Here is a 57671-nt window from a genome sequence, read left to right on the forward strand (position 1 = left end):
ATGTTCGGCCGGAAGCGGTTCATCGGAATCGCCTCCCCGCCGGCCTCCATGATCCGCGCGTTGAGCCCGTCGAGCGAGGAGTACGCCGTGATCATCAGCGCATGCGCGTCGCCGAAGCCGGTGAGCCCCTTGTGCACACCCCATCCCGGCCGCTCGTGCTCCGGCGTGACCCGGACGAACCCGACCGGCCGCTCCAACCGCTCGGAGAACCACTCCTCCGCGGCCGCGTCCTGCACCACCCCGGCCCCGAACCACTTGTTGAACAAACTCACGTCGCGCCGCTTCCCGTCGTACGCGACCTGCACGACGAGATCCTCGGCGCCATCTGCCGACAACCGGAGCGAGTCCCCATCAGCCAGTACTTCGACCCGCAGCGGCGCCATCGCCGGCGTCGTGCGCTGACTCAGGAAGCTGCCGTCCGCCGGGTCGACCAACATGAAGTTCCGATCGTGCCGCAACCCTGTCGCGAGCACGTCGGCACGCTCGACGGACACCCCGGTGAGACCCTTCACGGGGTAGTACCTCAGCTCGGCAACCCTGGCAGCAGACACCCGCCCAAGCTACCTGCCGCCGGGCTCTCCCCCACCACGGTTTCCGCCAAGGCTGACAGCGTTTTGTCCGGTTCAGCGGCCGAACGTGCCCGCCGGAGCAGCCGGCGACGCGAACCCCTCGGAGTCCGTCAGCGGCGCCGCCTTGCCCGCGAGCTCGCGCAACGGCAGCACCTCGTACGGCGGTTGCGCCCGTCGCCCGACCGGTGTCAGGTCCGGTACCGGCTGCGGCGATCCCACCAGCACCACGTTCCCGAAGCCCTTGCCCCGCAGGACCTTGCGCTCGGCCAGCACCACCCCGTCGCCGAGCCCGGCCAGCAGCGTCGCGGCCACCCGGCGAACGAACCCCAGCCCGGCGGTGCCGTCGATCAGGTTGAAGACGAGCACGCCACCAGGACGCAGGATCCTGGCACACAAGGCGACGAACTCGGCGGTGACCAGATTCGCCGGCACGGCCTCGCGGACGAAGGCGTCCACGATCACCACGTCGGTCGAGTCCTCGTACAGCTCGGTGATCCCGGCCCGGCCGGTGACACCGCGGACCTTGATCCCGGACCGCTTCGGCAGCGGCAGCGTCTCGCGGACGAACTCGGTGAGGTCCTCGTCGGGCTCCAGCACGATCTGCCGGGACCGCGGCCGGGTGACCGCGACGTACCGGGCGAGGGTCAGCCCGGCGCCGCCGACGTGCACGACCGAGATCGGCTGCTTGCGGGCCGCCACCAGGTCGAGCACGTCGCCGATCCGCCGGACGTACTCGAACGCGAGGTTCGACGGATCGGCCAGGTCGACCTGGGACTGCAACGAGCCGTCGACGCGGAGCAGGAAAGTACCGTCCGGCTCCGCCTCGACCGTCGCAGTCCCCGTGCCGACCTTTCGTTCCACCCAGTCATCTAACCAGCAGGGGTTACCTGGACTCCGCCTCGGCCGCGACCGCGATGTCGGCGTTGTCGGAGAAGAGACCGTCGATGCCGACCTTGCGGTACGCCGCGATCTCGCCGAACAGGTTGCCGGAGTCGGACTGCACCGCGTCGGAGTCGAAGTCGGCCGGCAGGAAGTTGTTCTCGACCCGGAAGGTGTACGGGTGCACGACCAGGCCGGCCCGGTGCGCGTCGCGGACCAGGTCGGTCGGCGTGCCGAGCTTGCCGGCCGCGTCGAGCGGGATGATCTGGTCCTTGGACGGGCCGACGCCGTCGGCGTACGTGGCGACCTCGCGCAGGCCCTTGGCGGACACGATGTCGGCGTACGTGCGCTTGTCACCGCTGACCACGAAGTCGTACGGCGCGCCGGTCGAGCTGGTCAGCTGGACCAGCGGGACCCGCAGCTCCTTGTCGAGCGCCTTCAGGTTGCCCACCTCGAAGGACTGGACGAAGACCTTGGCGTCCGGGCGGTTCAGGTTGTTGCGGTTCAGCGTCTTGATCAGCTCCGGCTCGAGCGGGAGACCCTGCCGGCGGAAGTAGGTCGGGTGCTTGGTCTCGGGGTAGATCCCGATCGGCCGGCCGAGTTCGCGCGACAGCCGCTTGGTCAGGTCGATGACCTCTTGGAAGGTCGGGATCTGGTACCGGCCGTCGAAGACCGTGTTGTGCTGGCGGATCGCCGGGATCCGCTCCTTGGCGCGGAGCGTCTTCAGCTCCTTGAGGGTGAAGTCCTCGGTGAACCAGCCGGTCGTGGCGACGCCGTCGAGCAGCTTGGTCTTCTTCCGGTCGGCGAACTCCGGGTGCGCCGCGACATCCGTGGTCCCGCCGATCTCCGGCTCGTGCCGGGTGACCAGGACGTGGTCCTTGGTCGTCACCAGGTCGGGCTCGATGTAGTCGGCGCCCATCCGGGCGGCCAGCTCGTACGACGCCAGCGTGTGCTCGGGCCGGTAGCCGGAGGCGCCCCGGTGGCCGACGATGACGAAGTCGTCGTGCTTCTTCGCCTCCGCGAGCCGGGCGGCCGGAGCGAGCGCGGCCTGCTCCTGGCCGGCCGCCTGCACGGCGGTCTGCGGGGTCGAGCCGGACAGCTGGGGAACGAAAACCGACGCGCCGACGGCAACAGCCGAGGCGGCGACGGCGACGAACCGGCGGGGCACCGAAATCATCGAACTTTCTCCTAACAAGTCAGGGACTGAGCACACCCTCGGTTCAGCAGAAGGCGGTCTGGAGTCTTGCTGGTGAACGGGTGGTGTGGATCACCTGACCCACCGTCGCCTACCGGCGGCGGACTTGCTAGCGTCCGAAGGGAGTCTGTCGTTGAATCCTTTGAGGAGCGTGTCGTGAGCAAAACCCCAGTGAAGGTCGCCATCACCGGCGGCGCCGGTCAGATCGGATACAGCTTGCTGTTCCGGATCGCGAGCGGCGCGCTGCTCGGGCCGGACACGCCGGTCGAGCTGCGGCTGCTGGAGGTGACCCCGGCGCTGAAGGCGCTCGAAGGGGTGGTGATGGAGCTCGACGACAGCGCCTTCCCGACGCTGGCCGGGGTCGAGATCGGCGACGACGCCAACAAGATCTTCGACGGCGCGAACCTGGCCCTGCTGGTCGGCGCCCGCCCCCGCACCAAGGGGATGGAGCGCGGCGACCTGCTGGAGGCCAACGGCGCGATCTTCACCGTCCAGGGCAAGGCCCTGAACGAGCACGCCGCCGACGACATCCGGATCACCGTCACCGGCAACCCGGCCAACACCAACGCGCTGATCGCGCGCAGCAACGCCCCGGACATCCCGGCCGAGCGGTTCTCGGCGCTGACCCGGCTGGACCACAACCGCGCGCTGGCCCAGCTCGCGAAGAAGACCGGCACGCACGTCACCGACCTCAAGAAGCTGACCATCTGGGGCAACCACAGCGCGACCCAGTACCCGGACATCTTCCACGCCGAGGTGGCCGGCAAGAACGCGGTCGAGGTCGTCAACGACACCGAGTGGCTGGAGAACGACTTCATCCCGACCGTGCAGAAGCGCGGCGCGGCGATCATCGAGGCCCGCGGCGCGTCCTCGGCCGCCTCGGCCGCGATGGCCACCGTCGACCACGTGCGCGACTGGGTCAAGGGCTCGGCCGACGGCGACTGGCTGTCGATGGCGGTCGTCTCCGACGGCTCGTACGACGTGCCGGAGGGTCTGATCTCCTCGTTCCCGGTGACCACCAAGGACGGCAACTACGAGATCGTCCAGGGCCTGGAGATCAACGACTTCTCCCGCGCCCGGATCGACGCCAGCACCAAGGAGCTCGGCGAGGAGCGCGACGCGGTGAAGGCACTCGGCCTGATCGGCTGACCCACCCCGCGACGAAGAAGCCCCGGACGCCGAGCGTCCGGGGCTTCTTGAGTTCTGTCAGGCCTTGCCGAGGAAGGTCGACAGCGCCTCGGCCGAGCGGCGGCCGTCGTGCACCTCGCTGATGTAGATCGGCCCGGCAGCGGCCGTCTTCTGCGCGTCCTCACGCTCCCCGATCAGCCGCTCGACCACAGTGCGCAGCTCGCCCGGATCCGCCTGCACGATCGGTACCTCCATCGGCAGCCGGTCCCGCACGCGCTGCGAGATCCGCCCGACCACCACACGCCCGGCGGCCATCGCCTCGGCCGTCAGCGCGCCGTACGAGCCGAGCCGCACGTCCTCGACCACGATGTCCGAGGCCCGCACCAGCTCGAGCAGTTCGGCGCGCGAGCGTCCATCGGCCGTCTGGTAGTCGATCAGCCCCAGGTCGTGCAGGTCGGCGAGCGCCGGATCGGCCTGCCCGAACTGCAGCACCACCGGCGTCTCCCGCTCCAGCACCGGCGGGCTCAGCGCCGGGTCGGCAGGCTCGATGACGACCGGCAGCCAGACGCTGTAGTCGACCGTGTCCACCAGGTCGGGCGCCGTCACGAACCGCGGCCCCTCGTACTCCGCCAGCCGCTCGCGGGTCACCTCCCACCGGCGATCCCGGACGTCCGCCGCATGGAAGACGACTCCGTGCGCGATCCCGGAGGACTCGAGGAACTCCAGATCCTTCGTGAACCACTGCAGCGCGGTCTGCCCGAGCAGCGCATGCCCGGACTCGAACAGGACGTGACTGACCCCGTTCTCCAGCATCTGGTCGGCATGCTCGATCCGCCAGCCGACGCTCTTCTTGTACTCCGCTGAGCCCGCGACCCGGTCAACGCCGAACTCGTCCGCCACGCCACCCACCTGCAGCGACTCACCCTCGATACCCGGCAGATGACGCTCGACAGCGCGCGCCCAGGCCCAGGCCTGGCCGTCCGTGTTGGTCGGCCCGATCAGCAGCCGCGACCGGTCCCGCGCGGGCGCCGGCTCGACGGTCAGCTCGCGGCCGAGCAGCTCGCCGTACAGGACCCGCAGCTTGTCGGCCTGCCCGCTCCAGGCCGCTTCCTGCCTGAACGTCGGCGACGCCAGCCGCTCGCGGTACTTGTTGGTCCGGCTGAGCAGCAGTTTCGCCTTCTCCGCAAGGTCTTCGGGGTTGCCGGCCTCGAAGGACTCACCGATCCCGAACTGGGCGACGAACTCCTTCATGCTGGACATGTCGCTGGTCAGCACCGGCAGCCCACCGAGGCTGTACTCGAAGAGCTTGTTCGGCATCGCCATCTCGTGGTTGGGCGCGCGCAGCATCGGGATGATGCCGGCGTCCGCGGTCGAGAGGAACGCGGTCACCTCGTGCGGCGCGACCGGGTGCAGGTAGTGCATCCGGTCCTCGACGCCGAGCCGGATCGCGTGCTTGCGCAGTACTGCGACGGCCGGCTGGTCCGGGGACGGTACGGCGACCACCGCGAGGTGCACGCCGGGCATGTCCGGCATCGCCTTGATCGCGGTCTCGACGCCTCGTACCGCCGTGATGCCACCGCTGTAGACCAGCAACGGGACATCGTCGGACAGCCCGGTCACCGTGCGGATGTCCTGCGTCAGCTCGATCTCCCGCGGGATGTCCGGGGTGTTCAGGATGACCTGCGGCAGGTGATCGAGGTTGTTCTCCTCCTTCAGCCGCTGGGCGATCGCCGAGCTGACCGTGATCACCCGGTCGGCCGCATAGAGGTACTTCTTCTCGTGATCGGCCCACGCCGCGATCCACCGCGGCGTGCGGTGCCCGTACTGCGCGATGCCGGGCACGTACTCGTGCGCGTCGTAGACGACCTTGAGGTCCCGCCCGCGCAGCTTCGCCCGGCCCTTGGCCCGAGCCGCCACGCCGACCAGGTGCATGTCGTGGGCGTGCAGGACGTCAGGGGCGAGTTCGTCGAGGACCTGGCCGAAGATCTGCTCGTAGTCCCAGGCCTCGGGCACGACCTCGCGCCAGGAGACCGGGCGCTCCATCCGGGACACCTTGCCGTCGTACCAGGCCCAACTGCTGGCGAACATCTTGTTCTGGCTCAGCATGAAGTCGCGGCGGAGCCGGACCCCGACCGAGGCGGCACCCAGCCAGCGCTGCCGGACCACCCGGGTCAGGACCCCGAGCCGGAAGCCGACCGGGCTCGCGGAACCGGCCCGCTTGGCGCCGACGGCGTCACCCGACTCGGCCTTCAGGTCGGCCAGCCGGGCCGCGATCCGGGCCTCCCGGGCGGCAGCGTCGACGCTCGACTTGTAGCCCAGCAAGGGCAGCCGGCGGGCCCGTCGCCGCGCGCGGCGGCGCCGGCGGTCGTCGCGGAGCGGGAAGGCGCTCGGCAGCCGCGCCATCACGGTGTTGCCGTCCAGGCACTTCATCGACAGCACGCCGTCCGGCGAGACCCCGAGCAGCGTGACCCGTACGCCGGTACGGGAGATCGCCATCGCTTCCTTCAGGACCCTGCTGTCGTTGTCGATGCCGTTCGCCACCATCATCACGACGTGTTCTGCCGTTGCCACTGAGCCTCAGTTCCAGTCGTCTTCGTCGCCTGCGCCGCGCCAACACTATGGCGTCTTACGGTCCAGACCGGTTGGTCATTCTGCCCTGTAGATGGGGCACGCCCAGCTGGAAGTTGCCTGTTCGGCCTGCAAGAACATGCAAAGTTCGCCCGGCCGACAACGAAGAGACCCCCGGAGGCGTCCGGGGGTCTCTCGCAGTGATCAGCTCAGTTCACTGGGTAGTGTTTCTCACCGGAACTGGTACGCCCCGATGGTGATCTGGTCCGTCGTGTTGCCGGCGGCGTCGGCCAGCTGGGCCTTCAGCGAGATCGCGCCGCCCTTGGGCGTGACGAAGATCGCTCGATATCCGGCGCCTTTCCGTACGACGACGGCCGGCTTCCAGGTCTTGCCGTCGTCGCCGGAGACCTTCAGCTCCAGCTTCTTCACGGCCGGCAGCCTGGTACTTCCTGCCTGTGCCGTCAGATGAATCGGCAGCACGGTCACGGTCGACCGCTTCACCGTGTTCCTGCTGTCGACCGCAGGCGTGTAGCCCACCGTCCGCAGCGGGATCGCTTGCAGCTTGTCGGACCCGGCCGAGCCGAAGGTGAAGATCAGCTCGGTCCTGCTCGACTGCTTCAGCAGCGACGACCGGTCCAGCGAGGTGACGTACTTGTACGCCGCCTTGCCCGCCGGCAGGTCGCTGACGACGAGATCGCCGAACCACCCGGACTCACCGGCGAGTTGCCCGTTCCGGTAGAGCTTGCTGCTCTGAGTGTCCGCGGCGGTGACTCCGGAGTTGCCGTCGGCGTCCGTGCTCGAGTAGATCCCGAGCGCCAGCTCGTTGCCCGTCCGTGTCGCGTAGAGCGGCGTCGGCGCGAAGACGGCCGCATTGAACCGCGCCTGGTACGACTTGCCCGCCTTGAAGGTGTTGATGGGCGAGGTCAGCCGGGTCACCGTGATCGGGAACGGATCGTCCGGGTCGGTGCTCGGCGTGATCTCCGACACCTCGGTCTCCCAGCCGGCCGGCGCGGGATCGACGTACAGCTTCGTCCTGGCCGGCAGGTCGAAGGGCACGATCGGCGTCCAGGCACCGCCCAGGCCAGGAGCGTGGGCGTAGACGGACCGCTCCGCCTGGCGGTCGGCGGTGGCGTTGATCGACTGCGTCACCGTCGCCAGGTCCTTGGCCCGGACCGTGCGTTCGAAGCCGTCGAAGAAGACATCCGGCTTCGTGTTCACCAAGGCGTACAGGTACGGCGTATTGGTGAACCTGCCGTCGGTCAGCTGACCCCAGTCGGAGACGACATGCGAGGACATCTGACCGGCCGGAGCCGGGCCGCCCAGGTTGGCGGTGTGCAGTCCGTCGAAGTCGAAGGCCAGGATGCTCGAGCTCAGGCCGCCCGTCTCGTCCGTGCCTTCCCGCTCGTAGCCGATGTCGGCCAGGAACACCTTGGCGTCCTTGTCCGGAACCGTGGTGACCACCGGCTTGGTGGTCCGGGCGTCGAACACGACCGTCTTGTCGCTGGTCAACTTCAGCAACGGCTGGACGACCGTGTAGGAGTCGTAGGCGTCCGAGTCCGGTCGCTCGACCGTCTGGTCACCCTGCAGCAGGTAGTCGCCCTTGGGCAGCCGGACCTTCGACGTACCGCTGGGGTCGCCGTAGAAGTCGAACCAGGGCGACGTGACGCCGAAGACCAGGGCACCGCCGTCAGCGGACGGCTTGCCGTCGGGACCGACCTGCTTGAGGGTCAGCGTGTAGCTCTCGACCTCCTTGTTCACCCCGATCGGGGAGACCACCGATGCACCGGCCGAGGTCGCGGTGACCCGGCCGGAGTACAGGCCGTCCGGCCCGCTGTTGTTGGTGTTCGAGGTCGCCTCGACAGTCGCAGTACCACCGGCAGGCACGATCACCGAGGACGCGCTCAGCTTGATCGCGCCGGTGGGAGCCGGGGCGCCGGTCGAGTCGGCCAGCGAAGCGGACAGCGCCAGCGTCACGGCCTGGTCGCCGAGGTTGCGATAGGTGATCGTCTTGGTCACCGGGGTGTCGTCGGTGTGCGGCCATTGCGCAGTACCGAACGAGACGCTGCCCGGCTCGGCGATGACGGACTGCTTGATCGCCCTCGCGACGTCGATCCGGCCGGCGCCCTGCTCGAACGCGGACTGGTCGGCGGCGACCTTGGCCGACGCCATCAGCGCGCCCTTGAGCTCGGTCGCCTTCCAGCTCGGGTGTTGCTGCGCCAGGATCGCGGCCGCCCCGACGGTGTGCGGGGTGGCCATCGACGTACCGGACAACCGCAGGTACTTGTCGCCGACCGGTTCGCCGATCACGCCGTCCTTGGCCCGGGCCGCGACGATGTCGACGCCGGGCGCGGTCACGTCGGGCTTGAGCGCGCCGTCCCCGGTTCGCGGTCCGCGGCTGGAGAAGTAGGCGAGCTTGTCCTGCTTGTCGACCGCGCCGACGGTGAGCGCGGCGTCCGCGCTGCCCGGCGACTCGATCGACCCGGCGCCCGGGCCGCTGTTGCCGGCCGCCACCACGAACAGCGTCCCGGTCTGCGCGGTCAGCCGGTTGACGGCCTCCTCGATCGGGTCGAGCTCCGGGGTGTCCTGACCGCCGAGGCTGATGTTGACGACCTTCGCCTTCACCTCGTTCGCGGCCCACTCCATCCCGGCCAGGATCGCCGAGTCAGGGCAGCCGTCGAGCTGGCAGACCTTGCCGTCATACAGCTTCGCGTCCGGTGCGACGCCCTTGTACTTGCCTGCGGACGCGGCAGCGGTACCGGCGATCGTCGAGGCGACGTGGGTGCCGTGCCCGACATTGTCACCGGCCGGGCCGTCGGTGAAGTTCTTCGCGCCCGCGACCTGAGTGGCCAGGTCCGGGTGGGTGGCGTCGATCCCGGTGTCGAGCACCGCGACCGAGACACCCTTGCCGGTGTAGCCCGCCTTCCAGGCATCGGGTGCGCCGATCTGCGGGACGGACTGGTCCAGCGAGAGGTGCCGTTTGCCGTCCAGCCAGATCTTGTCGATCCCACTGGCCGCCCTCGCCGATCCTGCCTCCGCCAGGAAACTCGCGGTGGCCGCCTTGTCCACCTTGAGGGCCGCGCCGTTGATCACCGGCAGGTTCCGGCTGACGGTCGCACCGGCGGGAGCGGACCGTTTCGCATTGCCCTGATAGGTGACGACGAGCGGGATCACCTTGCTCGACTTGTCGTCGTACCCGGCCCTGATCAGCCCGGCGACGTCGAAGAGCCGGCTGTCGAGCCGGCCCGATGCCACCGCCGCGCTGACGTCGGACGGAATCACCAGTAGCCGGTCCTGCTGCCGGGTCGCTCGGAACGTCACGCCACGCCGCCCAGGTCCCGGCTGGATGGACGCCTTCGCGGGGTCGCCGCCTTGCAGCGTGACCTTGTCACCTGTGAGCAGGGTGACGACCCGGTCGGCTGCGTTCACCTTGCCTGTTGCCTTGGCTTCCGGCTCGGCGCTTGGTGCGGTGCCGCTCGCTTGTGCTTGCCCGACGGCGGTGACGCCCAGGCTGAGCACGGCCAGCGAGACGACCGCGGTCAGCCCGAGCCGCCGCGATCTGGTTCTCGATCTCACGATGAGTCCCTCCCAAGTTGTTGTCCTCAACAGGTGCCGCCCGGTGACCTCACAGTGCGGATTCAGGGCGACACATAGGGTGAGACGCATTGCTCGCGCGCAGCGTTGCTCGGCCGGCCGACATTGACCCGATCGGGTCAGGACCGGCAGACCAATGCCTCAGATCGTCAGTTGGGCACGATCAGGCCGAGGATGGCGATCGCGGCGCCGACGCCGAGCAGCAGGGAGATGTCGAACATCCGGCCGCGGACCCGGAGCAGGCCGGCCGCGCTGTCGCTCAGGCTGAGCCGGAGCAGGGCGGCGAACAGGACGCCGCCGGCGAAGATCAGCACGCCGTTGCGCCAGTTGTAGAAGGTGAGGACGACCAGGCCGGTCATCGCGACCAGCCCGGACATCACCAGCGGCCACTCGGAGCGCCGCTCGGCCGGGGCTGCCATCACCCGGCGCTGGCTGCCTGGGCAGCCTCGGCTGCCTCGACGACGTTGGTGAGCAGCATCGCCCGGGTCATCGGGCCGATCCCGCCCGGCATCGGCGCAATCCAGCTGGCCACCTCGCGGGCGGCCTCGTCGATGTCGCCGACGATCTTGCCCTCGGCGTTGCGGCTGGTGCCGACGTCCAGCAGGACGGCACCCGGCTTGACCATGTCGGCGGTGATCAGCCCGGCCGAGCCCGCGGCCGCGATCACGATGTCAGCGGTCCGGACGACGCCGGCCAGATCCTTCGTGCCGGTGTGGCACTGGGTCACGGTCGCGTTCTCGGACCGCCGGGTGAAGAGCAGGCCCATCGGCCGGCCCGCCGTGACGCCACGGCCGACGACGACCACATGGGCGCCGGCGATCGGTACGTCGTACCGGCGGAGGATCTCGACGCAGCCCTTGGGGGTGCACGGCAGCGGGCCGTCCTGGCCGAGGACCAGCTTGCCGAGACTCATCGGGTGCAGGCCGTCGGCGTCCTTGGCCGGGTCGATCAGGCCGAGGATCTCGTTGGTGTCGACGTGCTTGGGCAGCGGGAGCTGGACGATGAAACCGGTGCACTCCGGGTTCTCGTTGAGCTCGACCACCTTGGCCGCGATCTCGTCCTGGGTCGCGGTGTCCGGCAGCTCGACCTGGATCGAGGAGATCCCGACCGCCGCGCAGTCGCGGTGCTTGCCGGCCACATAGGCCCGGCTGCCCGGGTCGTCGCCGACCAGGATCGTGCCGAGCCCGGGCACCACGCCCTGCTCGGCGAGTTTGGCCACCCGGACCGCCAGCTCGCTCTTGATCGCCGCCGCAGTCGCTTTTCCGTCCAGAATCTCCGCCGTCACAACACCGGAGTCTGCCAGGCCCGGCGCGGCAGGCGTGAACTGGAGCACAATCCTGACCGATCGGTTGAAAACTGGCCGACCGGTCAGGATGATGGATGGCATGGCAGCTACCAGCAGCGTTCGGGACCGGACCCGACTCGAGATCGTCCAGCAGGCGATGACTCTGTTCCAGGAGAAGGGCTACAACGCCACCTCCCTGCAGGACATCGCGACGGCGGCGGGCTGCTCGAAGGCGACCGTGCTCTACCACTTCAGCGACAAGACGGGCGTCCTCGTCGCCGTCCTCGAGCCGTCTCACGCGGCACTGAGCAAGCTGGTCGCGGAGGCGTCGGCGCTGCCGGCCGCTGAGGCGCAGGAGCTGGCCATCGGCCGGTTCGTGGAGCTGGCGGTCGAATTCCGCGGGCTGATCAGCGTGCTGCAGGACCTCTTCGGGTCGCTCGGCGAGATCCCCGAGTTCGGTGGGCTGGTCGCCGAGGGGCTCCGGCTGACCGAGCTGCTGGCCGGTGGTACCGGCAACCAGCTCGAGCTGGACGTCGCCAAGTTCGCCATCAACGGCCTGCTCGGCGAGTGCCGTCATCCCGGCGAACGCACCGACGCCGAACTGCACGAACTCTGCGACACCGCGCTGCGCCGGCTCCTCCGGCCACCGGCCTGACCACCATGCCCCGGGGCCCGCGTGACGTACGCCCCGGTTCCATCCCCTGCCAATCCCGCTCCAGCGAAACGGACGCATTCTGATGGCCAATCTCCTGTACCGGCTCGGCCGGTTCTCCTACCAGCGGCGGCGGCTCGTCGCGGCGATCTGGACCTTCGTCCTGGTCCTGCTCGGCGTCGGCGCGCTGACGCTGGGCGGCGGTACCACGAACGCCTTCTCGATCCCCGGGACCGAGTCGCAGCGGGCGCTGGACGCGTTGCAGAAGGACCTGCCGGCCGCCAGCGGCGCCTCGTCGTCGGTGGTCGTCAAGGCGCCCGAGGGCAAGACGTTGATGGACCCGGCCGTGAAGGCGGCGGTCGGCGCGACGGTGGCCAAGGCCGCGAAGGTGCCGGAGGTGATCGCGGCGATCGATCCGTTCACCAGCAAGGCGATCAGCCCGGACGGTACGACGGCGCTGATCAGCGTCCAGTTCGACAAGCCGGCCGACGAGCTGTCCAAGGAGAGCACGCAGGCCTACGACAACCTGAAGTCGCTCAGTTCGGGTGACCTGCAGGTCGTGCCGGGTGGGCAGATCGTCGGCGGGCCGCCGGAGATCGGCTCGACCGAGGCAATCGGGGTCGCGGTGGCGGCGCTGGTCCTGGTCATCACCTTCGGCTCTCTGGTCGCGGCCGGGATGACGTTGCTGACCGCGCTGCTCGGCGTACTGGCCGGGATGGCCGGGTTGTTCATCGTCACCTCGTTTGTGGATGTGTCGTCGACGGCGCCGATCCTGGCCTTGATGCTCGGGCTGGCGGTCGGGATCGACTACGCGTTGTTCATCAGCTCGCGGCATCGGTCGCAACTGGCGGCGGGGATGGAGATCGAGGAATCCGTTGGCAGGGCGACCGCTACGGCTGGGTCGGCGGTGATGTTCGCCGGGGCGACCGTGGTGATCGCGCTTGCTGGGTTGAGTGTTGTGGGGGTTCCGTTCCTGACGGCCATGGGGTTGGCGGCTGCTGCGACGGTGCTGACCGCGGTACTGGTTGCGTTGACTCTGGGGCCTGCACTGCTTGGCTTCATGGGGCGTCGGGTGCTGCCACGGAAGACTCGCAAGGTTGCGGTTGCTCCGGTGGTCGAGGGCTTCGGCTTCAAGTGGGCGCGGCTGGTGACGCGGTTCCGGATCCCGATTGTTGCCGTGGGCATCATTGGGCTCGGGGTGCTGGCGATTCCGACGCAGGACATGCGGTTGGCGCTGCCGGATGGGGCGTCGGCTGCGGCCGGTACGAACCAGCGGGTCGCGTATGACCTTGCTGCGACGGCGTTCGGGCCGGGGTCGAACGGGCCGCTGGTCGTGGTCGTGAAGAGCGACAACGCGGCGACGTCGGCTGCTGCGGTCGACCAGGTGATGGGGAAGGCCAAGGGGTTGGCCGACGTGATCGCCGTACAGCCCGGGCCGGGCAGCAAGGACGGCTCGACGCGGCTGGTCACGGTGATCCCGAAGAGCGGGCCGGCATCGGAGCAGACCGCCGATCTGGTGAAGGACCTGCGGACGGCGATCCATCCGCTGGAGGCCGGTGGTACGACGGTGTCGGTCACCGGTAACACCGCGGTCGGGGTCGATGTGTCCAACAAGCTGACCAATGCACTGCCGGTCTACCTGCTCGTCGTGATCGGGTTGTCGTTCCTGCTGTTGCTGCTGGCGTTCCGGTCGATCCTGGTGCCGCTGAAGGCGACGCTCGGCTTCCTGCTGACGATCGGCGCGACCTTCGGCATCACGGTCGGGGTGTTCCAGAAGGGCTGGGGCGCGTCGCTGCTCGGCGTCGACTCGCCCGGACCGTTGGTCAGCTTCCTGCCGATCATCATGATGGGCATCCTGTTCGGGCTGGCGATGGACTACGAGGTCTTCATCGTGTCCCGGGTCCGCGAGGAGTTCGTCCACGGCAAGCACGCCACCGAGGCGACCATCCAAGGCGTGGGCCACGGAGCCAGGGTCGTCACCGCCGCGGCCCTGATCATGGCCGCCGTCTTCGCCGGCTTCATCCTGGTCGAAGACCCGATCATCAAGACCATCGGCTTCGGCCTGACGATCGGCGTCCTGATCGACGCCTTCGTGGTCCGCATGTCGATCGTCCCCGCCGTCCTGTCCCTCCTCGGCGACCGAGCCTGGTACTTCCCCAAGTGGCTCGACCGCCTCACCCCCAAGGTCGACATCGAAGGCGAGTCCCTCAACCCGGCCAAGAAGCCGGAGGAAAAGGAACTGGTCACCGTCGACTGACCCCACCAGAACCGGCAACACCCCGCCAGAACCGGCGACCACGAACACCCAACGGCGACCTCGAACACCGCACGGCGGGCTTGAACACCAAACGGCGGGCTTGAACACCAAACGGCGGGCTTGAACAAGTTATTACGTGTTCAAGGTCACCACTCCATGTCCACGGTCGCCACTTCCCGTGCGAGCCCACCAGTGGTGGGCTCGGACAGGCAGCGGAGGGTCTGGACAAGGTGCGCCTTGTTCAGACCCTCCGTTTCTTGTTCATGCCCACCAGATGTGGGCTTGGACAGGAAACGGAATGCGGGAGGGGTTGTCGGGGTTGAGTCGGATAGTTTATTCTTTAACTACCTCGACCTAGGAGAGCGACATGCCTGCCGTCACCGTCAGCGACATCACCGTCCTGCCGCGCGTTCACCAGCCGGATCCGGCGGTGGCCACTGAGCGGAAGGTTCGGTCGGTCACTTCCGCGCCCAGCGGGTACGAGGGCGAAGGGTTTCCGGTACGCCGGGCCTTCGCGGGTGTGGACATGAAGGATCTGGATCCGTTCATCCACATGGACCAGATGGGTGAGGTGGAGTACGCGCCAGGCGAGCCGAAGGGCACGCCGTGGCACCCGCACCGCGGGTTCGAGACCGTCACCTACATGCTCGACGGGATCATGGAGCACCAGGACTCGCAGGGTGGCGGTGGCGTCATCTCCAACGGGGACACCCAGTGGATGACCGCCGGTAGCGGGCTGCTGCACATCGAGACGCCGCCGGAGCACCTGGTGCTGAGCGGCGGGCTATTCCACGGGATCCAGCTCTGGGTGAACCTGCCCCGGGCACAGAAGTGGGCGGCACCGAAGTACCAGGACATCCGTGGTGGCGACTCGGCACTGCTGTCGACCGCCGACGGCGGCGCGCTGATCCGCGTCATCGCAGGCTCGGTCGACGGCCATGAAGGCCCCGGCTCGACCAACACCCCGATCACGCTGGTGCACGCGACCGTCAGCCCGGGAGCCGAGATGGTGCTCCCGTGGCAGCCGGACTACAACGCGCTCGTCTACGTCCTGGCCGGCCAGGGCACGGTCGGCGCCGAGCACCGCCCGATCCGCAAGGGCCAGCTGGCGCTCTTCGGCCCCGGCGACACCATCCGTACCGCCGCCGCCCTCTCCCAGCCGCAGGCCGAGCCCAACCTCGACGTACTGATCCTCGGCGGCCGCCCGATCCGCGAGCCGATCGCCATGGCCGGACCGTTCGTGATGAACACTCGCGAAGAGGTCATCCAGGCCTTCGAGGACTTCCAGGCCGGCAAGCTCGGCTCCATCCCGGCCGTCCACGGCCTCGGCACCGACCTGCACGAGTCCAACTGACGCTCCACGACAACGGACCGGCTCGACACCCCAAGCGCGGGTGTCGACAGTGCGGGATCAGCGAAGGTTGCGGTGCAGGGCGGTGATCAGCTCGCCGCTCGAGGTGTCGCCGTCGAGGGACCAGATCATCGCGCCGCCGAGGTTGCGGTCGGAGATGTAGCGGGCCTTGCGCTTCATCTCGGTCGGGTCGTCCCAGGTCCAGAACGTCGTACCGTCGAACAGCCAGGCGAAGCCGGCCAAGTTGTCGCGATGGATGGTGAACCCGGCGAGCTTGGCCTTGAGGTCGCGGTAGTCCTCGGTCCCGGCCTCGAAGCGGGACGGAGCCGGCCCGGTGGCCGGCTGGAAGAGGCCGTTGTTCTGGTTGGTGACGCCGGTCCAGCCGTGCGAGTAGAACGGCACGCCCATCACGAGCTTGTTCCGGGGCGCGCCGCGGCTCAGGTACGAGTCGATGGTGACCTGCGAGCTGAACTCCGGCGTGGTCGGGTCACCCTTCGGGCCGTCGATCGCGGACTGCTGGTTGGTCAGCGGCTCCCACGTCCCGTGGTAGTCGTAGCCCTGGGTCGTGCCGAAGGTGAGGTCCTTGAAGATCTTCGGGACCTCGAAGCCGCGGTCGATCATCGCCGGGTTGGCCGGCAGGAACGCGGACAGGGTGTACCGGCCGCTGAACGGCCACGAGGCGCGGTCCAGCTGCTTGCGGTACTCGTGCACGAAACCGGTGAAGTTCTCCTTGTCCTCCGGCCTGATCACGTTGCCCGGGTTGCCTTCGCTGGCCGGCCATTCCCAGTCCAGGTCGACGCCGTCGAAGATGCCCTTCGCGGCACCGGCCGGAGCGCCCGGCAGGTTGCCCTTGATCCACATGTCCAGGCAGGACTTCACGCTCGCGGCCCGGTTGGCCGGGAGCGCGGCGTCGGAGAAGTACTTCGACCCGGTCCAGCCGCCGAGCGAGATGCTGATCCGCAGCTTCGGGAACTTCTTCTTCAGCTGCCGGAGCTGGTTCAGGTTGCCGGACAACAGCTGGCCGGCGACGTCCGCCGTGCCGTCGACGCTCTGCTCGGCGGTGAACGGCCGCTGGTAGTCGGCCCACGGGTCACTGCTGATGCAGTTGCCGGAGGCGTCCAGGAAGCCGAACGCGTAGTTCAGGTGGGTGAGTTTGGCGGCCGTACCGTTCTTGACCAGGTCGCTGACCAGGAAGTTGCGGTCGTAACCGCTCCACTGGGTGTAGTAACCGACAACACGCTTCTGACTGTGGGCCTCGGCGGGCACCGCGGTCAGGCCCACAGGGACCACGACCGCGGCTGCCACGAGCAGCGCGAGACTCCGACGTTTCACCGACATGCTTCTCCCCAACGGGCGGGTGGAGGGACAGTTGCCTCACCCTAGGTCGGCCCGAGTTATTTAGGCAATGTCTCTAATGAAAGCAAATTCCTTCCTCACCTCCACCTGCGGGAGCGCTTTCTTACCGTGTCGGGTCGACGAGTCAGCTGCCATGACGTCAGTTCGACCAGTGTCGAACTGTGTGCTCTCCGTGAGGTTGGCCGCCTAGGGTCCCAGCCATGTCGACCAAGCGTCTCGCCCCGGCCTTCGTCGCGGTTCTGCTGGTGCTGGCCGGCACCGTCCTCGTCCTGACCCGCTCGAACAGCGACAGCGCCCCGGCCACCGCGGCCATCACTGCAGACGACCAAGCCCTGCTGTACAAGGCCGAACAGCGATTGATCAAGCAGTGCATGGCCACTGCCGGCTTCCGGTACGACGAACGCCCGGTGCCGACCCCACGCACCGAGCGGCGGTTCCCGTACGTCATCGACGACGTCACCTGGGCCAAGGCCCACGGGTACGACGACCCGGACCCGGCGTCGCCCACCCCGAACCCGAACACCGTCTATGCCAAGGCGCTCCCGGCGGAGCGGGCCAGGATCTACGAACGCACCCTGATCGGCTCGGGGAAGCAGATCTCGTTCGAGCTGGGCGACGGCAGCCGCATCTCGACCAGCGACCAAGGCTGCCTGGCCACCGCGCGCCGCGAGCTGTACGACGACCTGCCGCGCTGGTTCCGCGCCCGCCGGACGACGGACGGCATCGTCTACCTCGTCTATTCCCTGGTCCACCACGACGAGCGCTTCGCCGCCGCGATGAAGGAGTGGGCCGCTTGTGTGCGCGGCCGTGGCTACCCCGCCGACGACCCGGGCGAGCTCACCGGGCTGGTGGAGCAGCGGGCGAAAGGCCGGGGTCAGCAGGCGATTCGTACCGCGGAGATCGCGGGCGCGGTGACCGAGGCGACCTGTGCGACCACGACCTCGCTGGCGCGGGTCGCCCGCGAACTGCACGCGGACTACCTCACCAAGACCACCGCCGACCACCGGCGGGAGTTCCAGGAGCTCCAGCAGCTGGAACGAGCCGCACTCCCGCGGGCCGCCACGGTCCTCGGGCCTTCGTGACCACTCCAAGAAAAGAGAACGCATGCGCTCACTCGCCCTGAAAGTGATGGCCTTCCTGGCCGTCCTCGTGCTGGCCGGCACCGTCTCGGTCAGCTCCGCCAGCGCCAGCCTGGACCAATGCCCGCGCGGCTTCTTCTGCGCCTGGTCCGAGGACGACGCCACCGGGCGGTTCGCCCAGTGGGAGTTCGACGACAGCAACTGGACCGACGATCTGATGCACGACGACGCCGACACCATCTACAACAACGGTTCGCCCGGCACGTACGACGACGTCGAGGTCTTCTTCGACGTGAACTACCGGACGCTCGCGTTCTGCCTACCGCAGGGCGAGTGGCGGGACTGGTCGATGTCCGACAACGACTACGACTCGCACCGCTGGCGTTCGGGCTGCTGAACCTGACGCGGACAGCCCCCCTTGCCTCGCCGTTGCTGGAGGCAAGGGGGCTGTCCGGCGTACTCAGTGGAAGAAGTGCCGGGTGCCGGTGAAGTACATGGTGACGCCGGCCTTGTTCGCCGCCTCGATCGCGAGGTCGTCGCGGATCGAGCCGCCGGGCTGGACTACGGCCTTCACGCCGGCCTCCAGCAGTACCTCGAGGCCGTCCGGGAACGGGAAGAACGCGTCGGACGCGGCCACTGATCCTGCAGCTCGATCGCCCGCACGGGAGACGGCCAGCTTGCAGGAGTCGACCCGGTTGACCTGGCCCATGCCGACGCCGACCGAGGCGCCGTCCGAGGCGAGCAGGATCGCGTTGGACTTGACCGCGCGGCAGGCCTTCCAGGCGAACTCGAGGTCGGCCAGCACCTGGTCGGAGACCGCCTCGCCGGCCGCCAGCGTCCACTTCGACGGGCTGTCGCCCTCGGCCTGGAAGGCGTCCCGCGCCTGCATCAGCAGACCGCCGCTGACGGCCCGGATCTCGACCGGCTGGTCGAAGCTCATCGGCGGGCAGACCAGCAGCCGGATGTTCTTCTTGGCCTGCAGGATCTCGGCCGCGCCGTCCTCGAAGGCCGGGGCGACCAGCACCTCGGTGAAGATCTCCGCGACCTGCTTGGCCAGCTCGACCGTGACCGGGCGGTTGGTGGCGATCACGCCGCCGTACGCCGAGACCGGGTCGCACTCGTGCGCGCGCCGGTGCGCCTCCGCGATGTCCTTGCCGACCGCGATGCCACACGGGTTCGCGTGCTTGATGATCGCGACGGCCGGCTCGCTGAAGTCGTACGCCGTCCGCCGGGCCGCGTCCGCGTCGACGTAGTTGTTGTACGACATCTCCTTGCCGTGCAACTGCTCGGCCGACGCCAGGCCGGTGCGGCCGTTGGTGTAGAGCGCGGCCGGCTGGTGCGGGTTCTCGCCGTAGCGCAGGACGGCCTTCTTGTCCCAGGCCGCGCCGATCCAGGCCGGGAAGCCCGAGCCCTCGCTGCTGTCGGTGAGCACGTTGCCCATCCAGGAGGCGACGGCGACGTCGTACTCGGCCGTGTGCACGAAGGCCGCAGCGGCGAGCTTCTTGCGCTCGTCCAGCGAGAAGCCGCCCTCGTCGAGCACGGTGTAGACATCGGCGTACTGCTCCGGGGACGTCACGACGGCGACGTTCGCGTGGTTCTTGGCCGCGCCGCGGACCATCGACGGGCCGCCGATGTCGATCTGCTCGACGCACTCGTCGACCGAGGCGCCGGACGCGACCGTCTCGCTGAACGGGTACAGGTTGCTGACCAGCAGGTCGAACGGCTCGACCCGCATCTCGGCCAACTGCTCGACGTGGTCGGGCTTGCGGACGTCGGCGAGCAGCCCGGCGTGCACCTTCGGGTGCAGCGTCTTGACCCGCCCGTCCAGGCACTCGGGGAAGCCGGTCAGGTCCTCGACCTTGGTGACCGGTACGCCGGCCGCCGCGATCTTCGAGGCGGTGGAGCCGGTCGACACGATCTGGACCCCGGCGTCGGACAAGGCCTTCGCGAGCTCCTCCAGACCGGTCTTGTCGTAGACGCTGATCAGCGCCCGGCGAATCGGCCTGCGGTCGGTGCTCACTTCAGTCGAACCTTTCGTCCGGTGATGGTCCAGCCGTTGCGAACCAGCTTGCCGACCCACTCCACCAGCTGGCGGCGCTCGTCGTCCTTGATCCGCTCGGTCAGGGTTTCTTCGGTGTCGTCATCGAGAACCGGTACGACGACCTGGCTGATGATCGGCCCGGTGTCCACCCCGCCGTCGACGAAGAACAGCGTCGCGCCGGCCACCTTCACGCCGTACGCGAGCGCGTCGCGCGGTCCGTGGATGCCGGGGAACGCGGGCAGCAGCGCGTTGTGGGTGTTGATGTAGCGATCCCCGAAGCCGGCCAGGAAGTCGTCGCCGACCAGCTTGAGGAACCCGGCCGAGACGACCAGGTCAGGCTTGTACTCGGCAACGGAGGCCGTCAGGGCGCGATCCCAGTCGGCCCGCTCGGCGTAGTCCTTGACCTTGTGCACGAAGGTCGGCACTCCCGCCGCCTCGGCCCGATCGAGGCCGGCGATACCGTCCCGGTCCGCGCCGACGGCCACCACCTGGGCGCCGTACGCCGGGTCCGCGGAAGCGTCCAGCAGGGCCTGCAGGTTCGAGCCGGAGCCCGAGATGAGCACGACGAGGCGTGCGGGCTCAGGCGTTGGCGCAACCGGATCTGTCACTCGGCAAACCATATCGTCAGCGACCGCACAGACCCGAATCCGGGCAGCTCGGCCGCCTCCGCCCACCGCGCCCGGGCGCGGGCCCGCTGGGCTACCCGGCTGGTTGCGGACGGCGTGCTGTTACGGCTGCTGCGGTGATTGCGGCGCCGATCGCCATCCCCGCCATCAGCACTCCGGCCGCTGGGATCGCGCCCGAGACGCCGACCTGAGCCATCCGGCCCGGCCCGGCAGCGCCGCCCGACAACAGCATCAGCACCATCAGCACGATCCCGGCCAGCAGGGCTGCGATCGCGCCGCGCAGAGCGAAGGCATCCCAGCCCAGTACGTCCGAGTCCTCCGCTGCCACCCCACGACGGGCGACCACGAACCCGGCCATCACTCCAGCCAGTAGCGGCACCAACGCCGTCAGCACGAGCAGGTACGTCGGGGTGGCGCCATCAGCCGGTACTGCGGCCAGCAACGGCAGCGCGGGCAGGTTGCCGACGGTCACCCCGGTCGGAGCGATCGTCGTACCGACTCCGAGCTGGAAGCCGGGGCCCGCGAGGAACGCCACGACGTACAGGATCACGTTGGGCAGGAGCATCAAGCAGATGGCAAAGAGCACCACTGAGCCCACCACGCCGGCGTCGAGCAGCTCCAGCATCGAGGTGACGCGGGAGAAGTGGACTGCCAGCAGTACGGCGTACAGGAGGCTGGCGACGGCCACGATCGTCAGTACTGCGGCCGCAGCGGCAGGGATCACGTCACGCAAGCCCTGTGGCGTGGCGTCAGCTATGTCGCTGGCAGCTCCGGACTCGACCAGTATCCCGGCTGTGCCCGCGATGAGCGCCAGTGTGGCGGCACCGAGGAACGCTGTCGCCGGGGAGACCTTCACCGTGCCGTCAGAGGTCAAGAGCGCGATGATCAGCGCACCCAGCCCGTAGGTGACAGCGAGGACTCCGGATGCCATGGCGAGGTCTTTGGTCTCGTCTGCCCCGCTGACCCGGGCAGTGAAGCGCCCACCGCGGTACAGGCACCAAGCGAGGAACAGGGTCAGGCCCAGCGGAGCAACGCTGAGCCGTGCGTCACCAAGAGTCGCACCTGCCTTGTGAGCGACCAACCACACAGTGGCACCGGCCCTGACCGCACCAGCCGCTCCACCGAAGGCCGCGGCCAGCCAGCCGACCACTGCGACGGCAGCGCAGGCCAGTAGTCCGGTGAGCAGGCAAGCACCTGCTCCAATCACCGCCGAGACGATCACCGGCTTGGTCGGTGCAGTGGCGTCGGGCTGGGCGGGCCCGGGCGCCTGGTGAGATCCGCCGTCACGGGCGCCCGGACGGCTCAGCATGTCGGTCATCTACCACCATCGTCACTCGCAGCCTGGACGCCGCTCGTTCTGACACGCCGGATATGGAAGACTTCGGCACTGCTCGCTCTCTGTTATTTGCTTGGACTCAGGGTGGATGACGACGGACCACCAGGTACCGTCGGGTGGAATCAGTCTGGAGGTCAAGAACTAGTGACCGGTTCCCACCGCGCCTCGCGGGGCGGCAGTCGTGCCGCCGCCCGGGAGGCACGCCGTCAGCAGACGCGCCGACGGAACCAGTTGATCGGTGCCGGAGCGGCCGCGCTGCTCGTCATCGGCGGCGGCGGTATCGCGGCGGTGAACGCCTTCGGTGGCAGCGACTCCCCCGGCGACGCCAAGTCCGGCAACAAGGACGACGGCCCGGGCGGCGGCGACTCGGGCCTGCTCGGCGACGCCAAGGTGCTGCTCGACGGTACGGCGGCCAAGCAGCTCGCGCCCGCCTCGGGCGCCTGGGCCGTCGCGAGCACCGACGACGGCAGCAACGCCCCGGACAAGGCCTTCGTCTGCCAGTCGCAGCGGTTCGCCGACCCGGCCGGGATCCGGACCTGGATCCGCAACTTCAAGAACCCCTCGACCAAGGAGACCGCGGTCCAGTACGTCGAGGTCTCCAACGACGAGGCGGCGGCCGGCAAGGCGTACAGCACGATCACCGGCTGGCTCAGCGCCTGCAACACCCCGCAGATCCGGCTGGTCGCCAGCTACACGACCGCCGGCCTGGGCAGCAAGGGCGTGGTGGCCGTCTTCGGCCAGCCCGGCGACAAGTCGAACAAGTACCGCACGATCAGCGTGAGCACCGCCGGTCAGGCGACGATGGTGGTCGAGTTCGACACCACCGCCAAGACCCCGCCGAAGCCGGACACCGTGATCGCGACGGCGGGCGCCGGGCTGCAGCGGATCTGCGCCGAGGCCAAGTGCACGACCGGGACGCCGACGGCCACGCCCGGGCTGCTGCCGACCACCGAGCCGCCCGGGTTCATGGCGCCGATCGACCTGCCGGTGCTGCCGAGCATCGACAAGCCGTGGGTCAGCACGTCCGGCACGACGCCGAAGGGCACCGGCTGCGAGACCGACAAGCTCGACCTGAAGAAGGCCAAGCCCAAGTCGTCGAAGTCGCAGACGTACGTCGTACCGGAGGCCAAGGTGCCGGCCGAGTTCGGGCTGGACACGATGGTGGTCTCCTTCGCCAGCCCGGCCGCGGCAGGCAACTACGTCAGCGCGATCCGCAAGGCGGTCGACAACTGCAAGAAGACCCAGTCGAACGCGACGGTGAAGCAGACCGGCGACGTCGCGCTGGGCAAGAGCATCACCGGCGAGAGCTGGCGCGCGTCGTACGAGACCGGCAACGACAAGACCTTCACCTACCGGATCGGGATCGCGGTGTCCGGCTCGCGGGCCGTCTACGTGCTCTACCCGGTGCTGGAGGATCTGGACATCACCAACGCGGGCTTCAACGAAGTACTGATCCGGGCCGCCGAGCGGTCCGCCGCCTACAAGTAGAAAAGGCCCCCGGGGAGATCCCCCGAGGGCCTTTCCGGCAGTACTACTTGGTGAGTTCCTGCATGATGCCGCGCATCAGGTTGGCGGTCTCGGTCGGCGTCTTGCCGACCTTCACGCCGACGGCCTCGAGGGCCTCCTTCTTGGCGGCCGCGGTGCCCGACGAGCCGGAGACGATGGCGCCGGCGTGCCCCATCGTCTTGCCCTCCGGGGCGGTGAAGCCCGCGACGTAGCCGACCACCGGCTTGGTGACGTTGTCCTTGATGAACGCCGCCGCCCGCTCCTCGGCGTCGCCGCCGATCTCGCCGATCATCACGATCGCGTCGGTCTCCGGGTCGTCCTGGAACGCCTGCAGCGCGTCGATGTGGGTGGTGCCCACGATCGGGTCACCGCCGATGCCGATCGCGGTGGAGAAGCCGAAGTCGCTCAGCTCGTACATCATCTGGTAGGTCAGCGTGCCCGACTTCGACACCAGGCCGATCCGGCCGGCACCGGCGATGGTGGCCGGGATGATGCCCGCGTTGGACTCGCCCGGCGTGATGATGCCGGGGCAGTTCGGGCCGATGATCCGGGTGGTCCCCGACGCCTGCGCGGCGGCGAAGAACGCGGCGGTGTCGTGCACCGGTACGCCCTCGGTGATCACGACGACCAGCGGCATCCCGGCCTCGATCGCCTCCATCACCGCGTCCTTGGTGAACTTCGGCGGTACGAAGATGACCGACACATCGGCGCCGGTCTCCTTGATCGCGTCCGCGACGGAGCCGAAGACGGCGACCGCCTTGCCGTCGAAGTCGACCGACTGGCCGGCCTTGCGCGGGTTCACGCCGCCGACGATGTTGGTGCCGGAGGCAAGCATCCGGGTGGTGTGCTTGGTGCCTTCCGAGCCGGTCATGCCCTGGACGATGACCTTGCTGTCCTTGGTCAGGAAGATAGACATCTGCTCTTATCCCTTACTTCGCTGCCAGCTCGGCGGCCCGCTTGGCGGCGCCGTCCATCGTGTCGACCCGCTCGAGTCCGGCCAGGCCGGCCTCGTCGAGGATCCGGCGGCCCTCCTCGGCGTTGTTGCCGTCCAGCCGGACGACCAGCGGCTTGGTCACGGCCTCGCCGCGGGCGGCCAGCAACTGGAACGCCTGCACGATGCCGTCGGCGACCGCGTCGCAGGCGGTGATGCCGCCGAAGACGTTGACGAAGACGCTCTCCACCTGCGGGTCGGAGATGATGATCTCCAGGCCGTTCGCCATCACCTCGGCGGACGCGCCGCCACCGATGTCGAGGAAGTTGGCCGGCTTGACGCCGCCGAACTCCTCACCGGCGTACGCGACGACGTCGAGGGTGCTCATCACCAGGCCCGCGCCGTTGCCGATGATGCCGACGGAACCGTCGAGCTTCACGTAGTTCAGGCCCTTGGCCTTGGCCGCCGCCTCCAGCGGGTCCGCGGCCGACGAGTCGGCGTAGTCGGCGAACTCGGGGTGCCGGAAGTCGGCGTTCTCGTCCAGCGAGACCTTGCCGTCCAGCGCCTCGACCCGGCCGTCCTTCAGCTTGACCAGCGGGTTGACCTCGACCAGCGTCGCGTCCTCGGTCAGGAAGACCTCGTACAGCTTGACGATCTCCGGCGCGACCGCGTCGATGATGTCGGCCGGGTAGCCGGCCTCGGTCGCGATCTCGCGCGCCTTGGCCTCGTCGACGCCCTTGGCCGGGTCGATCGAGATCTTGGCGACCGCGTCCGGGTTCGTGTGCGCGACCTCCTCGATCTCCATCCCGCCGGCGGCCGACGCGATGCAGAGGTAGTTGCGGTTGGCCCGGTCGATCAGGAAGGAGAAGTAGTACTCCTCCGCGATCGCGGCGGCCGGCACGATGTTCAGCGTCTTGACGATGTGACCCTTGATGTCCAGACCGAGGATCTCGCGGGCGCGCTCTTCGGCCTCGTCCGGGTTGGCGGCCAGCTTGACGCCACCGGCCTTCCCTCGGCCGCCGGTCAGCACCTGGGCCTTGACGACCACTGTGCCGCCGCCGAGCTTCTCGGCCGCGGCGCGGGCTTCCTCGGGCGTGTGGACGACTTCACCCACCGTCGTCCCTACACCGTGCTTGGCGAAGACAGTCTTCGCCTGGTACTCCATCAGATCCACGAGTGTGGTCCCTCTCTCGCCTGTTCGAGTTAGGCCGCGGCAGGCTGCGGTGCTAGAGAGGCACGGTCGCCGGCGCGTTCCGTCGGCCTGAGACTAGCCACCTCTTGCCTTGCCGCGACAGTCGGGGTAGGCGCTGAGACGACCGTCACAGCTTGCTTGCGCGCCCGTGAAAGGCTGGTTGCCATGACAGAACAAGCGACCAGACCAGCTGACGACTGGTGGCGTAGTGCCGTCGTCTACCAGGTTTACCCTCGGTCGTTCGCCGATGCGGACGGTGACGGAACGGGTGACGTGAACGGCATCCGCGCCCGGCTGCCGTACCTGGCCGACCTCGGCATCGACGCCATCTGGATCAGTCCCTGGTACCCGTCCCCGCTGCTCGACGGCGGCTACGACGTGTCCGACTACCGCGACATCAACCCGGAGTTCGGCACCCTCGCGGACGCCGACGCGCTGATCGCCGAGGCGCACGCGCTGGGGATCCGGATCCTGATCGACCTGGTCCCGAACCACTGCTCCTGGGAGCACCCGTGGTTCAAGGCGGCGCTGGCGGCGGGCAAGGGCTCTCCGGAGCGCGACCTGTTCTGGTTCCGGGACGGCAAGGACGGTGGGCTGCCGCCGACGAACTGGCCGGCCGCCTTCGGTGGGGGCGCCTGGCAGCAGATCGAGGACGGCCAGTGGTACCTGCACATGTTCGACATCTCGCAGCCGGACTGGAACTGGGACCACCCGAAGGTGATCGAGGAGTTCGACTCGATCCTGCGGTTCTGGTTCGACCGGGGTATCGACGGCTTCCGGATCGATGTCGCCGACTCGATGGCGAAGGACGCGTCGCTGCCGGACGTGACGCTGGACGCCGACGGTCAGCCGACCCGGGACAAGTACGTCGGCAATCCGTTCTACGACCAGCCGGGAGTGCACGCCATCCACCAGCGGTGGCGGGCGATCGCGGACGAGTACGCCGACACCCCGCAGGGGCCGCGGGTGTTCGTTGCGGAGGCCTGGCTTTCCCCGGCCGAGCGGCTGGCGCAGTACGTCCGGTCGAACGAGTTGCATTCGGCGTTCAATTTCGATGTGCTGCGGGCCGCCTGGGACGCGAAGGAGTTGCGGCAGGTCATCGACTACACGACGGAGAGCCTGTGGGCCGTTGGGGCTCCGGCGACCTGGGTGCTGAGCAATCACGACACCGTTCGGCACCGCACCCGGTATGGGCGGGATCAGCGCGATGCGTTGGAGGGTGCGGGCGTAGTACCGGTTGATCTGGCGCTGGGGCTTCGCCGGGCCAGGGCGGCCGCGCTGCTCGAACTGGCGTTGCCTGGTGGCGCTTACATCTACCAGGGCGACGAGTTGGGTCTGCCTGAGGTGGAGGACCTGCCGGTGGAGGTGCTGGATGACCCCACCTGGGAGCGCTCGGGTCATACAGTCCGGGGCCGCGACGGCTGTCGGGTACCGATCCCGTGGAGCGGCAGCGAACCGCCGTACGGCTTCGGTACCGGCGAAGGCCAGCCGTGGCTCCCGCAACCAGCCGACTGGGCGCCCCTGACAGCAGAGGCCGAGGCAGCCGACGCGAACAGCCACCTGGCGCTCTACCGAGCAGCGCTCCGCATCCGCCGCTCGGAGGAAGCCCTGGGCGAAGGCCGCCTCACCTGGGACCTGGACGCCCCCGACGGCGTCCTCTCCTTCACCCGCGACCCCGGCTTCCAATGCGTGGTCAACCTGACCGATGCCGCGATCGACCTCCCCACAGGCGAAGTACTACTGGCCAGCGAGCCCCTCACCGACAACAAACTGCCGGTGGACGCCACCGTCTGGCTCAAGGTCTGACCAGAGCTCCTGCAAGGCCGAAGGGCCGGCCCCTGACTCGGGACCGGCCCTTCGGTACTTCCTCACTCAACGCTTCTCGTCGCGATCCCGCCGGTCCTGCTCGTCACGGGCGCGACGCTCCTGCTCTTCGCGGTCCCTGCGGTCCCGGTCCTCTTGATCGCGCTTGTTCCGGTTGTCTCCGTAGCTCATCTGCCACCTCCAGCGGCTAGGCCTACGACCATACGCCGGTGGGTGGGTTGAGCCGGTACCCGACCTCAGGGGGTATCGAAGTAGACCTTGTTCCACAGTTGGTAGCCGGATCCGTTGCAGGCCAGGTTGTAGACCGCTCCCCCGGAGTTGCTGTCCAGGCAGTGCTGGCTGTAATAGGTGAACTCGGCGCCGGTGATATGCCCTTTCCAGAGCTGGTGATAGTCCGCCCGGTTGCACGGCTTCGCCGAAACCAGTCCGGTCGCCGAACCGGCCGCGATCACATATTGCAGGCAGCGCCCGGTGGCCACGTTCCAGATGTATTGCAGAGCGGTGTTGTCGAAACGCCATTGCTGGTAGGTGCTGCGACTGTTACAGGCCCGCGTGTAGACGGTCCCGGCACTGTTCGATTCCAGGCAGAGCTTCGTCTGCCGATTCTGGAACAGCGCGCGGTAGTAGCTGACCTGGGGAGTAGTCACACCGGTCACCGTTCCGCTTCCGGTCTGCGCCGCCGGGGCGGACACGGCCGGCATCGCCTCCACCAGCGCGACCATCAACACCGTCAGCGCCGCCATCGACACCAACCGGAGAATTCGCCGTGAATTGCGCATCAAATCATCCTTTCCGGATATTTTCTGGCTATTCGAATGCCGGCTCCCACAGCGTAGGTAGTCGCCCTGGCCCCGGCAACGGCAGAAATCTGCAGGTTGCTGCAAATGCGCACGAAAACGAGCGGCCGGAGTCACCGAGGTGACTCCGTCCGCTGTCGGCTGCCGAATTTACTTCACGCCGCCGGCGGTGAGGCCTGCGACGATGCGGCGCTGGAAGATCAGGACGGCGATCACCAGCGGGATGGTGACGACCACGCCGGCCGCCATCTGGCTGCCGAACGGCTGGTCCCGGCCGGACGCGCCGGTGAACTGCGAGATCACCACGTTGGCGGTCTTCCGTTCCTGTGCGGTCACCATGCTCAGGGCGATCAGGAACTCGTTCCAGGCCGCGATGAAGGTGATGATCGCGGTGGTGAACACACCCGGCGCTGCCAGCGGGATGATCACCTTGCGGAACGCCTGGGCCGGCGTACAGCCGTCGACCATCGCCGCCTGTTCCAGTTCTCTGGGCATCTGCCGGAAGAACGTGGTCAGGTTCCACACCGCCAGTGGCAGCGCGAACGAGAGGCTGGGCACGATCATCGCCTGGTAGGTGCTGATCCAGTGGATGTCGACGAACAGCTTCTTCAGCGGGATCACCAGCGAGATGCCGGGGAACATCGAGGTGGTGATGATGATCGCCAGCACGAAGTTCTTGAACCTGAAGTCCAGCCGCGCCAGCGTATAGGCCGCGACCATCCCGATGAGCAGGGTCAGGATCGTCACCGTGCCGGCCACGATCAGGCTGTTCAGCAGACCCCGGCCGAAGCCGGTGCCCGGCTTGAAGACGTCCTTGATGTTCTGCACCGACCAGGTGGTCGGGATGATCGAGTTGCTGAACTGGTCGGACGGCCGGCGCAGCGCCGACACCACCATCCAGTAGAACGGCGCCAGGCAGTAGATCACGATCAGCGCGACGCCCAGCAGCGGCGCCCACCGGCGCAACGGGCTCGCCTCGGCCGCCCTGACGTCGATCTTGGCGGGAGCTTTCTCAGCGACAGCCATCACGCACCTCCTCCTGCGAGGCCACCCAGGCCCGCCGCACCGACGCCGGGCGGCGCATCGAGCCGGTCCTTGCTCTTGCCGTTCTTCTTTTTCTTCTTCTGCACCGCGTCACCGAGGACGTCGGCGCCGAGCAGCTTGACGAACACGAACGCCGTCACCGCGACGTAGATGAACAGCAGCGTCGCGTACGCCGCGGCCGGTCCGTACCGGTTCTGGTTCGACTCCAGGTAGGCCAGGATCGACAACGTCTCCACCGAGGACTTGTTCGCTCCGACCAGCACGAACGGCAGGTCGAAGATCCGCAGCGTGTCGAGGATCCGGAACAGGACGGCGACCAGCAGCGCGGGCTTGACCAGCGGCAGCGTGATCCGGATGAAGGTGTTGAACGGGCTCGCACCGTCCACCTTGGCGGCTTCGTAGACCTCGTCCGGAATCGTCTGCAGGCCCGCCAGCACCAGCAGCCCGATGAACGGAGCCGTCTTCCAGGTGTCGGCCACGATCACCGACAGGACCGACTGCCAGCCTTCGGTCGACCAGAGGATCTGCTGGCCGATCAGCGCGTTCGCCGCGCCGTCGGCCTGGAAGATCCACTTCCACAACAGGGCCGAGACGACGGTCGGGATCGCCCACGGCACCAGGATCGCGGCCCGGACGACACTGCGTCCTTTGAACGCCTTGTGCATCACCAGGGCCATCGCGACCCCCAGTACGGTCTCCAGGACCACACAGGTGACGGTGAAGAACGTGGTGTTGTAGAAGGCGTTCCAGAACCGGTCGCCGACCTCGCCGCTGAAGATCGCGGAGTAGTTGTCCAGGCCGACGAACTGCGATCCCTGGATGATGAAGCCGTCGGCGTCGACGCGGTCGCCGCTGGTGTAGAGCGATTCGCGCAGCGCCGAGATGATCGGATAGACGACGACCAGGACCAAGACGATCAGGGTCGGTGACAGCAGCGTGGCTGCGAGCCGGCCGGTGCCCTCGTTGAACGAGGTGCGACGGCCACCCTTGGTGGTTTCCTCGCTCGGTCGCTGGGCGACCGGGGCGGATGCACTCACCTTTGCCTCCTTCTCTCCACCCGGCAGCGCCGGGCAGGGACAGGCCGGGGCCGGTACGTCGACAGTTCGTCGCGCACCGGCCCCGCCGTTTCGATCATTGGGTGATGAGTGTGCTCAGCTTGGCCTGAAGACCGGAGAGCGCATCCTTGGGCGGTGTCGTGCCGGTCAGGGCGCCGTACGCGGCTTCCTGGATGGCAGTGGTGACATCGCCGTACTTGACCACCTTGGGCCGCGACTTGGCGGACCCGATCGAGGCCTTCAGCGGTGCGAGGTACGGGAACGTCTTGTTCAGCGCGGGGTCGTCGTACAGCGAGGCCCAGGTCGGCGCCTGCGACGTCTTCTCGATGTTGGCGCGCTGCCGCTCCTCGCTGGCCATGAAGTTGATGAAGGCGACCGCGGTGCCCTTGTTCTTGGCGTACTCGTTGATCGCGTAGTTGTGACCGCCCAGGGTCGAGACGCCGGCGGCGTCCTTGCCCGGCAGCGGCGCGACCGCGAACTTGCCCGCGACCTTCGACGAACCGTCGGTCTTGTTGGCGAGCGCGTACATGTACGGCCAGTTGCGCAGGAAGACCAGGTTGCCCTCCTGGAACGCACGGCGTCCCGGCTCCTCCTGGTAGGTGATGGCCGCCTTCGGGATCTCGCCCGACTTGAAGCCGTCGACCAGGAACTGCAGACCGGCCAGCGCCTCCGGGGTGTCCACGTTCGGTTTGCCGTCGTCACCGACGACCACACCGCCCGCACCGTTGACGGCCTCGGAGAAGTTCACCGTCAGGCCCTCGTACTTCTCGAACTGACCCGCGTAGCAACCGATCGTCTTGCCCTCGGGCAACGTCTTGATCTTGTCGCAGGCGGCCTTCATCTCGGCCCAGGTCGTCGGCGGCTTCACGCCCGCCTTGTCGAGCAGGTCCTTGCGGTAGTAGAGAAGTCCGCCGTCGGACGTGACCGGTACGCCGTACAGCTTGTCCCGGTACTTCGCCGTGTCGACCGTTGACGGCAGCAACTTGCCGAGGTCGGGGAACTTGTCCTCGGGCAGCTGCGTGATCCACCGGTTGGCCGCGAACTCGGCGGTCCAGACGACGTCCAGGTTGAGCACGGTGAAGGCGTCGGACTTCGCCTGCGCGTTCTGGATCATCTGGCTGCGCTGTGAGTCGGCCGACTCCGGCAGCTCCGAGACGGTCACCTTCTGGTCCGGGTGCTGCGAGTTCCAGGCGTTCACCTGGTTCGTCAGGTTGCCGGACGTGTCCTTGCCGGTGGCAAACGTAATCGGCCCCGTGCCGTCGAGCGCCGCCGCTCCGCCCCCACTGGTGTCGCTCTTGCTTCCGTCGTCACCGCCACACGCCGACGCCAGCAGCGCCAGGCTGCCGGCCACGGCCAGAGCGACCGCCTTGCGCGTGTGTGATCGTTCAAACCTCATCGTGTACCTGCCCTCTCCCGATGGGATATCACCTGGTCCTGCGTCGGTCGTCCGCAGACCCCCACCACGCTGCGAGCCGCCCTATCCGGACAGTAACCGAGATCGGGGCCGATGTGTCCTGAGCCACACATCTTGTCGATCCCAGCGCCATGAACGAACAAACGCATGGCTGTATGCGACCGCGATTCCACACCGTGCACAACCAGGTGTTTCTTAACGATTAGGTATTACCGATCAGTAACAAGCCAATCGGCAGCGCACCGTGTTCAGGCGGTAGCTGAGGCGTCGCCGACGTGCGCGCGGACCCAGTCGACGATCTCGGTGGTGGTGGCGCCCGGGGTGAAGATCTTGTGCACGCCCAGCTCGGCCAGCGGCTGCATGTCGGCCTCGGGGATGATCCCGCCGCCGAACACCACGATGTCGTCGGCATCCCGCTCGGTGAGCAGCTCGCGGACCTTCTTGAACAGGGTCATGTGGGCGCCGGACAGCACCGACAGGCCGATCGCGTCGGCGTCCTCGGCGATCGCCGTCTCGACGATCTGCTCGGGGGTCTGGTGCAGGCCGGTGTAGATGACCTCCATACCGGCGTCCCGCAGCGCGCGGGCGACCACCTTCGCGCCGCGGTCGTGGCCGTCCAGTCCTGGCTTGGCGACAACTACTCGCAGAGGGCTCGTGGCAGACATATGCAGAAGCTACCTCACGGATCAGACACGGAGCCGTGTGTTCCCGGCCACGCGAACTGGGAACCGGTTACCGTTGAAAGTGATCGGACCAGTTGCACGGGGGGTCTGATTGGGAGTGAGGAGACGCGATGAGCGCCGAAGACATCCGGGGAGCTCTCGAAGGACTCAAGTACGGCGCCCGCTCGGTGCTGTCGCCGCGCGTGCTGCAGGGTGCCGCCGTCGAGCTCGGCTGGATCACCACCCACCTCGCGATGTACCCGCTCGGCCTGGTCGGCGCCTCCGGCAACCGCGCCGAGCGCCTCACCCTGAGCGGCCTGACCCCGGCCCAGCGCAGCCTGCTGGTCGGCGACGTCCGGGCGGCCGGTACGCCGATCCTGCTCGCCCACGGCATCATCGACAACCACACCGTCTTCGCCCTGATGCGCCGCCAGCTCCTCCGCCGCGGCTTCACCCGGATCCAGACCTTCTCGTACTCCCCGCTGACCCTGGACGTCCGGAGTACCGCCGAGCGGATGGGCGCCGAGATCGAGCGGCTGTGCGAGGAATCCGGATCGGACCAGATCCACATCGTCGGGCACAGCCTCGGCGGCCTGATCGCGCGGTACTACATCCAGCGCCTCGGCGGCTCCGAGCGAGTCCACACCTGCGTCACGCTCGGGACGCCCCACCAGGGCACCGTCGCGGCGCGGCTGCTCCCGTGGCCACTCGTGAAGCAGCTCCGGCCGGACAGCGACCTGATGACCGAGCTCGCCGAGCCGGCGCCGGACTGCCAGACCCGTTTCGTCGCGTTCTACAGCGACGTCGACCAGCTGATCGTGCCGCAGCGGCGGGCCCGGATCCGGCACCCCGACCTGGTCGCCCGCAACGTCCGGGTCGACGGAGTGGGCCACCTGTCGCTGCCGTTCCACGGCGACGTGGTGCACCAGATCACCGGAATGTTGTCGCATCTCGACGACGAACAGCACACAGTCGCGTGAAAGTTCTTCCTGACATAGCAGCCTTCTGAGCGCTCAGGCCGATGCACGTGCAGCCGCGCATGCAAAAGTTTCGTGAAGGTGGGGCCGAAAAGGGGGTGGCGGGGTTTGTCGGTTCGTTGCGGTTCCGTTATGGTGCATGAGCCCCCGGAGAGGAATAAAAGCCTCACCGAGGGTGAACGGACAGCCCCCTCCCCTGTGACCGAAAGGCCACGTTGTGTCCCAGCATCGTGCCGCGGCCAGCCGCGTCACGCCAGGCAAAGCTGCCAGTGCTGCGCGCAAGACCGGCGCAGGTCGTCACAGTGGCAAGCATCGCGTCGCCAGGCGTAACACCCCCAGCAGTACTCAGGTAGTAGGACTGACCGCGGCTCTGGCCGCAGCAGCCGGCGCAGTCGGCTTCAGTCACAGCGCGCTCGCCAACCCGACGTCGGCGAACTCGGCCGTCAACATCGCCGCGCTGAGCATCGGCGACGGCCAGATGAACGCGCTGACCACCGCGCGGATCGAGCGCCGCCAGCTGGCCACCCGTGACTCCTCCCGGGTCGAGCTGGCCGGCACGGAGACGAACAAGAAGCAGGCCGCGGCCGACCGGATCTCGAGGGCCCGCGCCGCCAAGCTCGACGCCACCCGCGCGCTGACCACCAAGCGCGCCACCGCGCTGGCCGCCGCCAAGGCCAAGGCCGAGCTGGCCGAGAAGACCGCCCGCGAGTCGGCCACCCGCTGCGAGATGATGATCTCCGGCTACCACATCACCGCCGGGTTCGGTCAGGCCGGCGGCCGCTGGGCCCGCAACCACACCGGCACCGACTTCGCCGCCCCGATCGGCACCCCGATCCGCAGCGTGATGAAGGGCGTCGTGGTCAGCGCCGAGTTCGCCGGCCCGTACGGCCGCCAGGTCCGCGTCCGGCACGAGGACGGTACCGAGACCTGGTACAACCACATGTCGAAGTTCAGCGTCTCCGTCGGCGAGACCGTGTACGCCGGTGACCAGGTCGGCGCCGTCGGCGTCACCGGCAACACCACCGGCCCGCACCTGCACTTCGAGGTCCGCCCGAATGGTGGCGACCCGATCGACCCGATGCCGTGGCTGCGCAACCACTGCGGTCTCAACCCCTGACCCAAAGGTTTGGCTCACCGCGGATCAGCGGTACTAGGCTGCCGCGCATGCGCCCGCGGCCTGGTGAGGTACTCCATTTCTCCGAGGATCCGACGATCCGGACCTTCCGCCCCCACGTCGCCGCGACGTCGTCGAAGACCGGCGAGTACGTCTGGGCCGTCGGCCACGATCGCGCCCCGGACTACTGGTTCCCCCGGCAGTGCCCCCGCGCGATGGCGTGGGTGGGCCCCGGGACGTCGCCGGAGGACCGCGCCCGGATCATCGGCGACGGTAGCGGCACGCGAGTACACGCAATCGAGTACGGCTGGCTGGAGGCGATCCGTACGGTCGAGCTGTACGCGTACCGGCTGCCCGCCGAGCCCTTCCGGCCGGCCGAGGCGGCCTTTGTAGCGACGACCGAGGTGACGCCACTCGGACCGCCGGAGCGAGTGGGCGACCTCTTCGAGTTGCATGCCGAGGCCGGGATTCAGCTGCGCGTACTACCCCGGCTGCACGAGTTCTGGGACGCGGTGGTCGCCAGCACGCTCGAGTTCAGCGGGATCCGGCTGCGCAACGCGATCGCCCGCTGATGGCCCGTTCCGCAGACTCCTATCGTGCGGTGGCCGAAGCCGCCTGGCGGTGGGTGCTCGACCAGGTGCGGTGGGACGCCGGGGCATGGATCCCCGAGTCGGTGGGTGGGCCGGAGCCGGTGGCGGTACCGGAGTACCGGGACAACGGGATGCACAGCGGGCTTGGTGGGCTGGCGCATGTACTGGCCGAGATCAAGCTCAGCCGGCCGTGGACTGCTGAGGAGCAGACGCTCGCTGACGCGATCGCCGAGCAGATCCGCGCGGCGATCGCAGAGGAGGAGAACTACACCTTCTTCGACGGGCTGGTCAGCCACATCGGCGTACTGACCTCGCTGGGTGTTCCAGGCTCGGATGCTGCCGTCGAGCGGCTGCTGGAGCTGGCTGAGCCCGACGGGTGGCCGTCGAGCTTCGCAGACCCGGACCGGTACCTGCCTGGCGCGCGGATCAACGATATGACGCTCGGTACCGCCGGGGTTCTTCTGGGTGCTCTGTGGGCCCGCAGGAGCGGCGTGGAGGGCTCTACCCGGCTGGCAGAGCAGGCAGTGACCGTACTGCGCGCTGAAGCCGTCTCGCGGCCCACCGGGCTGGACTGGCCGTTCATCCCCGAGCGCTACCTGATCGAGCCGAGGGCCTCGATGCCGAACCTCTCGCACGGCCTGGCGGGGATCGCTGCGACGCTGGCGATCGCCGGTGTCGAGCTCGGCCGGCCAGAGCTGCTCGCTGCGGCCCTGAGTGGAGCAGAGCATCTGGTCACTCTCACCGTCAGCGACAGCGAGGGCCTGCTCGTCCCTCGGCTGGTACCGATCCGAGAGGACTCGGATCTCGACCCGGTCACCTACAACTGGTGCCATGGCCCGGCCGGGACGTCGCTGCTCTTCGCGGCGCTGCAGCACGCCGATGTCAACGATGTAGCCGGTGAGTCGCCGGTGACGTGGCGGAGGCGCTGCAACCACAGTGTTCGGATGTCTGGGCTGCCGGAGCGGCTCTATCCGGGCTTCTGGGACAACGACGGCCGCTGCTGCGGTACTACGGGAGTCGCCGACGTACTGCTCGACTCGTGGCAGTCCACGGGCGACCAGGTCGACTTGGACTTCGCACTGTCGCTGGCTGACACGTTGGTCGAGCGAGCGGTCCGCGACGAGCAGCACGCCTACTGGCAGTTCATCGAGCACCGCGACGAGGTCCCGCTGCTGCCACCTGGGGTCGGCTGGATGCAGGGGGCCGCTGGGATCGCGGCGTACCTGTTCCGCGCCGCCCGGGTGGTCGAAGACGGACGTACGGCAGCAACTGCTCTCCGGATGGAGAACTGGTGGGCCGCTCTATCGGCGCCAGACCTCGGCGGTGGTGAGGAAGGCCGAGGAGCCCGGGCGGTCGGCTGAGCCGTCGACCTGGACGAAGCCCGGTACGGACGCGCCGCCGATCGAGACCGTGGCGGAGCGGACCGGGGCGATCACCAGGCTGAGGCTGTGGGCGCCCTCGGCGAGCTGGAAGTTGTCGGTGGCGAACAGGCGCCGGTCGAGCACGCCGCCCATCTCGATCTGGATGTCGGCGGCCTTGGCGCTCAGCCCGTCGGCGAGGTTCATCGAGACCTGGACCAGGTCGCGCTCGACGGCCGGCTCGTGCCACGGCAGCCCCTGCACCTCGAGGAACGAGCGGACGAAGTACCGCTCCAGCCAGGACGCCAGGTCGACGTCCTCGGAGACCACCCGGACGATCCCGTCGAACCAGAGTACGACCGCCGTACCGGCACCGCAGATCGACCAGTCGACCATCCAGATCGAGGCGAACGCGGTGACCTTGCCGTCCTTGTCGAACAGCCGCAGCCCAGGGTTCGCCCCCGCCAGGATGATCCGGCGGTTGCTACTGTCTGCTGCCTTGGGCATGGGCTGGACCTTCGTCCGGGGAGGGCCGAATACCGATTGTCGCAGTACAGGGACAATTCGGCACGTCGTGGTCTGTTAAATCTTCTCCACCGGGGCGTAGCGCAGCAGCAGGCGCTTGACTCCTTCGGAGCCGAAGTCGATGTCCGCCTGGGCCTGCTGGCCCTCGCCGCGGACCACCACGACGGTACCCATGCCGAAGCTGTCGTGCACCACCCGATCGCCCGGACTGAGGCTGACGATCGGCTTGTCGGAGGCAGTACGCCGGGCCGGCTCCCACCGCGATTGGACCCCGCTGGACCCGCCGGACGACGTACCGGTACCGGACCAGCGGGTGATCGCGGACTCGTCGCGGCGCCAGTCGAGCAGCTCGGCCGGGATCTCCTCGAGGAACCGCGACGGCGGATTGTGCTGCGGTGCGCCGTACGCACTCCGGACGGCGGCCCGCGAGATCGCCAGCCGTTGCCGGGCGCGGGTGATACCGACGTACGCGAGCCGGCGCTCCTCCTCCAGCTCCTTCATGTCGTTCAGTGACCGGGAGTGCGGGAAGACGCCGTCCTCCATCCCGGTCAGGAACACCACCGGGAACTCCAGCCCCTTCGCGGTGTGCAGCGTCATCAGCGTGACCACGCCGCCGTCGTTGGCGGCGTCGGGGATCTGGTCGGCGTCGGCGACCAGCGCGACCCGCTCCAGGAACGCCTGCAGGTCGGACGGTTCGGCGGCCGCGGTGCGCTCCTCGACGAACTCCCGGGCGACCGAGATGAACTCGTCCAGGTTCTCCAGCCGGGTCTCGTCCTGCGGGTCGGGCGACTTCTGCAGCTCCTCGTAGTACCCGGAGCGGTGCAGGGCGACGTCCAGGATGTCGTCCGGCGGGGCGCCGGAGTCGACCATCGCGGTCAGCTCGTCGAGGATGTCGATGAAGCCCTGTACTGCGTTGGCGCTCCGACTAGCCATCGCCGGCGCATCGTGAGCCCGCCGCAGGGCCGCCGAGAAGGTGATCCGGTCGCGCAGAGCCAGTGCCTCGATGGCTGCCTCGGCGCGCTCGCCGATGCCGCGCTTGGGCACGTTGAGGATCCGGCGCAGCGAGACGGTGTCCTCGGGGTTGGTCAGCACCCGCAGGTACGCGAGCGCGTCGCGGACCTCCTTGCGCTCGTAGAACCGGACGCCGCCGACCACCTTGTACGGATGGCCGGTCCGGATGAAGACCTCTTCGAACACCCGGGACTGCGCGTTGGTCCGGTAGAACACGGCCACGTCGGACGGTTTGACCCCGTCCGCGTCGGTCAGCCGGTCGATCTCGTCGGCGACGAACTGCGCCTCGTCGTGCTCGTTGTCGGCGACGTAGACGGCGATCTGCTCGCCCTGGCCCTGGTCGGACCAGAGGTTCTTCGCCATCCGGCCCTCGTTGCGGCTGATCACCGAGTTGGCCGCGGTCAGGATGGTCTGGGTGGAGCGGTAGTTCTGCTCCAGCAGGATCGTCTCGGCGCCGGCGAAGTCCTCCTCGAAGGCGAGGATGTTGCGGATCGTCGCGCCGCGGAAGGCGTAGATCGACTGGTCGGAGTCGCCGACCACCATCAGCTCGGCCGGCGGGCTGACCGGGCCGTCGTTCGGGCCCGGCTCCAGCTCGGCGCAGAGCTCGCGGATCAGCGTGTACTGCGCGTGGTTGGTGTCCTGGTACTCGTCGACCAGCACGTGGCGGAACCGGCGCCGGTAGTACTCCCGGACCTCGGGGAAGGCCTGCAGCAGGTTGACCGTGGTCATCAGCAGGTCGTCGAAGTCCAGCGCGTTGGCCTGGGCCAGCCGCTCCTGGTAGATCCGGTAGCACTCGGCGTACGTCTCCTCCAGGTGGTTGGAGGTCTTCGACGCGGCCGTCTCGTGGTCGATCAGCTCGTTCTTCTGGGTGCTGATCCAGTTCAGGATCGCGCGCGGGTTGTACCGCTTGACGTCCAGGTCGAGCTCGCGGCAGACCAGCGTCATCAGCCGGCGCGAGTCGGTGTCGTCGTAGATCGAGAACGTCGAGCTGATCCCGAACCGCTTGATGTCGCGGCGCAGGATCCGCACGCAGGAGGAGTGGAAGGTGGAGACCCACATCAGCTTGGCCCGCGGCCCGACCAGCTCGACGACGCGCTCGCGCATCTCCGCGGCGGCCTTGTTGGTGAAGGTGATCGCCAGGATCGACCCCGGGTGCGCGTCCCGCGCCGCCAGCAGATACGCGATCCGCCGGGTCAGCACTCGCGTCTTCCCCGACCCCGCGCCCGCCACCACCAGCAACGGCTTGCCCGCATGCACCACAGCAGCCCGCTGCTGCGGGTTCAGCCCCTCGAGCAGCGCAGCCGGATCCGCCCGATGCTTCTTGGGCTCCTCGAGCGGCACCGGCAGTTCATCTGGAGAAAAGAGCGTCGTCATCGCCCACCACCTTAGACACCCCAGCCGACAAACCTCGTACGGACTGGGAACCGTTCGGCGACTCGGGTGGTCGGAGGTGCGTACTACCTTCAGTAGTCCGCCCATCCGAAGGAGTAGTCATGGAACCGCTGGACCAGATTCGTTTGAGCCGCCGAGGTGTTTTCCGGGCCGGCGCCGCCGTGGGAGCGGGAGCCCTCGGCAGCGGTCTGCTCGCCACCGGCACGGCGAACGCTGTGTTGCCGCCGTCGCCGGAGTTCGATCTCGGGGCCACTCCGCATCACCTGTTCGGGCCGAAGATCCTGCACGAGACGCATCACTCGATGCAAGGGTTCACCTTCGACGACGTGAACCGGCGGCTGTTCGTCGTGCAGGCCGAGAACGGTGGGTCCGGCGCCGACCTGGTCGTCAACCAGGTGTCGGCCAGTGGGGCCGTGCTCGGGTCGATGACGGTGAAGCGGGCCGGGCACGGCGTCTCGATCGCCGCGGAGCCGGTCGGCGACATCACCTACATCTGGATCGAGTGCGACGCCGACCAGAACAACGGCGACGGCCGGGGCACCGCGCTGGCCCGGGTGCAGTTCAAGAACATCGTCCGGGAGTCGATCGCCACCGAGGCGAAGTTCTTCCGGGGCAGCGACACGATCACCGCCGCGGTCGACCCGGTCAACAAGCGGCTGATGGTGCGCAGGAAGGAGAACGGCAGCTTCTACTTCAGCGTCTGGCCGCTCAGCAAGGCTCGCGAGGGCCTTGCCGCGGATCGCCTGGTCCACGTGAAGCAGCCCAGCTACAGCCGGACGTTCCAGGGCTACACGTTCTACGGGCAGTACGCCTACCTCTGGTACGGCGACGGGCAGACCAACCCGGACAACATCAACTCCACCATCCGGACCGTCGACCTGAACACGGGCGAGTTCACCCGGGACCCGGCCGTCACCAGGGCCGGGGAGTCGCTGGTCTACCGCGAGCCCGAGGGGATGGCGATCCACCGGATGGACTCCGGCGACCTAGGGCTGTTCTTCGGCTTCGCGTCGAGGCCCGGTGACGGCGGTGACAACCGCTACGCCAACCTGTACTACAAGCTGCTGGCCGGTTAGTCGGCTGAGAGCAGACCTGCTGCCAGCAGAAAAGCTGGGGTGAGGGGCGGCCGGGTGGCCATGGTGGGTACATGGCGGATGACCAGAAGACTCCCATGTTCAACGAGCAGACCCGGCAATCGTTGTACCGGCAGCGGATCGTCGTCCTCGACGGCCAGCTGACCGACGACAACGGGACCCTGCTCGCCACCCAGTTCCTCACCCTCGCGGCCGAGGACCCGTCGACCGACATCTCGCTGTGGATCCACTCGGTCGGCGGGTCCGTGCCGTCGATGCTGGCGATCCGGGACGTGATGCGGCTGGTGCCGTGTGATGTGTCGACGGTGGCACTCGGGCTGGCCTGTAGTGCGGGGCAGTTCCTGTTGTCGGCCGGTACGCCGGGCAAGCGCTTCGCGCTCCGGCATGCGCGGGTGCTGATGCACCAGGGGTCGGCCGGGATCGGTGGCTCGGCGGTGGAGATCGAGATCCAGGCGAACGACCTGCGGCACATCCGCGACACCGTGCTCGGCCTGGTCGCGGCCGATACCGGGCAGTCGATCGAGACGGTCTTCGACGACTCGCTGCACGACCGGTGGTACACGGCCGAGGAGGCCCGGACGTACGGGTTCATCGACCATATCGTCGAGACGTTCGACCAAGTGATGCCTGTCCAGGTAGGAGCGAGCGCATGAGCTACATGATTCCCAACGTGATCAGCCCGCACCCGCGCGGCGAACGCATCATGGACGTCTACTCGCACCTGCTGACCGAGCGAATCATCTACCTCGGTACTGCGATCGACGCCGGCGTCGCCAACGCGCTGATCGCCCAGTTGCTGCACCTCGAGGCGGACAAGCCGGAGAGCCCGATCAACCTCTACATCAACTGCGAGGGCGGTGACATGACGGCCATGCTCGCGATCTACGACACCATGCAGGTCATCAGCGCACCCGTCGCGACGTTCTGCGTCGGCCAGGCGATCGCGGCCGGCGCAGTACTGCTCGCCGCCGGAGCACCTGGCGAGCGGGCGATCCTGCCGCACGCGCGCGTCGTACTGCACCAGCCCGGCGCAAGCGGTCGAGGCACCATCCCCGACCTGATCCTGCAGGCCGATGAGCTGGTCCGCGTCCGCAGCCAGCAGGAGGCGATCCTGGCGGCCCATACCGGGCAGTCGATCGAGCGCCTGCGCCACGACACCGACCGCGACCACGTCCTCACCGCCCAGGAAGCCTGCGACTACGGCATCGCCGACGAGGTGATCCAGCACCGCAACCTCAAGCGCACTCCTGCTCTGACGGCGACAGGAGTTAAGGTCACCGCGTGACCGTGCCGACTGCGAATCCCCGTCCTGACAGTGAAATCGAGCGCGTGCTGGTGGTGTCCGCGCACCCCGACGACGTCGACTTCGGCGCCGCGGGCACGGTCGCGCTGTGGACCAAGGCGGGGATCGAGGTCAGCTACTGCATGGTGACGGACGGCCAGGCCGGTGGGTTCGAGACCGACCGCGACCGCGCCGAGATGCCGCTCGTACGGAGGGCAGAGCAGACCGCCGCGGCCGCCCAGGTAGGGGTCCACGACCTGCATTTCCTCGGCTACCAGGACGGCTACCTCGAGCCCACCCAGGACGTGATCCGCGACATCACCCGGGTGATCCGCCAGGTCCGCCCGCAGCGGCTGCTCTGCCAGTCGCCCGAGCGGAACTGGTCCCGGCTGCCCGCCTCGCACCCCGACCACCTGGCGGCCGGCGAGGCCACCGTCCGCGCGTTCTTCCCCGCCGCCGGCAACCCGTTCGCCTACCCCGAGCTGACCGAAGAGGCGTGGACGGTCGGCGAACTGTGGCTGATCGCGCATCCCGAGTTCAACCACTACGTCGACATCACCGACACCGTCGAGCAGAAACTCGCCGCCGTGATGGCCCACACCAGCCAGCACGCCGACCCCGGCACCCTGATCCCCCGGGTCCGCACCATGCTCAACCACAATGCCGAGCGGGCAGGCTTCCCCGAGTCCCACTACGCCGAAGCCTTCACCGTCATCCGGCTCGGCTGATCGCCTGTGGATAAAGGATTTGCGGTGGGAGGGGGTGGGGCGGGAGGCTCCGGGGGTGATTTCTCATCGGGTGGTTGGGGACGGGCCGGCTGTGCTGTTGGTGCACGCCGGGGTTTGTGATGCGCGGATGTGGGAGCGGCAGATCGAGGATCTGCGGGTCGACCATCGGGTGATCACGGTGGATCTGCGCGGGTACGGCGAGACGCCGCTCGAAGGTGGGGCGAAGTACGCCGATGCCGCGGACGTGCTCGAAGTCCTCGATGAGCTGGGGGTGTCCGTCACGAAGGCCGTCGGGGCTTCCTATGGCGCGTACGTCGTGCTGCAGGCGGCCAGTCGGGCGCCGGAGCGGTTCGAGCGGCTGGTGCTGATGTCGCCGCCGGCCGACAACGTGGTGCCGACCGATGACTTCCGGGCGTTCGCGGCCGAGGAGAACGCGCTGCTCGAAGCCGGGGATGTCGACGGGGCGACGGAGCTCAACGTGCGGACGTCGGTGGGGCCGGAGGCGGACGACGCGGCGCGTGAGCTGGTGCGGGTGATGCAGCGGCATGCGTTCGAGGTGCAGTTGGCGACAGGCGAGGTGGACGCCGACGAATGGGAGGTCGGTGGGATCACGGCGCCGATCAGGCTTTTCACTGGTGCGCATGAGCTGAAGTTCTTCGGCGCTTGCGCGGAGTACCTGACCGAACTGCTGCCGAACGTCGAGCACACCGAGCTCGCGTGGGCCGGGCATCTGCCGTCGCTGGAGCGGCCGGAGGAGATGACGGCGCTGATCCGCGCGTCACTCTAGAGCCGATACAGCGAATGGCCGGCGCGGGGTGCGCCGGCCATTCGGAAGTACAGGTGATCAGTCGGCCAGGGCGCCCATCGGGTCCCAGGCCGGAAGGACGATCGGGGCCTCGTCGAAGCGCGCCTGCAGGTCGGCCGGCAGGGACGACTTGCGGACGGCGATCTCGAAGACGTGCTCGGCGTACCAGGAGTCGTTCATCGTCCAGAAGCCGTTGTCGGCCTTCTCGTCGCCCCAGCTGTTCTCGACCCGCCAGCGGCGCGGCTTGCCGTCGACCAGGTCGACCCCGGTGAACAGCATCGCGTGCGTCATCAGCGTCTCGTGGTGCAGCAGCCGCTCGGCCTTGTCGAGCGAGAACTCGGTGTCGTAGACGGCGCCGAAGTCGTACAGCGCGGCGTCCCAGTAGCCGAGGTCGGCCGACATCTGCTTGCCGACATCGCACCCGAACCAGACCGGCTCACCGGCCACGATCGCGTCCTGGGTGAGCTGCTTCATCAGGTCGATCTCGACGTTCAGGTAGACCACCGGCGGCGCGTCGATGACGTTGCCGAGGTAGTCGACGGTGAAGGTCTTGCCGACCGGGCTGGACTCGCGCGGGTCGTGCACGATGCAGACGTAATCGTCGACCGGCAGGGTCACGTACGCCGCGGCGAACTCGGCGGGCGTCGTCCAGCCGTCGCGGTGGAAGCCCTTGTCGCTGTCCTTCCACTGCCACAGGAACTTCTGCGGCGGCGTGCCCAGGTGGATGCTCAGCACCCGGTGGATCGTGGTCAGCAGCTCCTGCTTGTGCGCCCGCTGTGCCTCGGCGCCCTCGATCTTGCGCAGGTCGCGCGCCCCCTGCCGGAGCAGCTTGCGGAGCGAGTCGTTCATCTGCGCGGTGGCCGACGAGCTCTCGGTCTCCGGCATCGCGGTCTTCGGCACCAGGCCGTGCTTGCGGACCAGCGCGACGAACATGTTCCACTGGCCGCCGTCACCGATCGGGTCGGACAGCAGGTGCGCCACGGTCCGGTCGTCGACGTCGCGATCGGCGGTGTCGATCATCGCCTCGAGGAAGAAGTTGGCCCGCTCGAACTTGTCCCAGAACAGCAGGTAGTTCTGGGAGAACTCGAAGTCCTTCACGCCGAGCTTGGCGGCGGTCCCGGCCCGGAGCAGGTTCAGGCCGGCGAACAGCCAGCACCGGCCGCTCTTCTTCTGGTTCGTCACCTTCCAGTCGTCCAGCAGGTTCGACACGGAATGGTCGATCGAGGTGACGATCTGGCGATCCAGGGCGATCTTGGCGATCGGTGTCTCCGTGACGGCGTTCTGCATCACCCGGTACTGCGGGTTCGACGCGAACTCCTTCTCGAAGAGCGCGAGCTGTTCGGCTGTGAGATTCCGCTCCATGAGAGTCGACGGTATAACAGTCCCAAAGCCCGCTGCGCCCCTGTCGGGGTGGCGAATCTGTGCCCTGGCCACAACTCGCCACGCTATTTGAAAACGATTGTCAATAGTATGTAAGGTGTGACGATGGCACAACGTGGCAAGCCCGCCGGTCCCCGCAAGCCCAAGCAGAACCCGCTGCACAAGGTCGAGTTCGTCGACTACAAGGACACGGCCCTGCTCCGCAAGTTCATCTCCGACCGCGGCAAGATCCGCAGCCGCCGGGTCACCGGGCTCACCGTCCAGCAGCAGAAGCAGGTTGCCCGGGCGATCAAGAACGCCCGGGAGATGGCCCTGCTCCCCTATGCCTCCACCGGCGGCCGCTGACCGTCAGACCAGCCGGCGGTCGGTGGCCCAGCGGGTCAGTTCGTGCCGGTTGGACAGCTGGAGCTTGCGCAGTACCGACGAGACGTGGGTCTCGACCGTCTTCACCGAGATGAACAGCTCCCGGGCCACTTCCTTGTAGGCATAGCCGCGAGCGATCAGCCGGAGCACTTCGCGTTCGCGCTGGGACAGCCGGTCGAGGTCCTCGTCGACCGACGCGATGTCGATGGCGCCGGAGAACGCGTCCAGGACGAAGCCCGCCAGCCGCGGCGAGAAGACCGCGTCGCCGTCGGCGACCCGGCCGATCGCGTCGACCAGCTCGGTGCCGCTGATGTTCTTGGTGACGTAGCCGCGGGCGCCGGCCCGGATCACGCCGATCACGTCCTCGGCCGCGTCGGAGACCGACAGCGCCAGGAACTTGATCTCCGGGTGCCGCTGGTGCACCTGCTTCATCACCTCGGTACCACCGCCGCCGGGCAGGTGCACGTCGAGCAGCACCACGTCCGGCTCGGTCCCGACGATCGCCTTGACCGCGGACTCCACGTCGGCGCCCTCGCCGACGATCTCCACCGAGGCGCCGATCTCACTGCGCACGCCGGCCCGGAACATGTCGTGGTCGTCGATGACCACCACTCGCCTCTGTGTCATCTGTCCATCTCCAGTCGCACTTCGGTGCCTGTCTCCGGGTTCGACCGCACCGTTGCGCGGCCGCCGTGCCGTTCCATCCTGCCCATCACGCTGTGCCGCAGCCCGAGCCGGTCCTCCGGCACCCCGTCGGTGTCGAAGCCCTTGCCGCGGTCCCGGACGAACATCTCGGCCCGGTCCCCGTCCACCTCGACGAACACGTCGATCTTGTCAGCTCCGGAGTGCTTGGCGGCGTTCACCATCGATTCGCGCGCCGCCCGGACCATCGCCGACAGCCCCTCGGTCAGGTCGCAGTCGCCCACGGTCACCACCTCGACCGGTACGCCGTGGGAGTCCTCCACCTCGGCAGCGGCCCGCTTCGCCGCTCCGGCCAGGGTCTGGTCGGTGTTGTCGTCCTCGTCGTACAGCCAGGACCGCAGATCGCGCTCCTGCGACCGAGCCAGCCGTACTACGGCCCGCGGGTCGTTCGCCTGCTTCTGGATCAGGGCCAGCGTCTGCAGCACCGAGTCATGCAGGTGCGCGGCCATGTCGGCCCGCTCCTGCGACCGCACGCGCTCAGCACGCTCGTTGTTGAGGTCACGGCTGAGCCGGTGCACCCACGGCCCCGCGATGACGCCGATACCGACCACTGCGAGCAGCAGGGCGACCAGTACGTCGCCGACCATTGACAGCCGGCCGTTCTGCACCAGGAAGACGGTGACTGCGGTCCCGATCAGGATCAGGCCGACAGCGACCCGGATGACCGACTTCCAGCCACCCTTGCCGAACAACGTGTTGAGCGTCGGGGCCTTGCCGACCCACGCGTTGCGCTGCCCCTCGTCCGCCTGCCGCCAGATCAGCGCCAGACCGGTACCGGCGAACACCAGCGGCCAGAACATCTTGCCCGCGACGCCGAACCCGGCCACGTTGAGCAGCAGCAGTACGCCGATGCCGACGACGACCAGCGCGGTCAGCTGGCCGCGGCTCTTCTCCTTGCGCCGCTCCTTGCTCGGTGACGCGATCGGAGGCACTGGGGTCTCCGGGCGCATCCCATTGCGAGTAGCAGCGGCCAGACCGGGTGCGTTGGGGCCGGTCGACACTTCGAGCGGCATGAGGAACCAGAGCGCGGCGTAGATGAGTACGCCGAATCCGCCGAAGACCGTGGCGCCGATGAAGACCAGGCGGACCACGGTGTCGGACACGTTGAGGTGGTCAGCGATGCCGCCGGCCACGCCACTCAATACGCGGCCTTCGGCTCGCCGGTAGGCGCGGCGTACCGGTGGGGGCTCGTTGCCAGGTGGCGGCTGCTGCTGCGCTCCAGGGGGGCTGTACGGCGGCCCCGGGGCATACGAACCGCCGACCGGGCCCGAGGACCCGCCCGGAGGCGCGGTTGCAGCTGGTTGTGTCATCCCCACGATCGTCACATGCCAGCAGGCCGCGCACCAGCAGGCTTCTCCCCGGCTGACTCCTCAACGGTCACTCGCTGCGCTCAGGGTCGGCCCGGGGTGAACCCCTAGCCGACTGTTGCCGACCGGCGACCCGGGGTCGGCAAAGGGGGATCCCCGATGTTGCCGCAGGCCCGGAGGGGACACTATCGATGGCATGGAGCAGAACTCGAGCGGGGGATTCGACCGCGACCAGCTGAAGGATGTGCAGAGCTGGCGCCGTAGTCGGTCGGACCGGATGCTCGCCGGAGTCTGCGGCGGCATGGGCCGCGCACTGAACGTCGACCCCGTGCTGATCCGGGTAGTGATGGCAGTACTGATCCTCAGCGGCCCAGGCATCATCTTCTACATCGCGGCCTGGGTGCTGATGCCGGACGAGGGCAGCGACCGCTCGGCCGCTCAGGGGGTGCTCGGTGACCGGGTACGGCCCGACCACCCGTGGCTGTGGCCGGTGGTGATCGGTGTCTGCGTGTTCTCCGCCATCGCGCTCATGTCGTCCTTCAACTTCGGCAAGCTGGTTCCCGGGCCACTGGTGGTGCTCGGGCTGCTCTGGCTGTTCGTGTTCCGCCGCAAGGGCCGCAGCCACTGGGGGCACCGCAATGGCGCTTGGGGCGAGCGCAGCGCGGAGCGGGCCCAGCGCACCGTCGAGCGCGTCCAGCGCCACGCCGAACGCCACATCGAGCGAGCACAGCGGCGCGGCCACCACGGCACTCAATGGGCCCAGCAAGCAGCCCAATGGAGCGCAGCCAACCGCCCCCCACCCGGCCAGCCCGGTGCAGCCGGTGCAGGCACGCCTAATGCGGGCAGCGCAGGCAGCCCGCAGGATGTCCCCGCTGACCAGCGAGCCTCGGCTGCAGAGCGCCCTCAGGATCGGGTGACCGAGCCGGTCCAGCCCATCTGGACCGAGGACGACCCGCTGGGGCTGTACGTCGATGAGCCCCCAACCACCACAACTGCGGCCACCCGGCCGCCCGCTGCTCCCCCGGTCAAGGGGTACCGCGGAGTGAAGCCAGCGATCGTCCTGCTGTCCGCCGCGGCGATCGCCATCGCCTGGGCCTCCGGCGCACAGACCACCACGACGCTGGTGATCGGGCTGGGCACCCTCGGCGCCGGCATGCTGATCGGTGGGTTCCTGGGCAAGACCATCGGCCTGCTGCCGCTCGGAATCCTGCTCGCGTTCGGCATCGCGGCCAGCACCGTCTTCCCGCACGTCCCCCGCGACTTCGCCGACGTGAAGTTCGTCGCCACCCCGGCGGATTCGATCGACGCCGCCAGTACGACGTACCGGTTCGACGCCGGGTCGGTGAAGCTGGACCTGACCAAGGCGGTCTTCAAGCCCGGCGCCAAGGTGTTCGTCGACGGCGGGGCCGGCGAGGTCGTCGTCAAGCTTCCGCCGAACGTCGACGTCACCGGCACCGTGAAGGCCGACACCGGCCAGGTCGATGCTTTCGGCAAGGTCAAGGGTGGGCACACTGCTGACATGGCGGTGAGCGATCTGGGCGTCGACGGCAAGGTGAGCCAGCAGAGCGTGGTGCTCGACCTGCACGTCAAGCTGGGCAGCATCAAGGTGGAGCGCTGATGAGGAAGATCAAGCCGGACGTACCGGGCATCATCGCCGGCACCGTGCTGACCGGCGGCGCCTCGATCTGGATCCTCAACGACAACGGCGTGGTCCAGACCGACGACGTCGGCCTCACGGCCGCCCTGCTGCTGGTCGCCGCGGGCATCATCGGCCTCGCCGCCTCCCACCGAGGCTGATCGGCCCACCGAGGCTGATCGGTCCACCGCGGCTGATCCTCACACGGCTCCACCACGGACTGGGTTAGTCTTGTTGACCGCTCGATCAACCGGTTCACCGGTGGCCGGGCACCCGAGGAGCCCGGTCAGCGGGTTCCGTTGAAGGTCTACAGGAGTTGTGATGGTGCGCGGCACCGTGAAGTGGTTCAACGCCGACAAGGGCTACGGCTTTCTCGCCGTGGACGGCCAGGACGACGTGTTCGTCCACTGGAGCAAGATCGTCACCGACGGGTACAAGACGCTCGAGGACGGCCAGCAGGTCGAGTTCGAGGTGGTCGACGGACCCAAGGGCCGCGAGGCCGACGCGGTCCAGACCCTCTGAGACGGGCGCTCCGGTCCGGGGCGGCGCGGCAGCCCTTTTCCACACCTGCGCGGAGCGTGGGCAACCGGTAACCTGACCTCTCACTGTGGGAGGGGAAGCGAAGTGACCGACGAGCCGGTGCACGTGATCCGGAAGCTCGAGCAGGCGTTGCGCGACGACGACTTCGCCTGGTCGCTGATGCTGGTCGGCGAGGACCAGACCGACAAGCTCGCGACGCTGACCGGCGACCTGCGCGGACCGCACTCGGAGACCGGTGACGGCAAGCAGATCACCTCCGGCTTCTCCTACTGGGGGATCGGCCCGACGATCGCCTGGTCGAACGCGACCAACGACCCGTTCTACCTGGTGATGAAGGCCGGCGCCGAGTCGTTCCTGCGGCACTGGCGCAAGGTCCGGCCGCACACCGACAGGACCGGTTTCCACTTCGTCAGCCTGGGCGTCGGTACCGGCGTGAAGGACCGGACGATCCTGGCCGACATGTACCGGAAGAACCGGGACATGTTCTACATCCCGGTCGACATGAGCTCGGAGATGCTCCGGATGGGAACGCTGGAGCCGGTCCGCGGGCTCGGCTTCCCGATGGCGCAGGTGCTGCCGGTCCAGCTCGACTTCTCGATCGCGGACAACATGAGCGAGCTCGGCCAGATGCTGGCCCGGCTGGTCGGCGACGAGCCGATCCTGTTCACGCTGACCGGCAACACGCTGGCCAACTTCGAGAGCGATCTCGAGCTGCTCGGCACGATCACCCGGATCCTGCGCCCGCAGGACCGGCTGCTGCTCGAGGTCGCCAGCACGAGCAGTCTCGACCAGACGGCGGCGGATGCGGCCGCCGATGAGTACCAGCAGACTCGTGCTTTCGCCGAGTTCGTCACCAGTGCGCTGCGCTACAACACGGATCTGCGGATCGAGGACGGTCTGATCGACTACCGCGGCGAGGTGGAGACCGACGACGCGCTGCTGGTCAAGATCGTCTGGCAGAACAACACCTCCGAGTCGATGACGATGGGGTTGCCCGACCACACCGAGGTCACCCTCAAGCCCAACGACACGATCCTGCTCTACACCACCCGCAAGTTCTCCACTGAGCGGCTGAAGAAGATCACCTCCGAGTGCGGCCTGACCGCGATCGAACACGCCCACTCCGGCTTCCGCTACGCCCGCCGCCCCAGCCCCTTCGGCCTGGACCTGTTGCTCCTGGCCCCCGAAGGCGCCGAAATCCCCAACCTCCTCGCCGAAGACATCTGGTCCCAGTGACCGAGGGTCCCGCCGGTACTCCGAACCGCGCCGAGGGCGCGGTTGGCGAGGGTGATGCCGACGGGGTGGATGCAGAGCCGGCGGCCGGTGATGCGATCGCCGATGCGCCGGTTCGGCGGGCGCGATGGCGGGTGCTGGCCCGGCTGCGGCTGCTTGCCGGAGCGTTGCGCGTCTCCAGCAGTGATGCGCGGTGGGCCGGGTACCGGCGGGTGATCGTCACCTGGGTCAGCTATGGGTTGCTGGCGCTGGCGTTCGTGTTGGGGGTGATCTGGTTCTTCTGGCCGGACAATAGCCGGTGGGAGCCGGCGGTCAACTCGCTGACCCTGGTCGCCGGACTGACCGGCATCTTTGTCGAGCGGCTCAGTGCGGAGGCGGAGCGGCGTACCGGCGTACTGCGTGCCGTGGCCGACGAGCTGCAGGAGAACACCCGCCTCCTGTCCGACGAGCGCTTCTCCCCCAAAACCCCCACCCAACGCCAGGTCTACCCACGGCTCGTCGTCTCCGCCGTCGACCTCGCGCTCGTCTCCGGCGCCCTCGGCCGGCACCGCGACGCCGAGCTCGTCACCCTCCTGCACCGCTGGCGCGACACCGTCCACCTGTTCAACCGCCGCCTCGACCTGACCGAGATCAGCACCTTCTCCAACACCATCTCCGCCGCCGAGCTGGCCGCCTTCCACCGCGCCCTGACCCGCGAGAACAGCTACTTCGCCGCTACCCGCGAAATGCTCGAAACCCTGCTGAGCCGCCTCCCGACCCCCTGAGCCTCTACGCTTTCGGACAGGACCGTTATTGCCCCCGCCCCACGGGAGGTCACCCCATGCGAGCACTCCTGACTGCTGCCCTCGCCACCCTGCTAATGGTGCCCCTCGCGACCGCGCAGGCAAGCGAGCCACCACCACCGACCCCCGTCTCCCTGGGCATCCCCCTCTCCGACGTACTCCTGATCGGCGGCACCGTCGCCCCCGGCCCGGTCCCCGGCAAGGCAGCCATCTGGAACGTCTCCACTGGCAAGCCCGGCTACCTGAACGCCATGGACCCGGCCACCGGCGCCAGCCTCGTCTCTGCCCCGCTGGAAGGCGCCGATTCCGGCTACGCCGTCACCGCCACCCCCGACGGCTCCATCTACGCCGGCACCTACAGCAACGGCCACCTCTACCGCTGGCGCCCCGGCATGGGCGACACCGTCGAGGACCTGGGCCGGCCAGTCGCCAGTGAGAACTACATCTGGAGCCTGACCTCCGACGAGCAAGGCAACATCTACGGCGGCACCTTCCCCGGCGGCAAGCTCTTCCGGTACGACGCCGCGACCGGCGCGGTCCGCGACTACGGCCAGGCCGTCCACGGTCAGACGTACGTCCGCAGCATCGCCTACGCGAACGGCAAGGTCTACGCCGGCACCAACCCCGACGCCCACCTCGTCGAGCTCGACCCGGCCACCGGCACAGTGTCCGAAGTCCCTTCCCCACCAGGGATTCCGGACATCAGGAACCTCGCCATCTACGACCTCGCCGCCCGCGCCGGCAAGCTCTACGCGCGCTTCAGTACGGCGTACCCGGCCCCGCTCTGCGTCTTCGACCTCGCCACCCGCACCTGGACCGACCAGATCCCCGCCGCCCACGGCCTCAACATCTCACCGGTCGGCGACCAGGGCGAGATCTACCTGATCCAGCAGGGCGAGCTCAAACGCTACGACCCGGCAGCGAAAGCCCTGACCGGCACCGGCCTGACCTTCACCGGCCGGATCCAGAACGCCCGCGCGATCGGCTGGGCCGAGCTCGGCCTGCCCGACTACCCGGGCAAGAGCATCGTCGGCACGCTGTGGCGCGGAGAGCTCTTCCGCTACAACCCGCAGACCGGCAAGTCCGACATCATCCAGTCCGCCGTACGCCGGGAGCCGATCGAGATCCTCTCGGTTGCCGGTGGCAAGCAATCGGCCTACGTCGGCGGCTTCCTCAACGGCGGCGTCTCGGTCGTCGACCCGCAAACCGGCGCGGCCACCTTCAACCGCTTCTCCCAGACCGAGGCCGTGATGGAGGCATCCGACGGCCGCGTCTGGATCGGCAACTACCCCGAGGCCCGCGTCTACTCCTACGACCCACGCCAGCCGTGGAGCAGCCCGGAGTACTCGCCCGGACCACCCGGCACACCGGACAACCCGCGCCTCGAGGTCAACATGAAGGCCGACCAGCAGATGCGCGCCCGGGCCTTCGCCGAGGTGGACGGCAAGATCGCCATCGGCACCGTCCCCGAGGGCGACCGGCTCGGCGGCGCCCTCGCCATCCACGACCCGGTGACCGGTACCACCCAGACCTTCCGCAACGTCGTCCAGGACGAGAGCATCTTCGGCCTCGCCGCCGACCACGGCATCGTGTACGGCGGAACGTCGATCACCGGCGGCCTCACCACGACTCCCCCGACCCGGGCCGAGGGCACCGTCTTCGCCTGGGACGTCCGCAACTCCCGCAAGCTCTGGGAGACCCCGATCGCGGGCGCCGGCACGGTCAACTCGGTCGCGATCGGCCCCGACGGCCTGCTCTGGGGCGTGGCCGGCAAGACGATCTTCGCCGTCGACACGCTGCGCGGCCGGCTCAAGCGCCGCTTCGACGTCGGCACCACCACGGCCGGCGGCGACATCGTCGCGACCCGGGACGCCCTGTACGCCGGGATCGACGGCACCAAGCTCTACAAGCTCACCCCGTGGCAGCGCACTCCACCCGCTGTCTGGCTGACCCAGGCCAACCGGCGGATCGCAGTACGCGGTGACACTCAGTTACTGGTCACAACCGGAGCACAGCTTTTCAAGATCGACCTTAATCGTTGACAGCCGAATTTCCTTCCCAGTAGTTTCGGCCTGGACCGTTATTAGAGGGGGTCCGATGAGAACCAGCGTCAACCGCATCCTGGCACCGCTCGCCGTGCTGGCGGTGGCGGCCTCGATCACGTCCTGCGGCGGCTCCGACGAGCCGTCGTCGTCGTCAAGCACCGTCACCGTCTGGATGTATCCCGTGATCGGCGACCAGAAGGCCGGCGATGCCTACTGGGCGCAGGTCGAGAAGGACTTCGAGGCGGCCAACTCCGGTACCGACCTGAAGATCGAGCAGCAGCCCTGGGCCGAGCGCGACCAGAAGCTCGCCACCGCGTTCTCCGGCGGCAAGGGCCCGGACGTCGTGGTGCTGAACCCGGACCAGATCCCGCAGTACGTGGCGAACGGCTCGCTGTCGCCGGTCGACAAGGTGATCGATCCGGCCAAGAGCAACTTCCTGCCGGGCGCTCTCAACGCACTGACCGTCGACGGCAAGATCTACGCCGCGCCGATCTACCACACGGTCACGACGACGATCTACAACAAGAAACTGCTCGACAAGGCCGGGATCACCACTCCGCCGCAGACCTGGGACGAGATCAAGGCGGCCGCGCCGAAGCTCAAGGCGGCCGGCGTCGCGACACTGGACTACTCGGCCTCGCCGAGCGCGACGATGAACCTCAACTTCTACCCGTTGCTGTGGCAGGCCGGCGGCTCGGTCTTCTCCGAGGACGGCAAGAAGGCGACCTTCAACGAGGCGCCCGGCGTCGAGGCGCTGACCTTCCTGACCAGCCTGTACAACGACGGCGCGATCCCGAAGGGCGCGCTGACCAACGCCAACCTGGTCGCCGACGCGCCACTGGGCAAGCAGCAGGTCGCGATGGGCTTCGCCAACACGCTCGCCGACGCCAAGACGGTGGAGACCACCTGGGGCGCGGGCAATGTGGTCATCGGCCTGCCGCTCAAGAACAAGAAGCAGGTCGGTTTCGGGCTGCCCGGCGGACTCGGCGTGAACGCGGCGTCGAAGAACGTCGCCGGCGCGGAGAAGTTCCTGTCCTTCATGATCGATCCCAAGCAGGTGGTCAGCCTCGGCACGGCGTCCGGCTTCCTGTCCCCGCGGACCGATGCGAAGGTGCCGGCCAAGGATGCCGAGGCGGCCAAGTTCGCCGACGCCTTGCAGTACGCCTTCCCCGGCCAGCCGAATCAGGCCGCCCGGCAGGTGAACGCCCTGCTCGCGGTCGAACTGCAGGCCGCGCTGACCGGTAAGAAGACTCCTCAACAGGCTCTGGACGACGCAGCGAAGCAGGCGAACGACCTGCTGTCGCGACAACGGTGAACTCGCGGGGAGGGCGCGCGGCAAAGACGGAGGGAGGCCGCGCGACCTCCCCGCTGGCCGGGCTGTTGTTCGTGGCGCCGATGCTGGTGCTGTTCGTGGTCTTCCGGTTCGTACCGGTGGTCGGCGCGTTCCTGCTGTCGCTGACCGACTACCGGCTCAACGGCCAGTGGTCTTTCATTGCCTTTGACAACTACTCGCGACTGTTCGGCGACCAGCTGTTCCGCGACAGCCTGCTGGTCACCCTCACGTACGCGCTGATCTTCGTGCCGTTGACCGTCCTGCTCTCCCTCGCTACCGCGCTGCTGCTGCACCAGGTGGTCTGGAGCCGCGGCTTCTTCCGGGGCGTCTTCTTCCTCCCGTACGTGACCAGCATCGTGCTCGCGGCCGTGCTCTGGAAATGGATCTACAACGTCGAGGACGGCCTGTTCAACGGCGTCCTCGGACTCGTCTCCCTCGGCCCGTACGACTTCCTCGGCAACTCCTCGTCGGTGCTGCCGTCCATCGCGGTCACCTCGGCCTGGAAGGGATTCGGCTACTCGATGCTGATCCTGCTGGCCGGGCTGCAGGCGGTGCCGCAGTCCTACCTGGAGGCGGCGACGATCGACGGCGCCGGCCGCTGGCAGCGGTTCCGGTACATCACGCTGCCGCAGTTGCGGCCGATCCTGTTCTTCGTGCTGGTGATCGAGACGATCGGCGCGTTCCAGGTCTTCGACGCGATGTACGTGATGACGGCCGGCGGCCCGGTCCGGTCGAGCTACTCGCTCGTGTACTTCCTGTACGACTCGGGCTTCAAGTTCTTCGACTTCGGCTACGCGAGCGCGATCGGGCTGGTGCTGTTCCTGATCGTGCTGGTCGTCTCGCTGGTCCAGCGTCGCTTCGTGGGGAGGGACGACTGATGCGTCCCGCCCGGCTAACTATGCCGACCCTGCTCGCGCTGACCGCGATCGTGACGATCGTGCCGTTCGCCGCGATGGTGCTGGTCGCCTTCGCGCCACCGAGCGGCCAGACCTTCCCGGGTGCGCTCGATCCGTCGCGCTGGACCTGGCAGAACTTCTCCGACGTACTGTCCAGCTCGGACATCCCACGCTGGACGATCAACTCGCTGGTCTACTCGCTCGTCTCGGTGCTCTTCATCCTGCTGTTCGCGGCGATGGCCGGCTACGCCTTTGCGAAGAAGCGCTTCCCAGGACGGGAGCTGATGTTCTGGGCCTTCCTGGCGACGCTGATGGTGCCGTTCCAGGCGACCCTGATCCCGTCGTACATCCTGGTCGCGAAGCTCGGCTGGGTGGACGGGTACTGGGGTCTGATCGTGCCGACGCTGGCCAACTCGCAGGCCGTCTTCCTGATGCGGCAGTTCATCAGCCAACTGCCGGACGAGTTGTTCGAAGCTGCCGAGCTCGACGGAGCGTCGGAGTGGCGGACGTTCACCATGATCGTGCTGCCGCTGGTCCGGCCGGCGCTGGCGACGCTCGGCATCTTCGTCTTCCTCTGGCACTGGAACGACTTCCTCTGGCCGTTGGTGATCGGTCAGTCGGCGCAGATGCAGACCTTGACGGTCGGGTTGGCCAGCCTGCAGACCGAGGCCGTCCCGATCAACCAGGTGATGGCCGGCGCGACCATCACCGTCGTCCCGAGCCTGCTCGTCTTCGGGCTGCTGCAGCGGTACCTGACCGACAGCATCGCCATGACGGGCCTCAAGAGTTAGAGGTTTCCGAAGGCCTCGATCGCCTTCAGCGCATCGGCTTGCGGCATGCCCGGCGGCTGGATCCGGAGGATGATGCCGTCGGCACCCAGCTCCTCGTAGTGCTGGATCCGTTCGGCGCACCCGGCCGGTGAGCCGATGATGCTGCGGGCAGCGATGTCGTCCCAGCCCTGGGTGTAACGCGACGCGTCGGCCGACGTGCGCTTCCAGCCGGTGTAGGCGTCGTACAGATCCCGCAGCGGCTCCTCCAGCGCCTGCCGTGCTTCCTGCGAGGTCTTCGCCGCGAATCCTTCCCGGCAAACGATCACTTCAGCGCCGAGCGTGCCTTCGCCTCTTTCGTACGACCTGTACTCGGCGATCTTGCCGGGCAGGTCGGCGTCCAGCTCGTTGAACGAGGTCGTCCAGCCGTCGCACATCCGGGCGGTGCGCTCGAGCATCGCGGAGACGCGCCCGCCGTTCCAGATCCGCGGGCGTGGGTTCTGCACCGGCTTCGGCGACAGGAACGCCTCGTGGATGCTGGTGAACTTGCCGTCGTACGTCACCTCGTCCTCGGTCCACAGCCGGGTGATGATCTCCAGGCACTCCTCGAACCGCGCCACCCGCTCGGCCTGCGTCACGCCGTACAGGGCGAACTCCTCCGGCCGGTAGCCGAGCACGAACCCCGCGGTCAGCCGCCCGCCCGACAGCACGTCGAGATGCGCGAGCGCCTCGGCCAGTACGACGGGCTGGTACAACGGCGCGACGATGCCGGCGGTCGCGATGCCGATCCTGTCGGTCTTCGCGGCCAGCCAGGTCGCGGAGGTGAGGATCTCGTGATAGCCAGGACGGTACAGGTGGCGTTCACCGAGGACGACCCATTCGAAGCCGGCCTGCTCGGCCAGGCGAGCCTGCTCGACGCCGTCCTCCAGGGAGGGTCGATCCGCCTCGTCGCCGTACAAGTTCAGATAGAGGCCCAGCCGCATGGATGCCGCCTTTCGTCATTGACATCAACCGTGTCAGATACTTACGGTCTTGACCGTAAGTGCTTTTCCTACAGAGCGCGACTCCAGGGGGCGGACTCATGAGTGTTGCATCGCAGCCCATCGGTCTGCCGGCCGCCGCGGCCACCGGTGGTATCGCGCGGATCCGGACCCGGGTGGTGCGCGCAGCGTATCGACGGCCGTTCCGGATCAGCAGCGGGGTCAGCAACGAGCTGGTCAGCTTGGTGGTGGAGGTCGAGACGACCGACGGCGTCGTCGGCGTCGGGGAGACGTCGCCGATGACCGCATATACCGGCGAGACGCTGGCAGGCGTCCGTACTGCGATCGAGGACCACCTTGCGCCTGCCCTGGTCGGCCACGACCCACTCGACCGGGCCGGTGCTCATCTGCTGATGGATTCCGCGCTGCGCGGCCAGCATGTGGCCAAGTCGGGGCTGGACATCGCTCTGCATGACTTGGCGGGTGTTCTGAG

At 68.2% G+C, this 57671-nt stretch carries 53 protein-coding genes (2 of these 53 only partly in view); 28 read left to right on the forward strand and 25 right to left on the reverse strand.

What is annotated here, in order from left to right; genetic code table 11:
- The 3 genes from ABD768_RS33975 to ABD768_RS33985 all read right to left on the reverse strand — a co-directional run.
- Nucleotides 1-551 carry the 5' portion of an MOSC domain-containing protein gene (locus tag ABD768_RS33975; RefSeq protein WP_344847681.1) on the reverse strand. Its footprint begins 316 nt before the window's first position, so the window shows 551 of its 867 coding nt (coding positions 1-551); its start codon is at nt 549-551; the stop codon falls past the left edge of the window.
- A 72-nt stretch (nt 552-623) separates the two neighbouring features.
- On the reverse strand, nt 624-1430 hold the full coding sequence (locus tag ABD768_RS33980; RefSeq protein ID WP_343969098.1) for a spermidine synthase: 807 nt from the start codon (nt 1428-1430) through the stop codon (nt 624-626).
- Between the two features lie 22 nt (nt 1431-1452).
- A complete protein-coding gene (locus ABD768_RS33985) occupies nt 1453-2625 on the reverse strand; it encodes a glycerophosphodiester phosphodiesterase (protein ID WP_344847684.1) in 1173 nt (390 codons plus the stop codon).
- Nucleotides 2626-2799: 174 nt separating this feature from the next.
- On the opposite strand from ABD768_RS33985, the gene ABD768_RS33990 reads away from it, so the two are divergent.
- Nucleotides 2800-3792 carry a malate dehydrogenase gene (locus ABD768_RS33990; protein WP_343969102.1) on the forward strand — a complete coding sequence of 331 codons (993 nt, stop codon included), beginning with the start codon at nt 2800-2802 and terminating at the stop codon, nt 3790-3792.
- A gap of 57 nt (nt 3793-3849) precedes the next feature.
- On the opposite strand, the gene ABD768_RS33995 is transcribed toward ABD768_RS33990, so the two are convergent.
- The 4 genes from ABD768_RS33995 to ABD768_RS34010 all read right to left on the reverse strand — a co-directional run bounded on the left by ABD768_RS33995 (nt 3850) and on the right by ABD768_RS34010 (nt 11215).
- Nucleotides 3850-6342 (reverse strand): glycosyltransferase, encoded by a 2493-nt coding sequence (locus tag ABD768_RS33995; protein WP_344847686.1) that lies wholly within the window; start codon nt 6340-6342, stop codon nt 3850-3852.
- A 228-nt stretch (nt 6343-6570) separates the two neighbouring features.
- The gene (locus ABD768_RS34000; RefSeq protein WP_344847688.1) at nt 6571-9912 is read right to left on the reverse strand and encodes a S8 family serine peptidase; all 3342 of its coding nucleotides are present in this window, start codon (nt 9910-9912) and stop codon (nt 6571-6573) included.
- A gap of 167 nt (nt 9913-10079) precedes the next feature.
- Nucleotides 10080-10349, reverse strand: coding sequence for a DUF3017 domain-containing protein (locus ABD768_RS34005; RefSeq protein ID WP_343969108.1), 270 nt, complete (start codon nt 10347-10349; stop codon nt 10080-10082).
- A complete protein-coding gene (locus tag ABD768_RS34010; RefSeq protein ID WP_343969110.1) occupies nt 10349-11215 on the reverse strand; it encodes a bifunctional methylenetetrahydrofolate dehydrogenase/methenyltetrahydrofolate cyclohydrolase in 867 nt (288 codons plus the stop codon). The genes ABD768_RS34005 and ABD768_RS34010 overlap by 1 nt, the downstream gene beginning before the upstream one ends.
- A 100-nt stretch (nt 11216-11315) precedes the next feature.
- Here ABD768_RS34010 and ABD768_RS34015 point away from each other — a divergent pair, with 100 nt between their 5' ends.
- The 3 genes from ABD768_RS34015 (at nt 11316) to ABD768_RS34025 (ending at nt 15478) form a co-directional block, all read left to right on the forward strand.
- Entirely contained in the window at nt 11316-11870 is a 555-nt protein-coding gene (locus ABD768_RS34015) for a TetR/AcrR family transcriptional regulator (protein WP_344847690.1), read from the forward strand.
- Between the two features lie 82 nt (nt 11871-11952).
- Nucleotides 11953-14124, forward strand: a complete 2172-nt coding sequence (locus ABD768_RS34020) for an MMPL family transporter (RefSeq protein ID WP_343969113.1) — start codon at nt 11953-11955, stop codon at nt 14122-14124.
- Nucleotides 14125-14491: 367 nt separating this feature from the next.
- A complete protein-coding gene (locus ABD768_RS34025; protein WP_344847692.1) occupies nt 14492-15478 on the forward strand; it encodes a pirin family protein in 987 nt (328 codons plus the stop codon).
- A gap of 57 nt (nt 15479-15535) precedes the next feature.
- Here the strand turns inward: ABD768_RS34025 and ABD768_RS34030 are convergent, their stop codons facing one another.
- Complete coding sequence (locus ABD768_RS34030) at nt 15536-16813, reverse strand: glycoside hydrolase family 18 protein (RefSeq protein ID WP_344847694.1); 1278 nt, start codon at nt 16811-16813, stop codon at nt 15536-15538.
- A 218-nt stretch (nt 16814-17031) separates the two neighbouring features.
- On the opposite strand from ABD768_RS34030, the gene ABD768_RS34035 reads away from it, so the two are divergent.
- Nucleotides 17032-17913, forward strand: coding sequence for a hypothetical protein (locus ABD768_RS34035; RefSeq protein WP_344847696.1), 882 nt, complete (start codon nt 17032-17034; stop codon nt 17911-17913).
- Between the two features lie 22 nt (nt 17914-17935).
- Complete coding sequence (locus tag ABD768_RS34040; RefSeq protein WP_343969121.1) at nt 17936-18307, forward strand: peptidase inhibitor family I36 protein; 372 nt, start codon at nt 17936-17938, stop codon at nt 18305-18307.
- A 63-nt stretch (nt 18308-18370) separates the two neighbouring features.
- Here the strand turns inward: ABD768_RS34040 and purH are convergent, their stop codons facing one another.
- The 3 genes from purH to ABD768_RS34055 all read right to left on the reverse strand — a co-directional run bounded on the left by purH (nt 18371) and on the right by ABD768_RS34055 (nt 21895).
- Entirely contained in the window at nt 18371-19930 is a 1560-nt protein-coding gene (purH, locus tag ABD768_RS34045; RefSeq protein WP_343969123.1) for a bifunctional phosphoribosylaminoimidazolecarboxamide formyltransferase/IMP cyclohydrolase, read from the reverse strand.
- Nucleotides 19927-20559 (reverse strand): phosphoribosylglycinamide formyltransferase, encoded by a 633-nt coding sequence (purN, locus tag ABD768_RS34050; protein WP_343969125.1) that lies wholly within the window; start codon nt 20557-20559, stop codon nt 19927-19929. The genes purH and purN overlap by 4 nt, the downstream gene beginning before the upstream one ends.
- A gap of 91 nt (nt 20560-20650) precedes the next feature.
- Nucleotides 20651-21895: a cell division protein PerM gene (locus ABD768_RS34055; RefSeq protein ID WP_344847699.1), complete on the reverse strand. Its 1245-nt coding sequence runs from the start codon at nt 21893-21895 to the stop codon at nt 20651-20653.
- Nucleotides 21896-22057: 162 nt separating this feature from the next.
- On the opposite strand from ABD768_RS34055, the gene ABD768_RS34060 reads away from it, so the two are divergent.
- Entirely contained in the window at nt 22058-23401 is a 1344-nt protein-coding gene (locus tag ABD768_RS34060) for a hypothetical protein (RefSeq protein ID WP_343969129.1), read from the forward strand.
- A gap of 43 nt (nt 23402-23444) precedes the next feature.
- Here the strand turns inward: ABD768_RS34060 and sucD are convergent, their stop codons facing one another.
- Nucleotides 23445-24335, reverse strand: a complete 891-nt coding sequence (sucD, locus tag ABD768_RS34065; RefSeq protein ID WP_344847701.1) for a succinate--CoA ligase subunit alpha — start codon at nt 24333-24335, stop codon at nt 23445-23447.
- A gap of 13 nt (nt 24336-24348) precedes the next feature.
- Nucleotides 24349-25524 (reverse strand): ADP-forming succinate--CoA ligase subunit beta, encoded by a 1176-nt coding sequence (gene sucC / locus ABD768_RS34070; protein ID WP_343969133.1) that lies wholly within the window; start codon nt 25522-25524, stop codon nt 24349-24351.
- Nucleotides 25525-25707: 183 nt separating this feature from the next.
- Here sucC and ABD768_RS34075 point away from each other — a divergent pair, with 183 nt between their 5' ends.
- On the forward strand, nt 25708-27348 hold the full coding sequence (locus ABD768_RS34075) for a glycoside hydrolase family 13 protein (RefSeq protein ID WP_344847703.1): 1641 nt from the start codon (nt 25708-25710) through the stop codon (nt 27346-27348).
- Nucleotides 27349-27414: 66 nt separating this feature from the next.
- Here the strand turns inward: ABD768_RS34075 and ABD768_RS34080 are convergent, their stop codons facing one another.
- The 6 genes from ABD768_RS34080 to icmB form a co-directional block, all read right to left on the reverse strand.
- Entirely contained in the window at nt 27415-27537 is a 123-nt protein-coding gene (locus tag ABD768_RS34080; RefSeq protein ID WP_343969137.1) for a hypothetical protein, read from the reverse strand.
- Between the two features lie 65 nt (nt 27538-27602).
- Nucleotides 27603-28145, reverse strand: a complete 543-nt coding sequence (locus tag ABD768_RS34085) for an RICIN domain-containing protein (protein WP_344847706.1) — start codon at nt 28143-28145, stop codon at nt 27603-27605.
- Between the two features lie 168 nt (nt 28146-28313).
- Nucleotides 28314-29060 (reverse strand): carbohydrate ABC transporter permease, encoded by a 747-nt coding sequence (locus tag ABD768_RS34090; RefSeq protein ID WP_343970957.1) that lies wholly within the window; start codon nt 29058-29060, stop codon nt 28314-28316.
- 128 nt (nt 29061-29188) lie between these two features.
- Nucleotides 29189-30244 carry a carbohydrate ABC transporter permease gene (locus ABD768_RS34095; RefSeq protein WP_343969141.1) on the reverse strand — a complete coding sequence of 352 codons (1056 nt, stop codon included), beginning with the start codon at nt 30242-30244 and terminating at the stop codon, nt 29189-29191.
- 94 nt (nt 30245-30338) lie between these two features.
- A complete protein-coding gene (locus tag ABD768_RS34100) occupies nt 30339-31658 on the reverse strand; it encodes an ABC transporter substrate-binding protein (protein ID WP_343969143.1) in 1320 nt (439 codons plus the stop codon).
- Between the two features lie 266 nt (nt 31659-31924).
- Nucleotides 31925-32341, reverse strand: a complete 417-nt coding sequence (gene icmB / locus ABD768_RS34105) for a coenzyme B12-dependent isobutyryl CoA mutase small subunit (RefSeq protein WP_343969145.1) — start codon at nt 32339-32341, stop codon at nt 31925-31927.
- 128 nt (nt 32342-32469) lie between these two features.
- Here icmB and ABD768_RS34110 point away from each other — a divergent pair, with 128 nt between their 5' ends.
- From ABD768_RS34110 to ABD768_RS34125, 4 genes are all read left to right on the forward strand, one after another.
- The gene (locus tag ABD768_RS34110; protein ID WP_344847710.1) at nt 32470-33318 is read left to right on the forward strand and encodes an esterase/lipase family protein; all 849 of its coding nucleotides are present in this window, start codon (nt 32470-32472) and stop codon (nt 33316-33318) included.
- 214 nt (nt 33319-33532) lie between these two features.
- Nucleotides 33533-34432: a M23 family metallopeptidase gene (locus ABD768_RS34115; RefSeq protein WP_343969149.1), complete on the forward strand. Its 900-nt coding sequence runs from the start codon at nt 33533-33535 to the stop codon at nt 34430-34432.
- 47 nt (nt 34433-34479) lie between these two features.
- Entirely contained in the window at nt 34480-35001 is a 522-nt protein-coding gene (locus tag ABD768_RS34120; RefSeq protein WP_343969151.1) for a DUF6886 family protein, read from the forward strand.
- A complete protein-coding gene (locus ABD768_RS34125) occupies nt 35001-36380 on the forward strand; it encodes a lanthionine synthetase LanC family protein (RefSeq protein WP_344847713.1) in 1380 nt (459 codons plus the stop codon). Before ABD768_RS34120 ends, ABD768_RS34125 begins: the two co-directional genes overlap by 1 nt.
- Here ABD768_RS34125 and ABD768_RS34130 read toward each other — a convergent pair.
- Nucleotides 36321-36884 carry a hypothetical protein gene (locus ABD768_RS34130; RefSeq protein WP_344847715.1) on the reverse strand — a complete coding sequence of 188 codons (564 nt, stop codon included), beginning with the start codon at nt 36882-36884 and terminating at the stop codon, nt 36321-36323. The genes ABD768_RS34125 and ABD768_RS34130 overlap by 60 nt on opposite strands.
- A 75-nt stretch (nt 36885-36959) precedes the next feature.
- Nucleotides 36960-39287 (reverse strand): DNA helicase PcrA, encoded by a 2328-nt coding sequence (gene pcrA / locus ABD768_RS34135; protein WP_344847717.1) that lies wholly within the window; start codon nt 39285-39287, stop codon nt 36960-36962.
- Nucleotides 39288-39406: 119 nt separating this feature from the next.
- On the opposite strand from pcrA, the gene ABD768_RS34140 reads away from it, so the two are divergent.
- From ABD768_RS34140 to ABD768_RS34160, 5 genes are all read left to right on the forward strand, one after another.
- Nucleotides 39407-40381 (forward strand): phage baseplate protein, encoded by a 975-nt coding sequence (locus tag ABD768_RS34140; protein ID WP_344847719.1) that lies wholly within the window; start codon nt 39407-39409, stop codon nt 40379-40381.
- Between the two features lie 71 nt (nt 40382-40452).
- A complete protein-coding gene (locus tag ABD768_RS34145) occupies nt 40453-41052 on the forward strand; it encodes a ClpP family protease (protein ID WP_343969159.1) in 600 nt (199 codons plus the stop codon).
- A complete protein-coding gene (locus ABD768_RS34150; protein ID WP_343969161.1) occupies nt 41049-41684 on the forward strand; it encodes a ClpP family protease in 636 nt (211 codons plus the stop codon). The genes ABD768_RS34145 and ABD768_RS34150 overlap by 4 nt, the downstream gene beginning before the upstream one ends.
- The gene (locus ABD768_RS34155) at nt 41681-42409 is read left to right on the forward strand and encodes a PIG-L deacetylase family protein (protein ID WP_344847722.1); all 729 of its coding nucleotides are present in this window, start codon (nt 41681-41683) and stop codon (nt 42407-42409) included. Before ABD768_RS34150 ends, ABD768_RS34155 begins: the two co-directional genes overlap by 4 nt.
- A gap of 55 nt (nt 42410-42464) precedes the next feature.
- On the forward strand, nt 42465-43196 hold the full coding sequence (locus tag ABD768_RS34160) for an alpha/beta fold hydrolase (RefSeq protein ID WP_344847724.1): 732 nt from the start codon (nt 42465-42467) through the stop codon (nt 43194-43196).
- Nucleotides 43197-43253: 57 nt separating this feature from the next.
- Here ABD768_RS34160 and ABD768_RS34165 read toward each other — a convergent pair whose 3' ends face one another.
- Nucleotides 43254-44576, reverse strand: coding sequence for a C1 family peptidase (locus tag ABD768_RS34165; protein ID WP_343969167.1), 1323 nt, complete (start codon nt 44574-44576; stop codon nt 43254-43256).
- A gap of 123 nt (nt 44577-44699) precedes the next feature.
- Between ABD768_RS34165 and rpsR the strand changes: the two genes are divergently transcribed.
- Entirely contained in the window at nt 44700-44939 is a 240-nt protein-coding gene (gene rpsR / locus ABD768_RS34170; protein WP_343969169.1) for a 30S ribosomal protein S18, read from the forward strand.
- Between the two features lie 3 nt (nt 44940-44942).
- Here the strand turns inward: rpsR and ABD768_RS34175 are convergent, their stop codons facing one another.
- Nucleotides 44943-45584: a response regulator gene (locus ABD768_RS34175; RefSeq protein ID WP_343969171.1), complete on the reverse strand. Its 642-nt coding sequence runs from the start codon at nt 45582-45584 to the stop codon at nt 44943-44945.
- On the reverse strand, nt 45581-46969 hold the full coding sequence (locus tag ABD768_RS34180) for a PspC domain-containing protein (RefSeq protein ID WP_344847727.1): 1389 nt from the start codon (nt 46967-46969) through the stop codon (nt 45581-45583). Before ABD768_RS34180 ends, ABD768_RS34175 begins: the two co-directional genes overlap by 4 nt.
- Nucleotides 46970-47162: 193 nt before the next feature.
- Between ABD768_RS34180 and ABD768_RS34185 the strand changes: the two genes are divergently transcribed.
- The 9 genes from ABD768_RS34185 to ABD768_RS34225 all read left to right on the forward strand — a co-directional run bounded on the left by ABD768_RS34185 (nt 47163) and on the right by ABD768_RS34225 (nt 56222).
- A complete protein-coding gene (locus ABD768_RS34185) occupies nt 47163-48584 on the forward strand; it encodes a PspC domain-containing protein (protein WP_344847729.1) in 1422 nt (473 codons plus the stop codon).
- Entirely contained in the window at nt 48584-48763 is a 180-nt protein-coding gene (locus ABD768_RS34190; RefSeq protein WP_343969177.1) for a hypothetical protein, read from the forward strand. The genes ABD768_RS34185 and ABD768_RS34190 overlap by 1 nt, the downstream gene beginning before the upstream one ends.
- 160 nt (nt 48764-48923) lie before the next feature.
- The gene (locus ABD768_RS34195; RefSeq protein ID WP_343969179.1) at nt 48924-49124 is read left to right on the forward strand and encodes a cold-shock protein; all 201 of its coding nucleotides are present in this window, start codon (nt 48924-48926) and stop codon (nt 49122-49124) included.
- Nucleotides 49125-49226: 102 nt separating this feature from the next.
- The gene (locus ABD768_RS34200) at nt 49227-50378 is read left to right on the forward strand and encodes an L-histidine N(alpha)-methyltransferase (protein ID WP_343969181.1); all 1152 of its coding nucleotides are present in this window, start codon (nt 49227-49229) and stop codon (nt 50376-50378) included.
- On the forward strand, nt 50375-51139 hold the full coding sequence (locus ABD768_RS34205; protein WP_343969183.1) for a hypothetical protein: 765 nt from the start codon (nt 50375-50377) through the stop codon (nt 51137-51139). Before ABD768_RS34200 ends, ABD768_RS34205 begins: the two co-directional genes overlap by 4 nt.
- A 56-nt stretch (nt 51140-51195) precedes the next feature.
- The gene (locus tag ABD768_RS34210) at nt 51196-53199 is read left to right on the forward strand and encodes a hypothetical protein (RefSeq protein ID WP_344847733.1); all 2004 of its coding nucleotides are present in this window, start codon (nt 51196-51198) and stop codon (nt 53197-53199) included.
- Nucleotides 53200-53254: 55 nt separating this feature from the next.
- Nucleotides 53255-54517: an extracellular solute-binding protein gene (locus tag ABD768_RS34215; RefSeq protein ID WP_344847735.1), complete on the forward strand. Its 1263-nt coding sequence runs from the start codon at nt 53255-53257 to the stop codon at nt 54515-54517.
- Between the two features lie 80 nt (nt 54518-54597).
- The gene (locus tag ABD768_RS34220; RefSeq protein WP_343970959.1) at nt 54598-55413 is read left to right on the forward strand and encodes a carbohydrate ABC transporter permease; all 816 of its coding nucleotides are present in this window, start codon (nt 54598-54600) and stop codon (nt 55411-55413) included.
- Nucleotides 55413-56222, forward strand: coding sequence for a carbohydrate ABC transporter permease (locus ABD768_RS34225; protein ID WP_343969189.1), 810 nt, complete (start codon nt 55413-55415; stop codon nt 56220-56222). Before ABD768_RS34220 ends, ABD768_RS34225 begins: the two co-directional genes overlap by 1 nt.
- Here the strand turns inward: ABD768_RS34225 and ABD768_RS34230 are convergent.
- A complete protein-coding gene (locus ABD768_RS34230; RefSeq protein WP_343969191.1) occupies nt 56219-57181 on the reverse strand; it encodes an LLM class flavin-dependent oxidoreductase in 963 nt (320 codons plus the stop codon). The two genes, ABD768_RS34225 and ABD768_RS34230, sit on opposite strands and share 4 nt — an antisense overlap.
- Before the next feature lie 98 nt (nt 57182-57279).
- Between ABD768_RS34230 and ABD768_RS34235 the strand changes: the two genes are divergently transcribed.
- Nucleotides 57280-57671, forward strand: the beginning of a protein-coding gene (locus ABD768_RS34235; RefSeq protein WP_343969193.1) for a mandelate racemase/muconate lactonizing enzyme family protein. The gene runs 727 nt beyond the window's last position; only the first 392 of its 1119 coding nucleotides appear in the window; its start codon is at nt 57280-57282; its stop codon lies beyond the right edge, outside the window.

It is taken from the genome of Kribbella ginsengisoli, assembly GCF_039537185.1.
Classification (GTDB): Bacteria; Actinomycetota; Actinomycetes; order Propionibacteriales; family Kribbellaceae; genus Kribbella; species Kribbella koreensis.

Bases quoted from the DNA above. Each gene is read 5' to 3' on its own strand.
- ABD768_RS34220 (WP_343970959.1), top strand. From the start codon at position 54,598: ATGCTGGTGCTGTTCGTGGTCTTCCGGTTCGTACCGGTGGTCGGCGCG.
- ABD768_RS34225 (WP_343969189.1), top strand. From the start codon at position 55,413: ATGCGTCCCGCCCGGCTAACTATGCCGACCCTGCTCGCGCTGACCGCG.
- ABD768_RS34190 (WP_343969177.1), top strand. From the start codon at position 48,584: ATGAGGAAGATCAAGCCGGACGTACCGGGCATCATCGCCGGCACCGTG.
- ABD768_RS34085 (WP_344847706.1), bottom strand. From the start codon at position 28,145: ATGCGCAATTCACGGCGAATTCTCCGGTTGGTGTCGATGGCGGCGCTG.
- ABD768_RS34165 (WP_343969167.1), bottom strand. From the start codon at position 44,576: ATGGAGCGGAATCTCACAGCCGAACAGCTCGCGCTCTTCGAGAAGGAG.
- ABD768_RS34080 (WP_343969137.1), bottom strand. From the start codon at position 27,537: ATGAGCTACGGAGACAACCGGAACAAGCGCGATCAAGAGGACCGGGAC.
- icmB (WP_343969145.1), bottom strand. From the start codon at position 32,341: ATGTCTGCCACGAGCCCTCTGCGAGTAGTTGTCGCCAAGCCAGGACTG.
- ABD768_RS34210 (WP_344847733.1), top strand. From the start codon at position 51,196: ATGCGAGCACTCCTGACTGCTGCCCTCGCCACCCTGCTAATGGTGCCC.
- ABD768_RS34145 (WP_343969159.1), top strand. From the start codon at position 40,453: ATGGCGGATGACCAGAAGACTCCCATGTTCAACGAGCAGACCCGGCAA.
- ABD768_RS34185 (WP_344847729.1), top strand. From the start codon at position 47,163: ATGGAGCAGAACTCGAGCGGGGGATTCGACCGCGACCAGCTGAAGGAT.
- ABD768_RS34025 (WP_344847692.1), top strand. From the start codon at position 14,492: ATGCCTGCCGTCACCGTCAGCGACATCACCGTCCTGCCGCGCGTTCAC.
- ABD768_RS33985 (WP_344847684.1), bottom strand. From the start codon at position 2,625: ATGATTTCGGTGCCCCGCCGGTTCGTCGCCGTCGCCGCCTCGGCTGTT.
- ABD768_RS34015 (WP_344847690.1), top strand. From the start codon at position 11,316: ATGGCAGCTACCAGCAGCGTTCGGGACCGGACCCGACTCGAGATCGTC.
- sucD (WP_344847701.1), bottom strand. From the start codon at position 24,335: ATGTCTATCTTCCTGACCAAGGACAGCAAGGTCATCGTCCAGGGCATG.
- ABD768_RS34175 (WP_343969171.1), bottom strand. From the start codon at position 45,584: ATGACACAGAGGCGAGTGGTGGTCATCGACGACCACGACATGTTCCGG.
- ABD768_RS34075 (WP_344847703.1), top strand. From the start codon at position 25,708: ATGACAGAACAAGCGACCAGACCAGCTGACGACTGGTGGCGTAGTGCC.
- ABD768_RS34035 (WP_344847696.1), top strand. From the start codon at position 17,032: ATGTCGACCAAGCGTCTCGCCCCGGCCTTCGTCGCGGTTCTGCTGGTG.
- ABD768_RS34030 (WP_344847694.1), bottom strand. From the start codon at position 16,813: ATGTCGGTGAAACGTCGGAGTCTCGCGCTGCTCGTGGCAGCCGCGGTC.
- ABD768_RS34215 (WP_344847735.1), top strand. From the start codon at position 53,255: ATGAGAACCAGCGTCAACCGCATCCTGGCACCGCTCGCCGTGCTGGCG.
- ABD768_RS34120 (WP_343969151.1), top strand. From the start codon at position 34,480: ATGCGCCCGCGGCCTGGTGAGGTACTCCATTTCTCCGAGGATCCGACG.
- ABD768_RS34020 (WP_343969113.1), top strand. From the start codon at position 11,953: ATGGCCAATCTCCTGTACCGGCTCGGCCGGTTCTCCTACCAGCGGCGG.
- ABD768_RS34055 (WP_344847699.1), bottom strand. From the start codon at position 21,895: ATGACCGACATGCTGAGCCGTCCGGGCGCCCGTGACGGCGGATCTCAC.
- ABD768_RS34130 (WP_344847715.1), bottom strand. From the start codon at position 36,884: ATGCCCAAGGCAGCAGACAGTAGCAACCGCCGGATCATCCTGGCGGGG.
- ABD768_RS34150 (WP_343969161.1), top strand. From the start codon at position 41,049: ATGAGCTACATGATTCCCAACGTGATCAGCCCGCACCCGCGCGGCGAA.
- ABD768_RS34140 (WP_344847719.1), top strand. From the start codon at position 39,407: ATGGAACCGCTGGACCAGATTCGTTTGAGCCGCCGAGGTGTTTTCCGG.
- ABD768_RS34100 (WP_343969143.1), bottom strand. From the start codon at position 31,658: ATGAGGTTTGAACGATCACACACGCGCAAGGCGGTCGCTCTGGCCGTG.
- ABD768_RS34040 (WP_343969121.1), top strand. From the start codon at position 17,936: ATGCGCTCACTCGCCCTGAAAGTGATGGCCTTCCTGGCCGTCCTCGTG.
- rpsR (WP_343969169.1), top strand. From the start codon at position 44,700: ATGGCACAACGTGGCAAGCCCGCCGGTCCCCGCAAGCCCAAGCAGAAC.
- ABD768_RS34125 (WP_344847713.1), top strand. From the start codon at position 35,001: ATGGCCCGTTCCGCAGACTCCTATCGTGCGGTGGCCGAAGCCGCCTGG.
- ABD768_RS34005 (WP_343969108.1), bottom strand. From the start codon at position 10,349: ATGGCAGCCCCGGCCGAGCGGCGCTCCGAGTGGCCGCTGGTGATGTCC.
- ABD768_RS34110 (WP_344847710.1), top strand. From the start codon at position 32,470: ATGAGCGCCGAAGACATCCGGGGAGCTCTCGAAGGACTCAAGTACGGC.
- ABD768_RS34195 (WP_343969179.1), top strand. From the start codon at position 48,924: ATGGTGCGCGGCACCGTGAAGTGGTTCAACGCCGACAAGGGCTACGGC.
- pcrA (WP_344847717.1), bottom strand. From the start codon at position 39,287: ATGACGACGCTCTTTTCTCCAGATGAACTGCCGGTGCCGCTCGAGGAG.
- ABD768_RS34180 (WP_344847727.1), bottom strand. From the start codon at position 46,969: ATGACACAACCAGCTGCAACCGCGCCTCCGGGCGGGTCCTCGGGCCCG.
- ABD768_RS34090 (WP_343970957.1), bottom strand. From the start codon at position 29,060: ATGGTGGTGTCGGCGCTGCGCCGGCCGTCCGACCAGTTCAGCAACTCG.
- ABD768_RS34230 (WP_343969191.1), bottom strand. From the start codon at position 57,181: ATGCGGCTGGGCCTCTATCTGAACTTGTACGGCGACGAGGCGGATCGA.